Source organism: Hathewaya limosa (genome assembly GCF_030815255.1).
GTDB lineage: Bacteria > Bacillota > Clostridia > Clostridiales > Clostridiaceae > Hathewaya > Hathewaya limosa.
On the sequence record NZ_JAUSWN010000010.1, the window covers coordinates 57672 to 109619 of the forward strand.

50 protein-coding genes (1 of these 50 cut by a window edge) are annotated in these 51948 nt (G+C 27.9%); 43 read left to right on the top strand and 7 right to left on the bottom strand.

Translation table 11 applies throughout. The features are described from left to right. The 10 genes from QOZ93_RS06915 to spoVAE all read left to right on the top strand — a co-directional run. Positions 1–31 carry the final stretch of a glycosyltransferase gene (locus QOZ93_RS06915; RefSeq protein WP_307355648.1) on the top strand. It extends 1109 nt beyond the left edge of the window, so the window shows 31 of its 1140 coding nt (coding positions 1110–1140); its start codon lies off the left edge, out of view; the stop codon is at positions 29–31. Between the two features lie 102 nt (positions 32–133). Continuing rightward, positions 134–775 carry a cyclodeaminase/cyclohydrolase family protein gene (locus QOZ93_RS06920; protein WP_307355649.1) on the top strand — a complete coding sequence of 214 codons (642 nt, stop codon included), beginning with the start codon at positions 134–136 and terminating at the stop codon, positions 773–775. Positions 776–807: 32 nt separating this feature from the next. Beyond that, entirely contained in the window at positions 808–1971 is a 1164-nt protein-coding gene (locus tag QOZ93_RS06925) for a CD0519/CD1768 family membrane protein (RefSeq protein WP_307355650.1), read from the top strand. A 92-nt stretch (positions 1972–2063) separates the two neighbouring features. After that, positions 2064–3833, top strand: coding sequence for an Eco57I restriction-modification methylase domain-containing protein (locus QOZ93_RS06930; protein WP_307355651.1), 1770 nt, complete (start codon positions 2064–2066; stop codon positions 3831–3833). Between the two features lie 103 nt (positions 3834–3936). Next, positions 3937–4272 (top strand): anti-sigma F factor antagonist, encoded by a 336-nt coding sequence (gene spoIIAA, locus QOZ93_RS06935; protein WP_111943537.1) that lies wholly within the window; start codon positions 3937–3939, stop codon positions 4270–4272. A gap of 13 nt (positions 4273–4285) precedes the next feature. Beyond that, positions 4286–4714, top strand: a complete 429-nt coding sequence (gene spoIIAB / locus QOZ93_RS06940; RefSeq protein WP_111943535.1) for an anti-sigma F factor — start codon at positions 4286–4288, stop codon at positions 4712–4714. 10 nt (positions 4715–4724) lie between these two features. Further along, positions 4725–5480 (top strand): RNA polymerase sporulation sigma factor SigF, encoded by a 756-nt coding sequence (gene sigF / locus QOZ93_RS06945; protein WP_307355652.1) that lies wholly within the window; start codon positions 4725–4727, stop codon positions 5478–5480. A 189-nt stretch (positions 5481–5669) separates the two neighbouring features. After that, the gene (gene spoVAC / locus QOZ93_RS06950) at positions 5670–6161 is read left to right on the top strand and encodes a stage V sporulation protein AC (RefSeq protein WP_422723876.1); all 492 of its coding nucleotides are present in this window, start codon (positions 5670–5672) and stop codon (positions 6159–6161) included. A gap of 38 nt (positions 6162–6199) precedes the next feature. Next, positions 6200–7216, top strand: a complete 1017-nt coding sequence (gene spoVAD / locus QOZ93_RS06955) for a stage V sporulation protein AD (RefSeq protein ID WP_111943531.1) — start codon at positions 6200–6202, stop codon at positions 7214–7216. Positions 7217–7221: 5 nt separating this feature from the next. Beyond that, complete coding sequence (spoVAE, locus tag QOZ93_RS06960; RefSeq protein ID WP_307355653.1) at positions 7222–7578, top strand: stage V sporulation protein AE; 357 nt, start codon at positions 7222–7224, stop codon at positions 7576–7578. A 36-nt stretch (positions 7579–7614) separates the two neighbouring features. Here spoVAE and QOZ93_RS06965 read toward each other — a convergent pair whose 3' ends face one another. Next, positions 7615–10137 (bottom strand): transglycosylase domain-containing protein, encoded by a 2523-nt coding sequence (locus QOZ93_RS06965; RefSeq protein ID WP_307355654.1) that lies wholly within the window; start codon positions 10135–10137, stop codon positions 7615–7617. Positions 10138–10372: 235 nt separating this feature from the next. On the opposite strand from QOZ93_RS06965, the gene yunB reads away from it, so the two are divergent. Next, complete coding sequence (yunB, locus tag QOZ93_RS06970; protein WP_307355655.1) at positions 10373–11020, top strand: sporulation protein YunB; 648 nt, start codon at positions 10373–10375, stop codon at positions 11018–11020. 58 nt (positions 11021–11078) lie between these two features. On the opposite strand, the gene hpt is transcribed toward yunB, so the two are convergent. Further along, positions 11079–11603 (bottom strand): hypoxanthine phosphoribosyltransferase, encoded by a 525-nt coding sequence (gene hpt, locus QOZ93_RS06975; protein ID WP_111943521.1) that lies wholly within the window; start codon positions 11601–11603, stop codon positions 11079–11081. Between the two features lie 144 nt (positions 11604–11747). Between hpt and hflX the strand changes: the two genes are divergently transcribed. The 28 genes from hflX (at position 11748) to aspS (ending at position 43115) form a co-directional block, all read left to right on the top strand. Then, complete coding sequence (hflX, locus tag QOZ93_RS06980) at positions 11748–13538, top strand: GTPase HflX (RefSeq protein WP_307355656.1); 1791 nt, start codon at positions 11748–11750, stop codon at positions 13536–13538. Between the two features lie 18 nt (positions 13539–13556). Further along, on the top strand, positions 13557–14453 hold the full coding sequence (locus tag QOZ93_RS06985) for a nucleotidyltransferase domain-containing protein (RefSeq protein ID WP_307355657.1): 897 nt from the start codon (positions 13557–13559) through the stop codon (positions 14451–14453). An 8-nt stretch (positions 14454–14461) separates the two neighbouring features. Further along, on the top strand, positions 14462–15868 hold the full coding sequence (locus QOZ93_RS06990) for an aminotransferase-like domain-containing protein (protein ID WP_307355658.1): 1407 nt from the start codon (positions 14462–14464) through the stop codon (positions 15866–15868). A gap of 6 nt (positions 15869–15874) precedes the next feature. Next, on the top strand, positions 15875–16543 hold the full coding sequence (locus tag QOZ93_RS06995; protein ID WP_307355659.1) for a HEAT repeat domain-containing protein: 669 nt from the start codon (positions 15875–15877) through the stop codon (positions 16541–16543). 23 nt (positions 16544–16566) lie between these two features. Beyond that, positions 16567–17220, top strand: a complete 654-nt coding sequence (locus QOZ93_RS07000) for a YigZ family protein (protein WP_307355660.1) — start codon at positions 16567–16569, stop codon at positions 17218–17220. A 154-nt stretch (positions 17221–17374) separates the two neighbouring features. Further along, complete coding sequence (locus QOZ93_RS07005) at positions 17375–18112, top strand: YebC/PmpR family DNA-binding transcriptional regulator (RefSeq protein ID WP_307355661.1); 738 nt, start codon at positions 17375–17377, stop codon at positions 18110–18112. 324 nt (positions 18113–18436) lie between these two features. Then, positions 18437–21559: a collagenase gene (locus tag QOZ93_RS07010; protein WP_307355662.1), complete on the top strand. Its 3123-nt coding sequence runs from the start codon at positions 18437–18439 to the stop codon at positions 21557–21559. 149 nt (positions 21560–21708) lie between these two features. Beyond that, entirely contained in the window at positions 21709–23181 is a 1473-nt protein-coding gene (locus QOZ93_RS07015; RefSeq protein ID WP_307355663.1) for a methyl-accepting chemotaxis protein, read from the top strand. A gap of 59 nt (positions 23182–23240) precedes the next feature. After that, complete coding sequence (gene dcd / locus QOZ93_RS07020) at positions 23241–23768, top strand: dCTP deaminase (RefSeq protein ID WP_307355664.1); 528 nt, start codon at positions 23241–23243, stop codon at positions 23766–23768. Positions 23769–23825: 57 nt separating this feature from the next. After that, positions 23826–24440 (top strand): hypothetical protein, encoded by a 615-nt coding sequence (locus QOZ93_RS07025; protein WP_307355665.1) that lies wholly within the window; start codon positions 23826–23828, stop codon positions 24438–24440. 252 nt (positions 24441–24692) lie between these two features. After that, positions 24693–25289, top strand: coding sequence for a Holliday junction branch migration protein RuvA (gene ruvA, locus QOZ93_RS07030; protein ID WP_307355666.1), 597 nt, complete (start codon positions 24693–24695; stop codon positions 25287–25289). A 10-nt stretch (positions 25290–25299) separates the two neighbouring features. Beyond that, positions 25300–26325: a Holliday junction branch migration DNA helicase RuvB gene (ruvB, locus tag QOZ93_RS07035; protein ID WP_307355667.1), complete on the top strand. Its 1026-nt coding sequence runs from the start codon at positions 25300–25302 to the stop codon at positions 26323–26325. Between the two features lie 131 nt (positions 26326–26456). Further along, positions 26457–27482, top strand: a complete 1026-nt coding sequence (gene queA, locus QOZ93_RS07040) for a tRNA preQ1(34) S-adenosylmethionine ribosyltransferase-isomerase QueA (protein WP_307355668.1) — start codon at positions 26457–26459, stop codon at positions 27480–27482. Between the two features lie 27 nt (positions 27483–27509). Further along, complete coding sequence (gene tgt, locus QOZ93_RS07045; RefSeq protein ID WP_111943495.1) at positions 27510–28649, top strand: tRNA guanosine(34) transglycosylase Tgt; 1140 nt, start codon at positions 27510–27512, stop codon at positions 28647–28649. A 54-nt stretch (positions 28650–28703) separates the two neighbouring features. Further along, positions 28704–29051: a preprotein translocase subunit YajC gene (yajC, locus tag QOZ93_RS07050; RefSeq protein WP_111943493.1), complete on the top strand. Its 348-nt coding sequence runs from the start codon at positions 28704–28706 to the stop codon at positions 29049–29051. Between the two features lie 75 nt (positions 29052–29126). Next, a complete protein-coding gene (locus QOZ93_RS07055) occupies positions 29127–29501 on the top strand; it encodes a TIGR04086 family membrane protein (RefSeq protein WP_307355669.1) in 375 nt (124 codons plus the stop codon). 65 nt (positions 29502–29566) lie between these two features. Beyond that, positions 29567–29704 (top strand): six-cysteine ranthipeptide SCIFF, encoded by a 138-nt coding sequence (gene scfA / locus QOZ93_RS07060; protein ID WP_111943489.1) that lies wholly within the window; start codon positions 29567–29569, stop codon positions 29702–29704. A 70-nt stretch (positions 29705–29774) separates the two neighbouring features. Beyond that, positions 29775–31145, top strand: a complete 1371-nt coding sequence (gene scfB / locus QOZ93_RS07065) for a thioether cross-link-forming SCIFF peptide maturase (RefSeq protein WP_307355670.1) — start codon at positions 29775–29777, stop codon at positions 31143–31145. Positions 31146–31246: 101 nt separating this feature from the next. After that, a complete protein-coding gene (gene secD / locus QOZ93_RS07070; RefSeq protein WP_111943485.1) occupies positions 31247–32491 on the top strand; it encodes a protein translocase subunit SecD in 1245 nt (414 codons plus the stop codon). 1 nt (position 32492) lies between these two features. Beyond that, positions 32493–33374, top strand: a complete 882-nt coding sequence (gene secF, locus QOZ93_RS07075; protein ID WP_307355671.1) for a protein translocase subunit SecF — start codon at positions 32493–32495, stop codon at positions 33372–33374. 151 nt (positions 33375–33525) lie between these two features. Beyond that, positions 33526–34410, top strand: a complete 885-nt coding sequence (locus QOZ93_RS07080) for a DHH family phosphoesterase (RefSeq protein WP_111943481.1) — start codon at positions 33526–33528, stop codon at positions 34408–34410. A gap of 137 nt (positions 34411–34547) precedes the next feature. After that, a complete protein-coding gene (locus QOZ93_RS07085) occupies positions 34548–35066 on the top strand; it encodes an adenine phosphoribosyltransferase (RefSeq protein WP_111943479.1) in 519 nt (172 codons plus the stop codon). A gap of 106 nt (positions 35067–35172) precedes the next feature. Then, complete coding sequence (locus QOZ93_RS07090) at positions 35173–37347, top strand: RelA/SpoT family protein (protein WP_307355672.1); 2175 nt, start codon at positions 35173–35175, stop codon at positions 37345–37347. Positions 37348–37361: 14 nt separating this feature from the next. Beyond that, positions 37362–37811 (top strand): D-aminoacyl-tRNA deacylase, encoded by a 450-nt coding sequence (dtd, locus tag QOZ93_RS07095; RefSeq protein WP_111943473.1) that lies wholly within the window; start codon positions 37362–37364, stop codon positions 37809–37811. A 19-nt stretch (positions 37812–37830) separates the two neighbouring features. Beyond that, on the top strand, positions 37831–38442 hold the full coding sequence (locus QOZ93_RS07100) for an MBL fold metallo-hydrolase (RefSeq protein WP_111943470.1): 612 nt from the start codon (positions 37831–37833) through the stop codon (positions 38440–38442). A gap of 27 nt (positions 38443–38469) precedes the next feature. Then, a complete protein-coding gene (locus tag QOZ93_RS07105; protein WP_307355673.1) occupies positions 38470–39930 on the top strand; it encodes a coproporphyrinogen III oxidase in 1461 nt (486 codons plus the stop codon). 15 nt (positions 39931–39945) lie between these two features. Then, positions 39946–41199, top strand: coding sequence for a histidine--tRNA ligase (gene hisS, locus QOZ93_RS07110; protein WP_307355674.1), 1254 nt, complete (start codon positions 39946–39948; stop codon positions 41197–41199). Between the two features lie 131 nt (positions 41200–41330). After that, a complete protein-coding gene (gene aspS / locus QOZ93_RS07115; protein WP_111943463.1) occupies positions 41331–43115 on the top strand; it encodes an aspartate--tRNA ligase in 1785 nt (594 codons plus the stop codon). A 44-nt stretch (positions 43116–43159) separates the two neighbouring features. Here the strand turns inward: aspS and QOZ93_RS07120 are convergent, their stop codons facing one another. Next, positions 43160–43402 (bottom strand): AbrB/MazE/SpoVT family DNA-binding domain-containing protein, encoded by a 243-nt coding sequence (locus tag QOZ93_RS07120; protein WP_111943461.1) that lies wholly within the window; start codon positions 43400–43402, stop codon positions 43160–43162. A gap of 295 nt (positions 43403–43697) precedes the next feature. Here QOZ93_RS07120 and pssA point away from each other — a divergent pair, with 295 nt between their 5' ends. Further along, the gene (gene pssA, locus QOZ93_RS07125) at positions 43698–44216 is read left to right on the top strand and encodes a CDP-diacylglycerol--serine O-phosphatidyltransferase (protein WP_307355675.1); all 519 of its coding nucleotides are present in this window, start codon (positions 43698–43700) and stop codon (positions 44214–44216) included. Between the two features lie 87 nt (positions 44217–44303). Here pssA and QOZ93_RS07130 read toward each other — a convergent pair whose 3' ends face one another. The 4 genes from QOZ93_RS07130 to QOZ93_RS07145 form a co-directional block, all read right to left on the bottom strand. Beyond that, positions 44304–44792 (bottom strand): threonine/serine exporter family protein, encoded by a 489-nt coding sequence (locus tag QOZ93_RS07130; protein WP_111943457.1) that lies wholly within the window; start codon positions 44790–44792, stop codon positions 44304–44306. A gap of 2 nt (positions 44793–44794) precedes the next feature. Further along, the gene (locus QOZ93_RS07135; protein ID WP_162630405.1) at positions 44795–45577 is read right to left on the bottom strand and encodes a threonine/serine exporter family protein; all 783 of its coding nucleotides are present in this window, start codon (positions 45575–45577) and stop codon (positions 44795–44797) included. Positions 45578–45748: 171 nt separating this feature from the next. Further along, entirely contained in the window at positions 45749–46708 is a 960-nt protein-coding gene (locus QOZ93_RS07140; RefSeq protein ID WP_307355676.1) for an ABC transporter substrate-binding protein, read from the bottom strand. Positions 46709–46788: 80 nt separating this feature from the next. After that, a complete protein-coding gene (locus QOZ93_RS07145; protein ID WP_307355677.1) occupies positions 46789–48687 on the bottom strand; it encodes a type I glutamate--ammonia ligase in 1899 nt (632 codons plus the stop codon). 283 nt (positions 48688–48970) lie between these two features. Between QOZ93_RS07145 and QOZ93_RS07150 the strand changes: the two genes are divergently transcribed. The 3 genes from QOZ93_RS07150 (at position 48971) to QOZ93_RS07160 (ending at position 51819) form a co-directional block, all read left to right on the top strand. Beyond that, complete coding sequence (locus QOZ93_RS07150; RefSeq protein WP_307355678.1) at positions 48971–49681, top strand: DUF5714 domain-containing protein; 711 nt, start codon at positions 48971–48973, stop codon at positions 49679–49681. Between the two features lie 205 nt (positions 49682–49886). Beyond that, positions 49887–50819: a ribokinase gene (rbsK, locus tag QOZ93_RS07155; protein ID WP_307355679.1), complete on the top strand. Its 933-nt coding sequence runs from the start codon at positions 49887–49889 to the stop codon at positions 50817–50819. After that, entirely contained in the window at positions 50806–51819 is a 1014-nt protein-coding gene (locus tag QOZ93_RS07160) for a LacI family DNA-binding transcriptional regulator (protein WP_307355680.1), read from the top strand. Before rbsK ends, QOZ93_RS07160 begins: the two co-directional genes overlap by 14 nt. Positions 51820–51948 lie beyond the last annotated feature (129 nt).

A 51948-nucleotide genomic window follows, 5' to 3' on the forward strand; every position in this document is an offset into this window, starting at 1 on the left:
GATATTAAAGATTTATAATACAACAATTTAAAAATTAATGATGTTTAGAGAAAAGGGAGGTTTTAATTCCTTAGTAAGTAATATGATTATCATTTAAAATAAATTATTTATTAACTTAAGGAATAGAGAAATAATGCTTATAAATTTAACCGTAGATGAATATTTAAAAAAACTTGCTTCTAGTGAACCAATACCAGGAGGAGGAAGTGTAGCTGCATTAAGTGCAGCATTAGGAAGTGCTTTAAATTGCATGGTATTCAGTTTAACTTTTGGTAAAAAAATTTACAAAGAATTGGATGAAGAACAAAAAAGAATTTTTCATAATCATTATGAACAAAGTAAGATTTTAGTTGATGAATTTGCAAGTTTAGTACATAGGGACTCAGAAATTTTTAATGACTTTATTAAGGTATTTAAACTACCTAAGGACACAGAACAAGAAAAAAAGTATAGAAGTGAAGAAATTAAAAAGGGTTATAAAAATGCATTAAAAGTCCCAGTAGAGATTCTTGAAAAGAGTGAAAAATTATATGATTTTATATTAACAGCAGTAAAATATGGCAATAAGGGCATAATACCTGATGCAGGGGTAGCAGTAATAATGTTACATGCTGGTGTTGAAAGTTGCCTAATAAATGTTAAAATAAATTTAAATGGCTTACAAGATGAAGAATTAAAGAAAAATATATTAAATAAGTGTAATAATATTTTAGATGTAGGGGAAATAAAGAAAAAGCAAATATTAGAAATTTTAGAACATAGGATAAATAAGTAGTTTTAACTTCTTAAAGTATACGGAGGAGTAATATGGAAAACAAAAGATATAAAAAGGCGGTAAGCTTGGAAGGTTTTTTATGTATAATATTGTTTTTTGGATTTTTTACCATTTTAGGCAGTAAGATGGGCGTTTCAAATATGTTTAATACTCTAATGCAAACAGGACATGATTTGTTGTTAAACACAGTATTTAAGATTATGGCTATAGCTGTAATTGCGGGAGCTGTAGCATCTGTTTTTTCAGAGTTTGGAGTAATAGCTATTATAAATAAAATTTTATCACCTTTGATGAAGCCATTATACGATTTACCAGGGGTTGCTTCATTAGGTATTCTTACTACATATTTATCAGATAATCCAGCAATTATAACATTAGCAGATAACAAAGATTTTTTAAGGTATTTTAAAAAGTATCAAGTACCTGCCTTAACTAATTTAGGAACTAGCTTTGGAATGGGATTAATTTTAACTACATTTATGATTGCACAAAAGGGACCTAATGGAGAAAAGTTTATTATGGCTGCTTTTATAGGGAATATAGGAGCTATAATTGGTAGTATTATAAGTGTTAGAATGATGATCAGATATGCTAAAAAGGAATTTGGAGAACAAGCCCCTTCGTTTGAAGAAGTAGATACTTCAATAGATACAATTAACTATAGAAAAATAAGAGAAGGCTCGGTAGGTGGTAGATTGTTAGAGTCTGTACTTGAAGGTGGAAAAAGTGGAGTTGATCTTGGACTTGCCGTAATTCCAGGGGTAGTAATAATATGTACATTAGTTTTAATACTAACTAATGGGCCATCACCAGCAGGAGAATATACCGGAGCAGCTTATGAAGGTATAAGATTTTTCCCTTGGCTAGGGGATAAAATCAGTTTTATTATAAAACCATTACTAGGCTTTCAAAGTTCAGAGGCCATAGCATTTCCAATTACATCTCTAGGTGCTGTAGGAGCAGCAATGAGTCTAGTTCCTAAGTTCCTAGAAAATAGATTAATAGGGGCAAATGAAATAGCTGTATTTACAGCTATGGGTATGTGCTGGAGTGGATATTTGAGTACACATGTAGCAATGATGGATAGTTTACAATATAGAAATTTAACAGGTAAGGCTATAATAAGTCATACTATTGGTGGATTATTAGCAGGAGTTTCTGCACATTTAATTTTCTTGCTTACAACTTTATTTTAAAATTTGTAGATACACCTTGTATAATAATGCAAGGTGTTTTATATCTGTTAAAATTTATATAAAACATTATAAAACTAAGGAGAAACAAAATTATGGGGAAAAGTTTTGTTAAAGATATAGAGGGGTTATTTAAAATTATAAAAAATAATGAAATAAATTCAGAAGAAAAAATTAAAAAAATAAGTATTATAAGGGAGAATTTAAAATTAGAGCAACTTAAAACTTTAGGGCAATACTATGAAGAAAATATTTTAAATACCAATAATACTGAAAAAAGTAATGGAATTGTATATACACCTAAAGAAATAGCGGAGTATATTGTTACAAATACTATAGAGAGTGATAGATTAATTCAAAATCCTTATTTAAAGTTTTGTGATCCATCTTGTGGTGTTGGAAATATTATAATACCTTTGTATAAAAAATTAAAAAACTTCTATAACAAAAATTTAAATGAGATAAATAGAATTAATAATTTACAATTAACTAAGGAATCTATAGGTTTTCATATCATTAAATATAATATATATGGATATGATCTAGATAGTTTTGCATTAAAGATACTAAAAATAGATTTGTTTTATTTAAGTAAAGAAGTAAGTTTGAATATTAAATGCAAAGATTTTTTAAAATTAAAAACTATTTCTATGGATTATTTTTTGGGAAATCCGCCATATGTTGGACATAAGGCAATAGATAAGGATTATACAAAATACTTAAAAGAAAATTTTAAAGAGGTATATAAGGACAAGGGAGACATATATTATTGTTTCTTTTTAAAGGCCATACAATGTGTTAAAAAATATGGAGATATAAATTTTATTACATCAAGATATTTTTTAGAATCATTAAGTGCTAAAAATCTTAGAGAATATATTAAAAAAAATACTCAAATAAAAGCTATAATAGATTTTTATGGGGTAAGACCGTTTAAAAATATTGGCGTGGATCCTGTGATTTTATTTTTAAAGAAAAGTTCAAAAGTTAAGAGTGAAACTAAAATAGTAAGACCTATTTTAAATAAAGAAAAAATATTTTTTAAGTTTTTTCAGAAAGAAAAAATTAATGAAGAAGAAATAGCTAAAATATTTTATTTAGATCTAAAAAATATAGAAGGAATTAATTGGTCATTCATTAGTAATAAAGAGAAAAAAATAATAGAAAAAATTAAAAATAAGAGTAAAGTACAACTTAAGGATATATGTGAATCTCATCAAGGAATTATTACAGGGTGTGATAAAGCATTCGTTGTAACGAAAAAACAATATGAAAAACATTTTATAGAAAAGGTTTTACTAAGGCCTTGGATAAAGAACAAAGATATAGATAAGTTTGATGTAAAACATGAAGATAAATATATTATATATACAAATTTTATTGGGGAAGAAGAACACTATAAAAACACAATGAGCTACATAAGTCCCTATAAAAGTAAATTAGAAAATCGAAGAGAAGTTAAAAAGGGATACAGAAAATGGTATAATTTACAATGGGGAAGAGACTATAAAATATTTGAAGGTAAAAAAATAATATTTCCTTACAAAGCACAGAAAAATAGATTTGCACTAGATAAGGGTGGATATTTTTCAGCAGATATATATGCTCTTACTATAAAAGATGAAAATATATATTCTTATGAATTTTTGTTACAATTGTTAAATAGTCCTATATATGAATTTTATTTTAAGACTTTTGCTAAAAAATTAGGGGGAGATTTATATGAATATTATCCTAATACTTTAATGGAATTATTTATTCCAGACATGTGGAAAGAAAAAATAGATTATGAAGATATTAAAAGTTATTTTAATATTGTCTATGAGGATGAAAGAGTAATAAATTCATGGATAAAAGAAAAATAATGTATAAAAAATACAATAAAGGTTAAAATTATAAATAAAACACTAGATATTGATGGAAATATATGGTATAATTTTGTAAAATATAAATATGAGGGGGATGAATATGATTTTAGAATTTGAAAATTTTAATAACATTCTTGTTGTACATATGAATGGAGAATTAGATCATCATAGTGCAGAAGAAGTTAGAAATAAAATAGATGATAGATTAGATAGAGAAGATATAAAGAAACTAATTATGGATTTTAATGGAGTAACTTTTATGGATAGCTCAGGTATAGGTGTAGTAATAGGGAGATATAAAAAATTAAATGCAAAAAATGGTAGTGTAGTAGTGGCTAAAGTTAAAAATCCTGTTAATAAAGTGTTTGAATTATCAGGTATGTATAAAATAATAAAAGGATATGAAACTCTAGAGGATGCTTTAGAAAATATTTAATGGGGGGATAAGCATGTATAAAAACGTGATGAAGTTAGAGTTTTTAAGTAAATCACAAAATGAAAGTTTTGCTAGAGTTACTGTAGCAGCCTTTGTTTCTCAATTAGATCCTACCATTGAAGAACTTTCAGATGTAAAAACAGCAGTATCAGAAGCTGTAACTAATGCTATAATTCATGGATATGGAGAAAAAGAAGGTATGGTTACCATAGAAGCACAAATAGATGGTAACGAAGTTACAATAATTATACGTGATAAAGGAAAAGGAATAGAAGATATTGATTTAGCAGTACAACCTTTATATACTTCTAGACCAGATCTTGAGAGATCAGGAATGGGATTTACTGTTATGGAAACTTTTATGGATAATATGAAAGTTACTTCTAAAAAAGGTGAAGGAACAATTGTAACCTTAAAGAAAATATTTAAATCAGTGAGCTAGGTGGGATGTAATGGGAAATATTAAAAATCTAAATACGGATATTAACTATGATGACAATATAGAGTTAATCCAAAAGGCAAAAAGTGGAGACAGAGATGCTTTAAATCAGATTACAGAATTAAATTTTCCATTAGTAGCTTCCATATGCAAAAAATTTTTAAATAGAGGATATGAATATGAAGATTTATTTCAAATAGGTTGTATAGGACTTGTAAAAGCAGTAAATAATTTCGATAATAAATTTAATGTTAAATTTTCTACATATGCAGTTCCGATGATTATGGGAGAAATCAAAAGATTTCTTAGAGATGATGGAATTATTAAAGTAAGTAGAAGCGTAAAAAATACAGCCAAACAATTACATTATGATAGAGAAAAATTAACTAATGATTTAGGAAGGGAACCTACTATTCAAGAGTTATCAGAATATAGTAAAATGGAGAAAGAAGAAGTTATATATGCATTAGAAGCGATTTCAGGACCACAATATTTATACGATACAATACACCAAGATGATGGAGCACCAGTACTTTTAATTGATAAAATCGGAAATAATTCTGATGATGATGATAAATTAGTAGATCGAATAGCTTTAAAAGAATTACTGAGAACTTTGGATGTAAAATCTAGACAAGTAATTGTACTAAGATATTTTAAAGACAAAACTCAGGTTCAAGTGGCAAAAGTATTAGGAATAAGTCAAGTTCAGGTATCTAGAATTGAAAAAAAAGTTTTAAAACAAATGAGAGAAAAGTTAAGTGGATAAAAAAATATATGTATAATAGCTAATTTTACTGAAAGGTTTAATTAGCTATTTTTATTTTTTGATAAATTAAATGTAAGTACTTTAAGAGAATATAGTTTAAAAAAAATTTTTTTGCAAAAACTATAATTATAAATTAACTAAGTGGAAAGGTAGGTGAAAATCCTGATATGTATTTATCAGGTGTGCATTGTGACAAATAGAAAAAAAGATGCTATTAAAAAGAAAGAAGAACAAAAAGATAAAGAGTTAAGAATAAAATTTCAAAAGATTAACAATGAAGATAAACCTAAACCACCTATATTGATACATTGTTTCAGGGCATTTTGGGTTGGTGGTGTAATTTGTACCATTGGGGAAGGATTCAGTCAATTCTATCAAAAGTTTTTTGGACTACCTAAAGATGATGCAGCAGCATTTGTAGCTATAACAATGGTATTTTTAGGGGCGTTTTTAACTGGAATAGGGTTTTATGATAAGTTAGCAGAATATGCCGGAGGAGGTACTTTAGTTCCTATAACAGGATTTTCTAATGCTGTTGTATCTCCAGCCATGGAATTTAAAAAAGAAGGTTTTATATTTGGAGTAGCAGCTAAAATGTTTACTATTGCAGGTCCCGTTCTGGTTTATGGTATAGGATCATCTGTAATAGTAGGATTAATTTATTATTTATTTAAAATATAGAAAAATTTTTTAATAAAAGTTTATATTGAGGTGATAAAATGGCTAAAAGAATTGGTAAACAAACTGTTGTCTTGGATAATAAGCCTAGAATTATAGCTACATATAATGTGGTTGGACCTAAAGAGGGAGAAGGTCCTTTAAAAGATTATTTTGACAAAATAATTGAGGACGATTTAAATGGTCAAGAAACTTATGAAAAGGCAGAAAGTAGTTTAACATATATAGCTATAGAAGAATGTATAAAAAGAGCTAATTTAACAGATAAAAATATAGATTATTTATTGGCTGGTGATTTATTGAATCAATTAACAGCATCTAATTTTGCTGTTAGAAATATAGATATACCCTTTATAGGACTTTATGGTGCATGTTCTACAATGGCATTATCTCTTAGTATGGCAGCTATGATGATAGATGGAGGATTTGCCGATCATACAATAGCGGCTACTTCTTCACACTTTTCTTCCGCAGAAAGACAGTTTAGAACCCCACTGGAATATGGTTCTCAAAAATCACCAACATCTCAAAGAACGGTTACAGGTGCAGGAGCAATGCTTTTAGGAAAAACAGGTGATTATCCTTATGTAACTCATGTAACTACTGGTAAGGTTAAAGACTATGGAGAAACGGATCCTAATAGCATGGGATCTGCCATGGCACCAGCAGCTGTGGATACTATAAAACAACATTTGTATGATACAAATAGAAAACCTTCCGATTATGATTTAATCATAACAGGTGACTTAGGAATGTTCGGCAAGAAAATGACGGAAGAACTGTTACTAGAATACGGATATGATATTAGAAAGGTCTATAAGGATTGTGGTGTTGAGATATTTAACATAGATGAACAAAATGTTATGTGTGGTGCCAGTGGATGTGGCTGTTCTGCTGTAGTTATGACAGGATATGTTTATAAAAATTTACTTATGAGAAAGATGAAAAGAGTATTATTAGTTTCTACAGGTGCTTTAATGAGTCCAACATCGTCATTACAAGGTGAAAGTATACCAGGTATAGCCCATGCAGTAGCTGTAGAAATTGGGGAGGAATAAAAATAATGAATTATGTAATGAGCTTTATTATAGGTGGAATAATTTGTGTTATAGCACAGATATTAATGGATACTACAAAGCTTACACCAGCCAGGATTTTAGTTAGTTTTGTAACGGTAGGTGTTATATTAGGAGCTTTCGGATTATATGATAAATTAATAGCTATAGGAGGAGCAGGAGCAACAGTTCCGCTACCTGGATTTGGAAATTCTTTAGCTAAGGGAGCAATTAAAGAAGTGCATGAAAAAGGATTATTAGGGATATTTACAGGTGGTATTAAAGGAACAGCTGGAGGAATAGCATCGGCTATTGTTTTTGGATATTTAATGGCAATAATTTTTAATCCTAAAACTAAAGAATAAAAAAATATCCTAGAAAGTTTTCTAGGATATTTTTATTTATATATTATTATTTATATTAGCATCTGGATTACTAGGTTTAGGCTCAATTCCGTTATTAGGTTTTTCAGGTTTATTATTGTTAGGATTATTATTTATATTATTTTTATTATTATCATCTTTTATAGAAGGATTATTCTCATTGTTTTTATTTTGTTCCTTATTATTATCATTAGGTTTGTCTTGTTCTTTTTTTTCTGGAATTTGATTAGATTTAGCATCATCATATTCTGTAGGTAGAAGAATATGTTTTTGAGAATCATCAATACGGGAAGCATACTCTCTTTTTATAAATACCTTTTCTTCTACTAACTTAGGATCACTATATTCTGTAGCAAGTACATATCTACCATCAGATTTTCTTACCACTCTTGCGGTAGTATATATATTTTCTTCTATAGTTGTAGGTTCAGTACCATCTATAAAATACTCTTTATAAGTTAAAGAACCTTTTAACATACTAGAAAAATCATTTACCAAGTTTCCTGTAAGTGAGGAAACGGGTTTTTCGACTATACCCTCAGGTTTTTCAATAGTCTTATCAGGTAAATTTATATGGGCCTCTTTCATTATATTTCCCCATAATTTAGCTACAGTTGAACTACCTAATCCATGTATAGACGTATTATCATCATTACCAACCCAAATAGCAGCAGAATAATAAGGAGTTAAACCTGAAAACCATAAGTTTTTATTACTAGAAGTAGTACCAGTTTTACCTCTTACACTCATGTTACCAAATTGTGCTGATGGCCCTGTTCCACCTGCAGATACTGGACCTTTTAATAAATCATACATAATATACGCAGCTTGTGGAGAAATAACTTGTCTTGATTGAGCTTTAGTTTCTAAAAGAAGTTTATCATCTCTATCAACTACTTTTGTATAAAGTCTAGGTGCTGTTAATTTACCGTTATTTCCAAAAGTACCATAAGCAGCAGATAATGTAAGAGGATTTGTTCCATTAGATTCACCTGCATCAAGCTGACCTAAGGCAAGTGCTGGCATATTGTGATCTGTATTATCTAATTGTAATCCAAATTTTTTACCATATTCCATAGATATATCAAGACCTCTTTTATCTTCTCCTAATGCATCTATAGTTTTTACAGCAACTACGTTTAAAGAATGTTTTAGACCATATCTTAATGTTACGTTACCATAATGATTTCTATCGGCATTCTGAGGATTATAAAGTCTTCCATTATCCGAATACTTAACTTGCATGTCATGTGGTAAATTAGAATCTTGAATTATAGATGCTGCAGTAAGAACTTTAGTATCTATAGCAGGACTATAAACAGTTAATGGTTTAATAGCAGAACCAGGTGGTCTTAAAAATCTATTAGATGCTGCTCTATTATAAGAAAGAGCTTCCTGTTCTCCTCTACCTCCAACTATAACTTTTACCTCACCAGTATGATAATTCATAATTGTAGTTCCAGCTTGAAGGTTTTTTTGGCTTGAATAGATATTATTATTTAAAACATCTTGAGTTTTATTTTGTAATTTAGTATCCATAGTAGTATAAATTTTTAATCCACCATTAGCTAAAAGTGCATTTACTTCATTATCACTATAATTATACTTTTCTTTTAAGTCATTCATTACAACTTCAATAACAGGTCTTGAAAACCATTCATAACTCATTTTATTTCTAGTATTATGATTAAAGCTATATTTTAATTGAGGGGAAATAGCTTTATCATACTCCTCTTGAGTTAAATATTTATTTTCAAACATTTTAGTTAAAATAGCTTGAGTTCTTGGTGATTCATGAATTTGTTTTTTATCATATGCATATTTAGCAGCACCATATGAAACAGAGGGACTTTGAGCACAACTAGCAATAAATGCACATTCTGTTAAGGTTAGATCTTTTAAGTCCTTATTAAAATATTGTTTAGCTGCAGATTTTACACCGTAAGCTGTACCACCTAAAGGAATGGTATTCATATATGTCTCAAGAATCTTTTCTTTTGACAATATTTTTTCAAGTTCTAATGACATATACATTTCTTGAATTTTTCTTTCAATATTAAGTCTATTGGTTAAAGAATCCGTAAGAAAATAACGTTGTTTTATTAATTGTTGAGTTATTGTAGAACCGCCTTGGAAACCTTTCTTACCAGTTAAAAGTTTTTTAACATTGCCAAGTGTTGCTCCAGCAAGTCTTTTAAAATCAATTCCTTTATGTTTCCAAAATCTCTCATCTTCTATAGATACAAAAGCATCTATTAAGTTTTGAGGGATATCCTTGTATTCAACAGGGTCACGTCGCTCAACAGTTAAGTATTCATCTATTAAATTTCCCTTATCATCATAAAACTTTGTAGGTTCACTTAATGAGGTTACAGTTTTTACATCTACAGAAGGAGCGGTTTTAGCCATTCCAAGAATTACTGCACCTAAGATAACCATGCAAGTTAGTATTATAAATAATATTGAAAGCAATACAATTTTCAATGTTTTTTTCTTAGATTTTTTTTTGCTTTTTTTCTTCTTTTTTTTGTTTTCACTCATTTACTGTCCTCCTTATGGTAGGGTAAAAATTATAAAGTCATTATATCACAAATAATTAATATATTAAAAGAAATAAAGTTTTTAATTTATTATAACATAAGGTATGTTTTTTTATAATAAACTATAATAAAAATTGAAAAAATTACTAGATATGAAATATTATTAAAGGTAATTTAAATTATCCGTATACTATATTTTTTATAAGTATTTGGAGATAAGGAAAGGGTAGGATAAAGTGATTATTAAGAAAAAAACAAAAGTAACTTTTATAGTGGTTCTTATCTTTATAATTTTTATTATTTTAGTATATACATTAGATAAGGTATTTTTACCTACTGCACTTGCAGTTTCCGAAGCCGAAATGAGAGCAAAGGCTATTCAAACAGTAGATAAGTGTATATTAGATGAATTAAATGAAAAATTTAGATATAATGATATAGTAAGAATAGATAAAGATTCTGATGGGAATATAGTTATGCTTAGAGCAGATACAGTAAAATTAAACCTCCTAGCAAACAATGTGTCATTAAAGAGTCAAGAAGCGTTAAATAGATTAGGGAGTGTTGGGATAGAGCTAACATTAGGATACATAACTAAAAATAATTTATTATCTTATTTAGGACCAAAAATAAAAGTAAAAATGGAACCATTAAGTAATGTAGAAACTAATTATTCTTCCGTATTTGAAAGTGCAGGAATAAATCAAACTATGCATAAAATCTTTATAAAGTTTAAAACTAAGGTTAGGATTATATTTCCTATGAAAAGTTTTGATGTAGATTTAGTTAGTGAATTACCTATTTCTGAAACAGTTATAGTAGGAAAAATTCCAGATACGGCATTACAATTAGATTTAGATGGAATAGGATATAAAAGTAAATAAAAAAACATGACCATTAAATAAGGTCATGTTTTTTTATTTATAAGTATTTCTATAAAAATTATTCTTCCCAGTTAAATACATAAGGAATATTTCTATAAAAATCACCATAGTTTAATCCATATCCTGCAACGAAGACATCTGGGATTTCAAAACAACAGTAATCAGGTTTTATATCCACTTTTCTTCTATCAGGTTTATCTAAAAGTACACAACATTTAACAGAGTTAGCACCTAATTCTTTTACATGATTCATAACAAAGTCCATAGTTGTACCACTATCTACTATGTCGTCTACTACTAATACATCTAAACCCTTAATATCATCTGGAATATCATGTACAACCTGAACTGTGCCTGATGAAGTTTCGTTATGTCCATAGCTTGAAGTAGTCATGAAACCAATTTGAGTTGGAACTTCTAATTCTCTTACTAAATCAGCAGTATATATAAAACTACCTCTTAAAAGTGAAAGTACATAAACACTTTTACCTTCATAATCCTTTGAAATTTGTCTACCTAGTTCTTTTATTCTATTAGAAATTTCTTCTGAACTAATTAGTATATTTATTTTTTTCTTTTCCAAGCTAATCCCACCTTGCATTAATATTTACAACTTTCTTTTTATAGTATAGAATTAAATAATAGTTGTCAAGAATAGTTGGACATATAGTTAATAATGTATGAAAATTTTTAATAAGAGAATCCTTTAGGATAAGGAGATGATTTAATGATATATGGAAATATAGATGGAGTAAGAGATAGTATTTTAAATGTCTTAGAAGATATATATGAAATTAGACAGTGGAAAGATAGTATTTTTACAGAAGAATTAGTTGAGGTATTAAGGAATATAACTCTAAAATTACAAAGAGAAGTAAGTGTAGCCATAAATAGAAAAGGAAAGGTAGTAAGTGTTGGTATTGGAGATAGTTCTACTGTAGAATTACCTCTTATTGATATTAAGGAAAATAGATTGTCAGGAGTTAGGGTTATACATACTCATCCAAATGGTAATCCCAAACTTTCAGCCTTAGACTTATCTGCACTTATAAAATTAAAATTAGATTGTATTGTAGCTATAGGGGTAAAAGAAGATGTACCTTGCAAAGTAAATGTTGGATATTGTGCTATAGAAAATAACATTTTGATTCATGAAGAAGTATATAATTTATCTGTAGAACAGGCAAAAAATTTAGACTTCTTAGATAAAATTGCTCATATCGAGGAATTGATTAAGCATAATGAAATCGAAGAAGAACAAGGCGAAAGAGCTATTCTTGTTGGAATAGAAAGTGAAGATAGTTTAGATGAATTAGAAGAACTTGCATATGCATGTAATGTTGAAACTATAGAAAAAGTATTTCAAAAGAAAAATAAAGAGGATAAAGCTTTTTGTGTAGGTAGTGGCAAAGTAGATGAAATAGGTATGTTACTTCAAGCATTGAAAGCTAATGTCGTTATTTTTGATGAAGAATTATCAGGAGCACAGGTTAGAAATTTAGAAGATAGTTTAGGTGTAAAAGTCATAGATAGAACAACTTTAATTCTTGAGATATTTGCAAGAAGGGCAAAAAGTAGAGAGGCTAAACTTCAAGTAGAACTTGCACAACTTAAATATAGAAGTGCAAGATTAATAGGATTAGGTACAATATTATCCAGAACGGGTGGAGGAATAGGTACTAGAGGACCAGGTGAAAAAAAATTAGAAATAGATAAAAGAAGAATTAGAGAAAGGGTAACTGAACTTTCTAGAGAATTACAAAAAATAAAAAGTATAAGAATCGTTCAAAGAGAAAAGAGGGTTAAGGGAAATATACCTAAACTTTCTTTAGTAGGATATACTAATACAGGAAAATCTACATTAAGAAATAGATTGTGCAAGATAGTTCCAAGCAAAAATAATAATACAAATAAAGAAAATGTATTTGAAGCAGATATGTTATTTGCAACATTAGATACAACTACAAGAGCCATCTCACTTCCAGATGGAAGAGTAGCTACTTTAGCAGATACAGTAGGTTTTATAAGAAAATTACCACATGATTTGGTAGAGTCTTTTAAATCTACTTTAGAAGAGGTTGTAAATTCAGATCTACTTCTACATGTAGTAGATTCTTCTTCTGAAAAATTATATGAACAAGTAGAGGCTGTAGAAGCTGTTTTAACAGAATTAGGGGTAAATCCACTAGACTGCATTTTAGTTCTAAATAAAATAGACAAAGTCTCAGAGGAGCAATTAAAAGATATAGAACAGAATTTAAGTAGATATAAGTTAATTAGCATATCCGCAAGAGAAGAAAAAAATATAGATGAATTATTAGAATTGATTTGTGACAATTTGCCACAAACTATATTTGAAAAAGAATTTTTAATACCATACACTGAACAAAAACTTGTATCTTATATTCATAGAAATGGCAAAGTTTTAGAGGAAAGTTATGAAGAAGAAGGAACTAAAATTAAGGCTTTAATAGATGATGAGATTTATAATAAATGTATTTCTTTTGAACTTAAATAGAATGGGGGATATCACAGTATGGCAAAAACAATTTTAGATTATCAAATTGCCTTTAATAAAACTGTAGAAAGTTTAAAAGTAAAAAAGGAAGTATTAGCTTTATTTGTTTTTGGATCAATTATGAATGGTGACTTATGGGAACAATCTGATATAGATCTTATTGTGGTTTATAATGAGCCACTGGATAATATAAACAATATATATACAGAGCATAATGATATTCCCATTCATATTAAGTTAATAGATAAGAAAAAGTTTATTTCACTATGTATAGGTGCTAATAAAGGGGGATATATTCATAGATTATTTTCTTCATCTAAACTTGTGTTTTCAAATGATAAAGATATTGATGAATTATATGATAAAGAACGGTTTTTTAATGATTTTTGTGGTGAAAGATGGAACATGGTTTTTTTAAGTGATTTATTGAAAAGTACTTCTGAATGTAAAAAATACTTGTATAAGGAATCTATTTATAATGCATACACATTGGCTAGTATAAGTATTAGGGAATATGCTAAGTTAATAGTTAATTTTTCAGGATACATGATAAATAGAGATGTGGTAAATATGGCCATGAATTTAGATAGTAAACTTTCAACTATTGCAGAAGAATTTTTTATGAGAAAAAATGACATAAAAAAAGACATAGAAATATTAATAGAGTATATAGATGATAATATAAATAGAAACATGAAAGTATATACTTCTTTATTATTAAATTATATGAAAGAAATAAATACACCTTTAAGTTCTAGAGAAATAGCATTTTCTAAATTATTCAGAGAATATAAAATTAATATGGAAGAAATTTTAAATAAGTTATATGAGCTTGAAATAGTAAATAAAATGAAAAGACCATATAAGAGTTCTTTAGGTAATATATTGATAGAAGAGAATGTTTATTATATTTAGGGGGAAATATGGAAAAGTTTAGAGTTGATTTTAATAAGGAAGTTCCTAAGTATATTAAGATAGAAAAACATTTAAAGGAATTAGTTGAAAAAGAAAAAATTATGGATGGAGAAAAATTACCCTCTATAAGGACTTTAAGTAGTTTTTTGAAAGTAAATAAAGACACTATAATTAATGCATATAACAAGTTAGAAGAAGATGGCTATGCTGTTCAAAAAATGGGTAGTGGTACTTATGTAAAAAAAAATCAATCAACTTTAATAAGATTTAAGAAAGAATATTCTAATACAATAAAGAAGTTAAATTATAACTCCAATAAACAATATATAGATTTTGTAGGAGAATCAACATTAAGTAATAATTTTCCTATCAATAATTTTAAGAAAGTATTAAATGAGGTGCTAGATAGAGATGGTGCCTCTGCTTTTATATACAAAGAAGTTTTAGGATACGATGGTTTAAGAGAAAGTATAAGTAAGTTTTTTTGGAATGGTAGATATGGTTTAGATGATATCTTAATAGTATCAGGGGCTCAACAGGGAATAGATGTTATTTCAAAGGCAATAATTAATAATAGAGATAATGTAATAGTAGAAAAACCTACATACAATGGTGCCTTATCTGTATTTAATTGGAGAAGGGCTAATATTTTAGAAGTTCCTTTAGAAAGTGATGGAATAGATTTAAATAAATTTGAAAAAACTTTGCAAAAAAATAAAATTAAATGTTTTTACACTATGAGTTATTTTCAAAATCCATCAGGAATTACTTATAGTCTAGAAAAAAAGAAAAGAATATTACAACTTGCTGATATGTATGATTTTTATATAATAGAAGATGATTATTTATCAGAGCTTATATATACAGATGAAATACAGTATAAAAGTTTTAAAAGTTTAGATAAAAATGAAAGAGTTATTTATATAAAAAGTTTTTCAAAAATATTTTTACCAGGTATTAGACTTGGATATCTTATTCCACCAAAAAGATTAAAGGAAAGTATAATTAATTTTAAGATAAATACTGATATAGCTACATCGAGTTTAATGCAAAGAGCGTTAGAGTTGTATGTAACTAAGGGATATTGGAAAAATCATATTGAGAATTTTAGAGAAAGTTATAAAATAACCTATGATTTCTTAACAAATATCTTAAAAAATGATTTTAAAGAGGAACTAACATTTATACCATCAGGTGGGGGACTTAGTTTATATGTAAAGTTAAATAATAAAATGGATTCTTTAGAATTGTTTTATAAGTGCAGAGAGAGAAATGTTATAATAACTCCAGGTGTATTTTTTTATAAAGATTTTAAAGAAGGATTATCCTATTTTAAGCTAGGGTTTTCAAATTTAAAACAGGATGGAATGATAAAAGGAACTCAAGTTTTAAAAGATATTTTAAAAAGAGGGTAGTGCAAGTTGAGAACAGGTTTAGTTAATATAAATTGGAATAAGATTAAAGAATTTTGTGATGAGGACATATCATATTATTTATTTCTCGAAGATAAGTCTATAGATGCTATAGCGGCTATTAGAAATTTAAATAGAGAAACGGTGCAACAACATATAATTAGAGGTAAAATTAAATTTGGAGTACTTTCTAAATGCAAAGATGAAAAAGAACTTTTTTTATATCTTGTAAAAGTATCTAAACAAGAACGTCTCAGAATAATAGAAACTTTACAATATAATTTAAAGAAAAAATTAGTAGATTATATAGTGGAAAATTACTCAGAGATGAATTGGAAAGATAAAGAGAGTGCGATTTGGCTTTTGGGAGAATTACGATTACAAGAAGGAATGAAAATCTTAATAAAATCTTCTGTACATAATAATGTTAATATAAGAAGGTTATCTGTATCCGCTCTTGGTAAAATGGCAGATAAAAAAGGTGAAATGGCACTTATAAGAGCTTTAGAAGATGAAAATTGTCAAGTTGTTTCATATGCATTAAAATCATTAAAAAAAGTAAAATCTAAGAAGTGTAAAGAAAAAGTTGAAAAGCTTTTAGAAGAGACAAATAAGGAATATGTAAAAAAAATTTGTGTTGAACTTTTAGAAAGTATTAATGAAAAAAATAAATTGTAGATTAAGATAAGGGGGGAAAGTACTTGAGTTATTTTACTATTAAAAATAGAGCTACGGCGGAATTTGAAGAGAAAAAATCAACTTTTATTGGACATGTAAGGCGAGTTAACAATGAAGATGAAGCAAAAGCTTTTATAGATGAAATAAGAAATAAATACAAGGATGCCAGACATAATGTATATGCATATGTGGTAGGTGAAAATATGGGTATACAAAGATATAGTGATGATGGAGAGCCCAAAGGAACAGGGGGAATGCCTGTACTTGAGGTAATAAAGAAAAATAATATTACGGATACAGTGATAGTGGTAACTCGATATTTTGGAGGAATTTTATTAGGCGCTTCAGGTCTTACGAGAGCCTATTCTAAGGGTGCCTCTATGGCAGTTAAAGAAGGACAAATAGTAGAAAAGGTTAAGGGTTGTAAAGTAAATGTAGAATTTGAATATGATCTTTTGGGAAAAATACAGTATAATTTTGCACAAAATGACATACACATAGAAGATACTCAGTATTCAGATAAAGTAGTTTTAACATTATTTTTAGAATCAGATAAAATCAATGATATAGAAAAAGAAATTATGAATATAACATCAGGTAATGGAATATTACTTAGGGATGATGAAAAGTACTTTTTTAAATTGGATAATCGTTTATTTGAAGATGATAAAAAATAAGGATAAATATATATAGCAATATTATTATACTACCGCTAGGTATTTATATTATAAGTGTTCAAATTTACACACTCTTGTAAATTTTATGGTTAACATGGTATAATAATTAAAGATTATAATAAAGAAAGTTTTATTTTTGGAAGGAGAATTTAATATGTCAGGACATTCAAAGTGGCATAATATACAAGCTAAAAAAGGTAAAGTAGATGCTAAAAGAGGAAAAATATTCACAAAAATAGGTAAAGAAATTGCTATTGCTGCTAAAACAGGTGGAGCAAATCCAGAGGCTAATCCAAAATTAAGAGATGTAATAGCAAAAGCAAAAGCTAATAATATGCCAAAGGATTCAATAGATAGAGCTATTAAAAAAGCCAGCGGAGAACTTGCAGGTGTTAATTATGAACAAATAATATATGAAGGTTATGGACCAAGTGGCGTGGCTGTTATAGTTGATGTATTAACAGATAATAAAAATAGATCAGCAGGAAATGTAAGAAGTGCTTTCACTAAAGGTGGAGGAAATATGGGAACTTCAGGTTGTGTAGGTTTCATGTTCCAACAAAAGGGTGAAATTGTAATAGAAAAAGCAGATTTAGATGAAGATGAAGTTATGATGATGGCATTAGATGCTGGAGCAGAAGATTTTGCTTCAGAAGAGGAAGTATTTGTAGTAACTACTACACCAGAAGATTTTGGAACAGTAAGAGAAGCTTTAGAAGCTCAAGGAATGGAATTCTTAGGTGCGGAAGTTAAAATGATACCAGATACATATACTGAGATCAATGAAGATGATGCTAAGAAATTCCAAAAGATGTTAGATTTACTTGAAGATGATGATGATGTTCAAGAAGTTTACCACAATGCTGAATTCCCAGAAGGATGGGAAGAATAATCTTAATAATGCATTAAATCACTTTTGATATGGTTATTGCCATATCAAAAGTGATTTTTTTATTTCAAATAAAGTTTAAAAATGAAATTTAAAATTTATTTGAAATGAATTAAATAAAAAAACAAAAAATAAAAAAGAATATTCAGAAAATATTGACTTATTCCGGAAAAAGTATAAAATATATATAAAGTGTTATTCATATTAAAATTCATATTAAAGTTAAGTTTTAGGGCCAAAAATAAAATTAAGAAGATAAGGGGGGATTAGTTAATAAAATAAAGAGTGTCTAAGTTAAATAATATAATATTTATTTGGGGGAATATTATGAAGTATGGAAAAAAAATCAAAAATAAATCTTTAAAAAAGCAAACAGCTATAAGTATAGGCTTATCATCAATTTTTTTGTTTAATAGTATATTACCTGTTTATGCTATTAATAACAGTTCAGTTAGATCAAATATCTACAGTAAATCATCTCAGGTAAAAGTTTCAGAAAGTAAAAAAAGTAATAAAAGTAATAAAAGATATACTTTAAGAGAACTAAATCAAATGAATTCTTATGATTTAATAGATGTCTTAGTAAAAACAGATCATAGAGATATAACAGACTTATTTAATTATAGTCATGATGCATATGAGTTTTTTAGAAATAAAAATCGTACTCAAATGTTATTGAAAGAAATAGAGAAAAGAGGTAGAGAATATACTGAAAATGATGCAAAGGGAATAACGACATTAATAGAGGTTGTAAGAGCGGGATATTATTTAGCGTTTTATAATAAAGATCTAAAAAAAGAAATATATGATAGAAATAATAGACTTAATGTAATACCAGCAATACTATCTATAGAAAATAATAAAAATTTTAAACTAGGTACGGAGATTCAAGATGATATAGTTGCTGGAGTGGGAAATTTTCTTTGGAATACTGCAAGTAATTCAGAAGTAATAAATAAGTTAACTCCTATAGTAAAAGATTTTTATCAAAATAGAGATAGATATTGTGGGAAATATACTAAAGATAATGCCATTCACGCTATTTTAGGTGGTTCTTGTTATGATATTGAAATGTATTTGAGGGATACTAAGAAAAAACCAGAGGAAACAGAATGGTATGGACGTATTAATCCATTTATAGAAGAGGTACAAAAGTTAGCTTTAATGGGTAATTTAAATGATAAGAATTCATTAGCTATAGAAAATGCTATTTATGGTATTTCTTTATTAGGAAAATTGCATAATAATTCTAAGTTAGGAATTGAGACTTTGACTAAGAGCATGAATATATATTCTTATTTAGGAATACCATATTTGCAAGCAGTAGATAAGATTAAACGTGATTATAATGGAATTAATTCAGAAGGTAAAAAGATAGATCTTGAAAAAATAAAGCATGAAGGAAGAAAAAAATATTGTCCTAAAACGTATACTTTTGATAATGGTAAAATGATTATAAAAGCTGGAGATAAAGTAGAAGAGGATAAGATAAAAAGACTTTATTGGGCATCTAAAGAAGTAAATGCTCAATTCTTTAGAGCTATGGGCATAGATAAACCATTGGAAAAGGAAAATCCAGATGAGGTTTTAACTATGGTTATATATAATAGCCCTAAAGAATACTCTGCGAATAATGTTTTATATGGTTATGCAACCGATAATGGTGGTATGTATATTGAACAAACAGGAACTTTCTTTACCTTTGAAAGAAAAACTTATGAGAGTATATATACATTAGAAGAATTATTTAGACATGAGTATACTCATTATTTACAAGGAAGATATGCAATTCCCGGTATGTGGGGTGCAACAGAATTATATAAAAATAGTAGATTAACTTGGTATGAAGAGGGAGGAGCAGAATTATTTGCAGGTTCTACAAGAACAGATGGGATTCTTCCAAGACAAACCATAATAAAAAATATTCATAATACAGATAAAGGTGGAAGATATACCGTCAATGATGTATTAAATTCAGCATATGGAAATTTTGAATTTTATAATTATGCATGTGTGTTTATAGATCTTTTACATCGCAAACAAACAGATAGTTTTTATAAATTAAATGAATATATTAAGAATAATGATGTAAGAGGGTATGACAATTTTATTAATAATTTAAAATCAGATTCTAATTTGAATCGTTGTTATCAAGAATATATGCAAGAATTAATAGACAAGTATGATACTTTAACTGTTCCTTTAGTATCGGATGATTATTTGATTAGACATGCTTATAAGAACCCAAAAGAAATTTATTCTGAAATATCTTCATTGGCAGGTTTAAAAGATATAAAAACAGAAATTGATAAATCTGAATATTTTGATACATTTACTTTAAGAGGTAAATTTGAAGGAAAGAATTCAAAAGGAAAAGCACAAGATTTTAAAGATATGAATGAAATAGCTAATGGATTTTTAAAAGAATTAGATAAAAAAACATGGACAGGCTACAAAACAGTAACATGTTATTTTACAAATTATAAGGTAGATTCAAATAATAGAGTTACTTATGATTTAGTATTTCATGGATACCTTCCTAGAGAGGGAGATTCTCAAAATGCTTTACCATATGCAAAAGTTAATGGACCTTATATAGGTATACAAACAGATAATATAAAATTTTCTAGTGAAGGTTCACGTGATGTTGATGGAAAAATAGTTAAATATGAATGGGATTTTGGAGATGGAAGTAAGAGTAGTGAGGCAAATCCACGACATATTTATAAAGAAGTTGGAGAATATACAATTAAACTAAAAGTAACAGACAATAAAGGAGAAAGTTCTACTGCTGTTAGTACAGTAAATATTAAAGATATATCTGAAAATAACTTGCCTATAGTAAAAATTGGAGGACCTTATCAAGGGTTTAATAATCAAAAGATAGGTTTTTATAGTAATGGAACTAGAGACGAAGATGGAGAAATAAAATCATATGAATGGGACTTTGGAGATGGAAGTAAGAGTGATGAGGCAAATCCGATTCATGTTTATAAAGAACCAGGTAATTATACGGTTACACTAAAGGTAACAGACAACCTAGGAGGCCAAAGTGTTGCAACTACCAAAGCAAAAATATTAAAAATGGTATACCCTATAAATAAAGAAAAGGAACCTAATAATTCTATAGAACTTGCTAATGGTCCTATTTTACCAGGAGTAGCAGTTCAAGCTAATTTAGATGCTGAAGATCCACAAGATTATTTTTATTTTGATGTATTTACACCAGGAGAAGTTAACATAAAATTAACTAGAGGGTCAGGAGCAGGAGCAACATGGGTAGTTTTTGATGAAAATAGAAATGAAGTGGCGTATGGCTCCGATGATGGAAGAGAAATTAAAGGAACTTTTAATGCTAATAAGGAAGGAAGATATTATATATCTGTTTATACCTTTGATGGTAACAAATTACCTTATAAGTTAGAAGTTGAAGGATCAGTAGGACGATAAAAAGGAAAATAATAAAAATATTAAGAACAACTTGTAAAATTATATTTTTACAAGTTGTTTTTTAATTAAAAATGTTGTAAATATTAAATAGTTTATTTCGATAATAAAGTATTAATGTGTAATGTAATGAACTGTTAGGGGGAAATATAGTGAAAGATACAAAGAATATTAATAAGGTAAATGTGAAAATTTTTATAGTATATACTATATGTCAGTTACTATATGACATAATATATTTTTCGGCATCTAATTCTAAGATTAGAATTTTTTTAAGTTTAATAAGTATAGGAATTTGTGGTTTGCCCCTATGGATAAAAACTTTAGAAAAATATAGTCAATATGTAATTTCTATAGGAATTTTATTTTTTATATTTGTATTTACTTATATAGATGGATTTAGTAATTTAACTTTACTAAGTTTTCCTATAGTTATTAATGTATGTAATCTATATAATGATGAAAGAGCGTCATTAGTAGTAGGAAGTTTAAGTAGTATATATCTATTTGTATCTTATGTATTTTTAAAGGATAAACTATATTCCCAATCATATAAGTTTATTAATTTAAAGCATATAGTTACATATTCTATATTAATTTTTATAGCAGGTTTTATATCCTATCTTCAATGTAAGAAAAATAATAATATATTAAAACTTGCTACTGATAAAACTAAGCTAGCCCAAAATGAAAGTGAAAAAAACTTGGGTGTGTTGAATAATATTCAAAATGCATCAGAGGAAGTTGAGGTTTTTGTAGCGGATTTAGAGGATGAATGTAATGAAACTATATCAATTGGAGAAGAAATTTCTAGACATACTAAGAAAATATGTGAAAATTTAGCATCACAAAGTGAGTCTATGAATAAAACCTTAGAGTTTTTTACGGAATTAGTAGATACATTTGAACAATCTTCTGGTAATTTTAAAAATATAGAGGAAAATATTATTAAAACTAAAAAAGTTTGTGGAGATAATGAACTTTATGTAGATGGATTAACTAATAAAATACAGAATATAAATATTGCTGTAAAAGAAGTTATGGAGTTAATTAACAATATAAATAAACATAATGAAGGTATAGAAGAAATATTGAAAGTTTTACGAGGAATTTCTAAGCAAACTAACATATTAAGTTTAAATGCATCTATTGAGGCAGAGAGAGCTGGTGAATTTGGAAAAGGATTTTCAGTAGTAGCAGCTCAAGTTAAAAAGTTATCTAATGATTCTACTAAACATGCTGATGAAATAGAAGATTATTTAAAGTCAATTAAGTTAAATGCCAATAAAGCTAAGATAGCTTCCGAAAAATGTTCTATGGAGGTTACAGATGGAATAGATGATGTTGAAAATGTTATAAAATCCTTCGATTCAATATATAATTCAGTAGGTTTAATAGATGATTCTTCAAAAGGATTATCACAAAAAATTGATAATCTTTCAGTAAAAATTAATTATTTAGATGATGAATTAAAAGAAATAGCTTCTCATGTTGAGGAATCTAATAGTTTTATAGATAATGTTGTAAGTCTTATTCAAAGTCAGTTCAAAAAGATAAATATGTTTAAGAATAATCTTCAGGATATATTAAAGAAGTTTAAACATTTAAAAAACCTTTATAAATAATAGATGCTTTGTTATAATAATTAATTATCAATATTAAAGCATAGAAGGTGAAAAAAAGTATGATACTTTCAGGAAAAGAAATAAAAAATAGATTAGGTAAAGATATAATTATAGAGCCTTATAATGAAAGTCAACTAAATCCTAATAGCTATAATTTAAAATTACATAATGAACTTTTAGTTTATGAAGATGACATATTAGATATGAAAAAAGAGAATAAGGCTAAGAAAATTGTAATTCCAGAAGAAGGATTATTATTAAAACCCGGGAAACTTTATCTAGGTAGAACTGTTGAATATACTAAAACAGATAAATTAGTACCAATGTTAGAGGGAAGATCTTCTATTGGAAGGCTTGGATTATTTATTCATATAACAGCAGGATTTGGGGATGTTGGATTTTCAGGATATTGGACTTTGGAGATTTTTTGCGTACAGCCAATAAGAATTTATCCTAATGTTGAGATTTGTCAAATATATTATCATGATATACATGGTGAGTATGATAAATATTCTAGTGGAAAATATCAAAACAATTTAGGGGTTCAACCTAGTTTATTATTTAAAGATTTTCAAGGAAATAAATAATGAAATTGAATATAATTACCAATATAGGGCATAATACACAGTAAAAGGAGTGATATTATGTCTAATAAAAAGAAGTTTTTAATTTTTACACCTATTTTTTTAGTTATTATATTTAGTATTTCATATTTAATAACCGCTAATAAGCTAAATAATAGAAGTGTAAGTTCAAATAAAATTAATAGTGTAGAAAAAGATGAAAGGGTAGATTTAGATCAAAAGGCTAAAAGTATAAAAATAATCTATGAAAGTTTATATCTAAAACCACATGAAAATTCTAATAAGGCTATAGTAGACGAATATGTTGAAAAATTTGATAAGGAAAAAGATATTATTTCAAATATGAGTAAAGATCAAATTTTAGCAGCATTCAAAAAAGGAGACTATAGATTAAAAGATATAGAAAGAAATAAAATTGTTTTTTCAAGAAAGGTAAATAAATATAAATATAGTCCTAATAAATATGTAATAGGAATTAATTCAGGTTATTTAGCCATTTTTAAAAGTAATAGTAATGGAAAATTAATATTAGAATCTACTAAAGATATAACAAATATAAAAATAGATACTCTTACCGAAGGGGATATAGAACTTTTGGAAATGGGAGATAAAATTTATGAATTTAACTCTAAGGAAGATGCACTAGAAGGTTTGCATGGTATGTTTACAACATAAGGTACCCAATGCTTTAGGGTATCTTTTTTTATAATGTATTAAATGGTATATTTATAAAGAATTTATAGTATTTTTAAAGTCTTTTACAGCTAAGGTTTAAATAAAAAAGCATATAAAAAATATGCTTAAATTTAAAAATAATATATTTTAAATTTAAGAATTGTTTACCTAAATTAATTAATAATAGATATTGAATTAAAAAGCTATAGATGATAAAGTATAATATAGTTCTTTTATTTTAGAGGTGATTAAATGTACGAATATATAAGGGGTCAGTATCAAGGAATAAATAAAGATTATATAGTTATCGAAAATAATGGCATAGGATATAAAATTTATTCTTCTGGAAGTACTATGGCTAGTATGCCTCAAATAGGGGAAAATATCATACTTTATATAATACAAATAGTAAGACAAGATTTTATAGGTTTATATGGCTTTTCTTCAAAAGATGAATTAGAGCTTTTTAATAAGTTATTAACCGTAAATGGAGTAGGTGCAAAAGCAGCATTATCTCTATTGTCTATAAGTAATGTAGATACTTTGAAAAAAACTATAGTTTTAGGTGAAGATAAAATGATAACTAAAGCCCCTGGAATAGGTAAAAAGATAGCTCAAAGAATAATCTTAGAACTTAAAGATAAAATCGAATTGCCACAAGGTGCTGAAGAAAATATGTTAGAAGAAGTTACTAATAAAGAAGATATTAAAATTATAAGAGAAGCTAAAGAAGCATTAGTTTCTTTAGGATATTCTGAAAAAGAATCAGAAAAAGCACTGAAAAATATTGAAAATAAGAATAATATAGAAGATATTATAAAAGATTGCTTAAAATTTTTAATGAATTGAGGTGTATAGTATGGGAGATAGACTTATTTCATCTTCTTTTATGGAAGAGGACTCAAATAATGAACTTTCTTTAAGACCTCAGAGATTAAGCGAGTATATAGGGCAAAAAAAGGTTAAAAACAATTTACATATCTTTATAGAAGCAGCTAAAAAAAGGGAAGAAGCTTTAGACCATACATTACTATATGGTCCACCAGGTCTTGGTAAAACAACATTAGCTAATATAATTGCCAAGGAAATGGGTGGAGATTTAAAGATAACTTCAGGACCAGCTATCGAAAGAGCAGGAGATTTAGCAGCAATTCTTACAAGTTTAAAATCTAGAGATGTATTATTTATTGATGAAATACATAGGCTTTCCCGATCTGTAGAAGAAATACTGTATCCTGCTATGGAAGATTATGCGTTAGATATAGTTATAGGAAAAGGGGCACAAGCAAAATCTATAAGAATAGACCTACCACAATTTACTTTAATAGGAGCTACAACGAGACTTGGACTGTTAACTTCACCTCTTAGAGATAGATTTGGAGTTCTATGTCCTATGGAATTTTATGAAGAAGAAGAGCTAACAGAAATAATAGTAAGATCGGCTTATATTTTGAATGTAAATATTAGTAGAGAAGCAGCATATTTACTTGCAAAAAGATCCAGAGGTACACCTAGAATTGCCAATAGATTATTAAAAAGAGTTAGAGATTATGGAGAAGTTTTAAATTCAAGTATTATAAATCAAGAAGTTGTTATTAAGGCTACAGAATTATTAGGTGTAGATAAAGAAGGATTCGATTCCGTTGATAATAAAATTTTACAGGCAATAATTAAAAATTTTAAGGGTGGACCTGTTGGGGTAGAGACTCTAGCTTATTTTATAGGTGAGGAAACATCTACTTTAGAAGATGTTTATGAACCATATCTGTTACAAAAAGGATTTTTAATACGAACACCAAGAGGAAGAATGGCGGGAGAAGCGGCATATACACATTTAGGAATTTCAAGAGAAGATAATAAACAACAATATAGTTTTATTAAATAAAGTACAAATTATATAAATTATTGAGTTATATTTAAAATTTGATGAGTATATCCAAAATCATAACTATAAGTCATATACTTATAAGTAATGTATTTAGACATGGGTTAAAATAAACGAAGAGGGTGTAAATTTTGAAAGTTAAAGATTTTTATTTTGATTTACCAGAAGAACTTATTGCACAACATCCTGCAGAAAAGAGAGATCATTCGAGACTTTTAGTGTTGGATAGGAAAACGGGTAGTATAGAGCATAAAATTTTTAGGGATATATTAGATTATTTAAATCCTGGAGATTGTTTAGTTTTAAATAATACTAGAGTACTTCCAGCACGATTAATAGGTCACAAAGAAGATACTATGGGTAAAATGGAATTTTTACTTTTAAAAAGAATCGATAAAAATAAATGGGAAACTCTTGTTAAACCAGGTAAAAGAGCCAAAATAGGTTCTAAGTTTGTGTTTGGTAATGGAGAACTTAGAGCTGAAGTTAAAGATATAGGTGAAGATGGTAGTAGAATAGTTGAATTTCAATATGAGGGAATTTTTGAAGAGGTACTAGATAAATTAGGCGAAATGCCATTACCACCATATATTACTGAAAAATTAGAAGAAAAAGAAAGATATCAAACAGTTTATTCTAAGGAACCAGGTTCTGCGGCAGCACCTACAGCTGGATTGCATTTTACGGAAGAATTATTAAGTGAAATAAAAGCAAAGGGCATTAATGTAGCATTTGTTACATTACATGTAGGTCTTGGTACATTTAGACCTGTTAAAGCAGAAACTATTGAAGAACATCATATGCACTCAGAATATTATACAATGAGTAAAGAAACAGCAGAGATTATTAATAAAACAAAAGAAAATGGAAATAGAGTTATAGGAGTAGGTACAACGTCCTGTAGAACTATAGAAAGTATAGCAGATGAAAATGGTAAAGTGAGAGAATGTTCAGGATGGACAGAAATTTTTATATTCCCAGGATATAAATTTAAAGTTTTAGATGCGTTAATTACTAATTTCCATCTTCCAGAATCTACACTTATAATGTTGGTTAGTGCACTTGCAGGACAAGAAAATATAATGAATGCATACAAAACAGCTGTAGAAGATAAATATAGATTCTTTAGCTTTGGAGATGCAATGTTTATTAAATAGGGATACATTAGATAAGGATGTGATTAAATGGGAGAATATACATTATTAAAGAAAACTGGAAAAGTTAGAAGAGGTCAATTTAAAACAGTACATGGTACAATTCAAACACCTGTATTTATGAATGTAGGCACATTAGCTGCAATAAAAGGTGCGGTTTCATCAATGGATTTAAAAGAGATAGGATGTCAAGTTGAACTTTCAAATACATATCATTTACATTTAAGACCAAGTGATAGAGTAGTTAGAGAATTAGGTGGATTACATAAATTTATGAATTGGGATAGGCCAATCTTAACAGATTCAGGTGGATTTCAAGTATTTTCATTATCCTCTATAAGAAAAATAAAAGAAGAGGGAGTATACTTTAATTCGCACATAGATGGTAAAAGAATATTTATGGGTCCGGAAGAAAGTATGCAGATACAAAGCAACTTAGGATCTACCATAGCTATGGCTTTTGATGAGTGTATACCAAATCCTTCCACAAGGGAATATGTTATTAATTCTGTGGCTCGAACTACAAGATGGCTTGAAAGATGTAAAAAAGAAATGGATAGATTAAATTCATTAGAAGGTACAGTAAATAAACACCAGATGCTATTTGGTATTAACCAAGGTGGAACGTATGATGATATAAGAATAGAACATGCTAAAACTATTTCTAAGATGGATCTAGATGGGTATGCAATTGGTGGTTTAGCTGTTGGTGAAAGTCATGAAGAAATGTATAGAGTAATTGATGCTGTAGTTCCACATCTTCCACAAGATAAGCCTATATATTTAATGGGGGTAGGTACTCCAGAAAATATATTGGAAGCTGTTGATAGAGGAGTAGATTTCTTTGATTGTGTACTTCCGGCTAGAAATGGAAGACATGGACATGTGTTTACTAAAAATGGTAAGATAAATATAATGAATGCAAGATTTGAATTAGATGCAAGACCTATAGATGAGGGATGTCAATGTCCAACTTGTAAACACTATACAAGAGCATATATCAGACATTTATTTAAGGCAAAAGAAATGTTAGCCATGAGATTATGTGTTTTACATAATTTGTATTTCTATAATAAGCTTATGGAAGATATAAGAGCTGCTATTGATGGTGATTATTTTAAAGAGTTTAAAGAAGAAAAATTAGCAGCATGGAAAAAAGGCGACGTCTAAACAAATATATATAATATATTTTAAATATTTTAAATCTGAAAGGAGATATAAAAAATGAGTCAAACTTTAGTTGGTTTATTACCTTTGGTATTAATGATGGTTTTACTTTATGCTGTAATGATTATTCCTGAAAAAAAGAGAAGAAAAAAATATGAGGGAATGCTTAATGAATTAAAAGTTAATGATGAAATATTAACTAAAGGTGGAATAATGGGAAGAATAATTACTGTAGATAATGAATTTATAGTATTAGAATCAGGTCCAAGTAGAGCAAGAATTAAATTACATAAAAATGGTATAGCTTCAGTGTTAAACTCTAGAGATGAAGAAGTAAAAGAGGATAAAAATACTAAAGAAGTAAAAGAAACAGAAGAATTTAAAGAAGTAAAAGAAGATAAATAGATTTAAAATAAAGTAATAAAAACCTTTTTATTTGCATAATTAATATTAATAATTAGCGAATAGGAGGTTTTTTTTATGGAGTCTAAAATAAAATTTTCTTGTGTAGGTGAAGGGGTTTTGAGAGGTGTTATCCTTACTTTAATTTGTCTTTTGGTATACACATTAGCATGTACTTTTGGACAAGGAGTTATAAAAGAAGGGCATTTTAATATAATGTTTCTAATAATAACTTTAATTAGTGTGTTGTACGGGGCAGGGGTAGCAGCTAAAAAGGCGGGAGAAAATGGATGGATAATTGGTATGTGTGTAGGAATTTTCTACATACTAATTATTTATATAATTTCGTTATTAGCAGGTAGAACATTTGGTTTTGGATTAAAAGATATATCTAGAATTTTACTTTGCGTGTTTGCTGGTACTCTTTCAGGAATGTTGGGAATAAATTTATAAATACTTTATTTATTAAAGCTTTTATGTTATAATCAGTTAGAAAAAGTTTGAATGGAGGAGTATGCATGAAACATATAAAGGTTCTAAATAAATCAAACCTTAAAAATAGCGTAAAAAAACCAGGATGTAAAGAGTGTGCAAACTCATGCCAATCTGCATGTAAGACATCTTGTACAGTAGCAAATTTAGCTTGTGAAAACTAAAAAATTTTGCTAACCATTCATAGCAGTAACTAAAAGTTACTGCTTTAAATTTAGTTGGGAGGAAATTTAAATGGCATTAATACATAAATTTAATCAGGGCAATGACTATTTTGTAATAGATATAAATTCGGGATCATTACATCAAGTTGATGAATTAGTATATGATTTATTAGATGATGAAAAAATAAAGTCTAAAGATGAATTAATTAATGAATATAAGGAAAAATATTCAAAGGAAGAGATAGAAGAGGCATACGAAGAAATAGAAGAACTTATTAAAGAAGAATATCTTTATACAAAAGATTTATATGAGAATATAGCAATACAAACTCAAAAATCACCATCTTTTATTAAGGCATTATGCTTAAATATAATACATGATTGTAACTTAAGATGTAAATATTGTTTTGCTGATGAAGGTGAGTATCATGGCTGTAGACAAAGAATGTCAGCGGAAGTGGGTAAAAAAGCTATTGACTATGTTATAAAACATTCTGGACCAAGAAAAAATATAGAAGTAGACCTATTTGGTGGCGAGCCACTAATGGCTATGGATACAATTAAAGAAGTAGTGTCTTATGCTAGAAGTATAGAAAAAGAACATAATAAAAACATAAGATTTACTATGACAACAAATTGTACATTATTAAATGATGAAATAATGGAATATTTAAATGAAAACATGGTTAATATTGTATTAAGTTTAGATGGAAGAAAACAAGTTAATGATAAAGTAAGAGTTAGATGTGACGGTACAGGAAGTTATGAAGCCATAGTACCTAAAATTAATAAAATGATTGAAAAACGAGATAAAGATAAAACTCATTATGTAAGAGGAACATTTACAAGAGAAAACATTGATTTCTTCGAGGATATTAAACATTTAGCAGAACTTGGATACAAGGAGATTTCAGTTGAACCAGTTGTATTACCAGATGAACATGAGTTATCTTTAAGAGAAGAGGATCTACCAGTTATATTTGAACAATATGATAAATTATACGAGGAAATGTGCAAAAGATATGAAGAAGGTAATGAATTTAACTTTTATCATTTCAATGTAGATTTAAAAGGTGGTCCATGTGTTTATAAAAGAATTTCAGGATGTGGTGCAGGTCATGAATACATAGCTGTTACACCTGAAGGTGATGTATATCCATGTCATCAATTTGTTGGAAATGAAGAATTTAAATTAGGAACAATTTATGATGATGATTATAAATTTAATGAAGAATTAAGTGATGAATTTAAAGCTGCACATATATATAACAAACCTAAATGTAAGGAATGTTGGGCAAGATTCTACTGTAGTGGAGGATGTCAAGCAAACAATTATAACTTTAATGGAGATATTCATATACCATATGAAATTGGATGTGCAATGCAAAAGAAGAGAATAGAGTGTGCTATTGCGCTTAAAGCTAAGAAAATGGAAAAATAGATAGCTTAAGTCCTATTATTGACTATTGATTATAGTAGTAATATAATAAAATATGAAGAAAAATATGTAAATTACAAGGTAGTCAGCAGAGGAGGATAAAAATGAAAAAAGGTAAGAGTACGGCACTTTTTATCCTATGTATAGCCCTAATTGCATTATTTGGATACATAGGATATTTCGGAGTTGAAGTATTCGGTTACAAATTTTTACCTTTCACAAAGGTTATAAACAGAGGACTTGATCTTCAAGGTGGTATTTCTGTTGTAGAAGAAATTCAAGCAAAAAAAGTTACACCTGAAGATATGTCTAGAGAAATTGAGTTTATAAATATGAGGGTAAATAAATTAGGTGTAGCTGAAACTGAAATAAAACAAGAAGGCGAGAAGAGAATTAGAATTGAAGTTCCAGGTGTTTTTGATTCTAAGGAAGTTATGGATCTTATAGGTAAGACAGGTGAATTAAAGTTTACAGATCCAACAGGAAAAGTAATTTTAACAGGAAAAGATGTTAAAAATGCTATAGCTGAATATAACGATACAAATCAAGCTCAAATTAGATTAGAACTTACTCCACAAGGAACTAAAAAGTTTGCAGACGCAACAGAAAAGTTTATTGGTCAAAATATTGCTATTTCAATGGACAAAGAACAGCTTACTAATCCTAGAGTAGAAACAGTAATAACTAACGGAACAGCAGTTATTACTGGTAATAAGGATATAAAAGAAGCTAAAAAAATAGCTGATATTATAAAATCAGGTGCATTACCATTACCAACAAAACCCGTTTCCTTTAAGACTGTAGGAGCAACGTTAGGTTCTACAGTACTACCAAATACTAAATGGGCGGCTATTATAGGGGTATCATTAGTATTTATTTTCATGATAGCTTTATATAAAATACCAGGAATTTTAGCTGATATAGCTTTAACAGTATTTATACTTTTAGATTTATTGGCTTTTTCACTTACAGATGTAACCTTAACATTATCAGGTATTGCAGGATTCTTACTTACAGTAGGGATGGCCGTTGATGCTAATGTGCTTATATTTGAAAGAATAAAGGAAGAATTGAAGACTGGAAAATCTATAAAAAATTCAGTAGATTTAGGATTTAATAAAGCACTATCTTCTATATTAGATTCTAATATAACAACTATTATAGCAGGATTAATATTATACTTTGTAGGAACAGGTTCAGTTAAAGGTTTTGCTTTAACATTAATGATGGGAATAGTAATAAGTATATTTACAGCATTCTTTGTAACTAAATTTTTATTTAAGCTTGCATTAGGTATGGGTCTTGTTAGTAAGCCTTCTCATTTTGGTGTTAAAAAGGAGGTACAGTAAGATGATTAAAATAGTTGAAAGAACTAAAATATGGTTTACTCTTTCACTTACAGTAATAATTGCTGGAATTCTTTTTATAGCTATTAAAGGATTGAATTATGGTATCGATTTTAAAGGTGGTACTTTATTAAATATAGGTATGAATAAAGAGATAACAGTACACGACAAAAAAGATTTAAATGATATTCTAAAACAATATACTAAACAATATTCTATAAGAGATATAAATAATAAAAAAGAATTTGAAATAATCATTCAAAGTGGAGCTGTTAAAGATGAACAGATTTCAGAGATTAAAAATAAAGTTAAAGACAAATTTAAATTAGGAAATAAGTATTTAGTAAATGAAGAGAATATAGGTGGTTCTGTAGGAAAAGAACTTACTAAAAAAGCTTGGATGGCTATGGTATTAGCTGCTGGAGCAATGCTTATTTACATAACTATAAGATTTGAAGTTGATTTCGCTTTTGCGGCAATAATGGCACTTTTACACGATGTTCTAATAACTATAAGTGTATATGCTATATTAGGAATTAAAGTAAATTCACCATTTATAGCAGCTATACTAACAATATTGGGATATTCAATTAATGATACTATAGTTGTGTTCGACAGAATAAGAGAAAATAAAAAGAAATTAGGAAAAGTTTCCTTAGATGTATTAGTAGATACAAGTATAAATCAAACAATTAAAAGATCTATAAATACATCATTATCTACCTTGATTACTATAATTGCTTTATTGATTTTAGTACCATCTATAAGAGAATTTACATTACCACTTACTGTAGGTATAGCAGTTGGTACTTATTCATCAATATTTATTGCAAGTCCAATATGGGTATTATTTAAAAAGCATAAATTAAAAGCTTCAAAAGCATAAATTGTATTTTAATTAAACAAATTTGTAAAAAATAACCTCGAAAATAATATAAATTTTTCGAGGTTTATTTATTTTATGTAAAAATAATTGTAAAAACCCGAAATATAAATTATAATATATATGCTTTCTCTAAAAATTCGGGGGATTGATTATGAAAAAAGATCAGAAAAATTGTAAGAAAAACACTATGAATTATAGTAATTCTGAAAAACAATTAAATAATTACCATCCCTTTCTTATAGATAACATGAAAGATGTTATTTGTAGAATAGTGAAAGCTGTAAATAGTAGGGAAAAAATCGTGGTTTTTGGGTATTATGATGTAGACGGAATTACTAGTGTTTCAAGTTTATTATTAGTATTAAAATATTTAAATGCAGATGTGGAGTATTTTATACCAACAGAATTACACAGAGTAAGAAATTTAACGGAAGAAGATATAAAGCAACATATAGAATTTCTCGGTACTAAACTTATAATTTCTATAGGAGGGTACTTAAATTCCGAAAAAGAGGTAACTTTATGTAAAAACTTAAACATAGACATGATTACCTTATGCAATGAAAAGAACCAGAGTAATTCTTATGGATATATAATAAATCCTGCGCATAATGAATGTAAGTATCCTTTTGAAAATTTAAGTTGTTCTGGTGTTACTTATAAAGTTATACAAGCTTTATCAATTTATTATAAAACAACCATATTTAATAAATTTATTGATTTGGTGTGTTTAGGAACTTTATCTAGTGGAAAAAAACTAGAAGATGAAAATTTATACATAATAGAAAAAGGAATAAAACAAATAAAAAATACCAATAATTATGGAATAAAAGCGTTAATGAAAATGTATCATATAGGAGAATTGAATAAAGATATTTTGCTTTCTTTAGGCTCTATTATTATGCCAAAGATAAATCCGATTGGAAATATGGATGATGCAAAGATTATAGTTGAACTTTTTACTACTAGAAATATGTGTAAAGCAGAGCAAATAGCAAAATACATATATAGGGAAGAAAAATTTAGAGAACAGTGAAGTGTTAAATGTGTAAATTCTTCTATTGTACAACCTATTTACTTTATATATAATAGATTTATATTGTCTTAAAAGTAAGCAGGTTTAATTAAAACAAATGATAAAAAATAAAAGAAATTTTTTAAGGAGGCATAAAATTGTTAATAGAGGATAAAATAAGGGTAATAGAAAACTTTCCAAAAGAGGGGATAAGTTTTAAGGATATTACTCCTTTATTAAGCGATGGAAAAGTGTATAAAGAATGCATTAGACAAATATGTGAACAGTTGAAAGATAAAGATATTGATGTTATAGTTGGTCCTGAAGCAAGAGGATTTTTATTTGGAACAAGTGTTGCATATGAGTTGGGTGTTGGATTTGTTCCAGTTAGAAAACCAGGAAAACTTCCATATGAAACAGTTTCAGTAGAATATGCATTAGAGTATGGTACTGATAAAATTGAAATGCATAAGGATGCTATTAAAAAAGGACAAAAAGTAGTAGTAGTAGATGATTTATTGGCTACAGGTGGAACAGTAGGTGCAATAACAAAATTAGTAGAGGAAATGGGTGGAGAAATAGTTTCACTTAATTTTGTCGTTGAACTTACAGATTTAAATGGAAGAGCAAAGCTTGAAAAATATGATGTTCAATCTTTAGTTAAATATGATATATAGTTAAACTTTTCTCAAATGAAATTGCATATTAAGGCGCAATATTATATAATTAATGTAAAAACGGCTGGTTGATTAACCAGTCGTTTAATTTAGGAGAGTAACACAAATGATTGAGAAATTATTAAATAAAATAGATGATAATTGTCACAATGTAGATAAAGAGCAAATTGTAAGGGCTTATAATATTGCAAGAGAAGCACATCAAGAACAAAAAAGAATATCAGGAGAACCATATATAATACATCCTATAGAAGTAGCCTGTATTCTAGCAGAATTGGGTATGGATACTAAAACTATAATAGCTGGACTTCTACATGATATAGTAGAAGATACAGATTATACATATGAGGATGTAAAAGAGATTTTCGGAGTAGAAGTTGCAGATTTAGTGCAAGGCGTAACTAAGTTAGGAAAAATTAAATACAAATCTAAGGAAGAGCAGCAAGCTGATAATGTTAGAAAAATGCTTCTTGCTATGGCAAAAGATATTAGGGTTATTTTGATTAAACTTGCGGATAGACTTCATAATATGCGTACCTTGAAATATATGCCAGTGTTTAAGCAAAAAGAAAAGGCTAAGGAAACATTAGATATCTATGCTCCATTAGCACATAGATTAGGTATATCTAAAATTAAATGGGAACTTGAAGATTTGGCGCTTAGATATATGAATCCTAATTTATATTATTCCTTAGTAAAGGAAATCGCAGAAAAAAGGGCTGAAAGAGAAGAACAAATAGAAAAAATTTTACAAGAATTAAGAAATAAGCTTAAAAATTCAGGTATAGATGCTCAAATAGATGGAAGACCAAAACACTTTTATAGTATATACAATAAGATGAAGAATAAAAATAAAACTATGGATCAAATTTTTGATTTAACAGCAGTAAGAATCTTAGTAAATACTGTGGTAGATTGCTATTCTGCATTAGGAATAGTTCATACTATGTATAAGCCAATGCCAGGAAGATTCAAAGATTACATAGCTATGCCTAAACCTAATATGTATCAATCTTTACATTCTACAGTTATTGGTCCAAAAGGAAAACCCTTTGAGATACAAATAAGAACTTATGAAATGCATAAAACTGCTGAATATGGTATAGCAGCTCATTGGAAATATAAAGAAGGGACTAATGGTTCTGATAATGAATTAGAAGGTAAGTTAACTTGGCTTAGAGACATACTTGAATGGCAAGGGGAAACTTCTGATCCACAAGAGTTTATGGAAGCATTTAAGATTGATTTATTTTCAGATGAAGTTTTTGTTTTTACCCCAAAAGGAAAAGTTATTAGTTTACCTCAAAATTCAACACCTATAGATTTTGCATATCGCATTCATACCGATGTGGGTAATAAATGTGTAGGTGCTAAGGTTAATGGGAAAATGGTTCCACTAGATTATTCACTAAAAACGGGAGAAATTGTAGATGTAATAACATCTTCCGGTAGTAAGGGACCTAGTATAGATTGGCTATCTGTAGCTAATAGTAACCATGCTAAGAGTAAGATAAAATCTTATTTTAATAAAGTAAAAAGAGAAGAAAATATAGAACGAGGAAAAGAGTTACTAGAAAAAGAAGCTAAAAAACAGGGATGTACTTTTTCAGAAATTGCAGAAGGTGAGATTTTAGAAAAGATTTTTAAAAGATACAATTTAAGAACAATGGAGGATCTATATGCTGTAGTAGGTTCTGGTGGTGTTATTAGTTCTTCACTTGTGTTACGATTAAAAGAAGCACATGTTAAAAAAGAGAATATAGTTTCAGAAGAAATAGAAGAAAAGATAAAGGCTAAACAAGAATCTAATCATGAAGATAAAAAAGATGATCTTCCAGAATTGATTTTAAAAGAAAGTAATAATTTAATGGCTAGATTTGCCCAATGCTGTAATCCTGTCCCAGGAGATGAGATAATAGGATATGTTACAAGAGGAAGAGGAATTTCAGTTCATAGAAAAGATTGTAAGAATGTACAAAATCTTTTCAAATTTGAAAAAGAAAAGGTAATGGATATAACATGGGAAAATATTAGGGGAACTGATTTTACTTGTGAAATTAAAGTAACATGTGATGATAGAACGGGAGTTTTGGCAGAGATTGTGCAAGTGTTGACTCAGAATAAAATTCAGATGATATCTATTAGTGCGAATACTTATGAAAGTGGTTTAGCTAATATAAATATAAAAATAAGAATAAAATCCATAGAAGCATTAAGGGAATTAAAGAAAAAGATAAGAAAATTACAAGGTATAAAAGATGTAAGTAGGTTAAATGGTTAATCGGAGGAAGTTTTATGAGAGCTGTAATTCAGAGAGTTAATTCATCTAAGGTTGAAGTTGAAGGTAAGGTAGTGGGAGAAATAAATAAGGGGTTTAATATTTTATTAGGAATATCTAAAGAAGATACTGTTGAAGATGTTGTTTATCTTAGGGATAAAATTGTAAATTTACGTGTATTTGAAGATGAAAATGAAAAATTAAATAATTCTTTACTAGATGTAGAGGGAGAGCTTCTTATTATTTCTCAATTTACATTATACGGTGATTGTAGAAAAGGGAGAAGACCTAATTTTATGCAGGCATTAGGTGGTAATGAAGCAAAAATATTGTATAATAAATTTATTGAATTATGTAAGGAAAAAGTCAATAAAGTTGAAACAGGAATTTTTGGAGCTGATATGCAAGTTTATATAGAAAATTCAGGTCCTGTAACAATATTACTAGATAGTAAAAAGAATTTTTAATTATATGGGGGTATAAAAAATGCAAGTAAAAAGAGTAGTAGCAGGAATCTATGGAGCAAATTGTTATATTATTATGGATGAGGATACAAAAGAGGCACTAGTATTAGATCCAGGTGGCGACGTAGATGATATAATGAAAGGTATAGAAGAATTAGATGCAAAAATTAAATATATATTTTTAACTCATGGTCATGTAGATCATACTTCAGGAGTGGAATTATTAAAAAATTTAGTAGGCAATCCTAATGTAGGAATAAGCGAAAAAGATAGTATTTTAATAAATAAAGGAACTCACTTATATGGTCCTCTTTTAGAAGGAAAGGATCCCGAAATCTTCTTAAAAGAAGGGGATGAATATAAGGTTGGAAGTATGAAAATTAAGTGTGTTGAGACTCCAGGACATACCCCAGGAGGAATGAGCTTTATTATAGGAGATTCTGTATTTACAGGTGATACATTATTTTATGGCTCAATAGGTAGAACAGACTTAGAGGGTGGAAATCAAGAACAAATATTAAACAGTATAAGAGAAAAACTTTTAATATTGGATGATGAAACTATCGTTTATCCAGGTCATAGTCGTCAAAGTACAATTGGCAATGAAAAACAAATAAATCCTTTCATTAAATAAATTTATGAATTTAGGAGCAAAGAAATAATGGCTAAGGCGGAAGGAAAAAAACAAGAAATAATAGTAAGATTAAATGATTTAAATTATAGATATGATGTTTATCAAATGATAAACATATTTATACCTTTTAGGGATATAAAATTTAAAGAAGAAAATTATAATTATGATGTATTCATAGATAAGGACAAAGTAAGGATTAAATCTAATGAATTACAAAAAGAATTTATTATAGATAAAAGATTAAAAATTAAAGAATCCATTAAAATATCCTTATTTAAATATTTTGAAGAAATTACAGATAAATATATGCCTTGGGGTACATTAATAGGCATAAGACCTTCAAAAAGGGCTATGTTAATGTTACAGGAAGGTACAAGTGAAGAAGAAATAATAAATTATTTTAAAAAATCTTCTTTAACTTCAGAAGAAAAGGCAAAATTATGTATAGAAGTCGCTAAAAGAGAAATGCAATATATGAATCCTTGTAAAAATAAAGTAAGTATTTATATAGGTATGGCATTTTGTCCTACGAGATGTCTTTATTGTTCATTTGCTGCTAATCCTATAGGAAAGTTTAAAAATGAAGTAGTAGAAGAATATCTTGAAGCTTTAAAGAAGGAAATAAGTAGTGTATCAAGCTATATAAAAGAGCACAACTTATCAATTCATACAGTGTATTTTGGAGGGGGTACTCCTACAGCTATTAATGAGGAACAATTTGAAGGTGTCATGGAAAGGATATATAACTCTTTTATAAAAGAGTTTAATGTTGAGGAATTTACTGTTGAGTGTGGTAGACCAGATAGTATTACTGATGGAAAATTACTTTCTATGAAAAAATATATGGTTACTAGAATAAGTATAAATCCTCAAACAATGAATGATGAAACTTTAAAATTAATAGGAAGAAATCATTCTAGTGAAGATATAATTAGAGTTTTTAATAAAGCTAGAGAATTAAGATTTGAAGATATAAATATGGATATGATAGTAGGGCTTCCAGGTGAAAAACTAGAACATGTAAAGAAAACTTGTGCTTTTATTAAACAATTTAAACCTGACAGTTTTACAGTGCACGGGTTATCTGTAAAAAGAGCCTCAAGACTTTACGAGAATATACTTAATAATATAAAATATGAATTAGCAGATCAAAATGAATTAAATACAATGTTTAAGGAAACCTCCAAATTAGCTAATGAATTAGGAATGAGACCATATTATATGTATAGACAAAAAAATATGGTAGGAAACATGGAGAATATAGGTTATGCTAATGAAACGAAGGAATCAGTATACAATATAGAAATGATGGAAGATAAAGAAACTATCATAGCATTAGGTGCAGATGCCGTAACAAAGGTTGTGTACTTAGAAAATGATAAAATAGAGAGATTTGGAAATATAAAAGATGTAAGAGAGTATATCAGCAGAATAGATGAAATGATAGAGAAAAAAATAAAACTTTTAGATACTCTTTACGAAAAATAAATGGAGGTAAAATAAATGGCTATAAAAGCACCAAAGGGAACAAAAGATTTATTACCAGCAGATTCGTATAAATGGAATTACATAGAAGACAAACTAAGAAGCATTGCAGGAACTTATGGTATTAGGGAAATAAGAACACCTATGTTTGAATCAACAGAACTTTTTGAGAGAGGTGTTGGTGAAACTACGGATGTAGTACAAAAGGAAATGTATACTTTTGAAGACAAAGGTGGAAGAAGTATAACTTTAAAACCAGAAGGAACTTCTCCAGTAGTAAGAGCATTTATAGAAAATAGTATCTATGCTGATGCACAACCAACAAAAATGTATTATTTTGTTGATGCTTTTAGATATGAAAAAATGCAAAAAGGAAGACTTAGACAGTTCCATCAATTTGGAATAGAAGTTTTTGGATCTAAAGAAGCTTCTATTGATGCAGAAGGTATTTCACTTGCAATGCGAGCATTAAAAGAATTTGGACTTAATAATTTATCTTTAAATATAAACAGTTTAGGCTGTCCAGAATGTAGAAAAAAATTTAATGATGCACTTAAGGCATATTTAAAAGAAAATTATGAAGAACTATGTGAAACATGTAAAACAAGATTTGAAAAAAATCCTATGAGAATCTTAGATTGTAAAGATAAAAATTGTAAAGAAATAAGTAAAAATGCACCTACAATTTTAGATTATATATGTGATGATTGTAAAGAACACTTTGAACAACTAAAAAAATATTTAGAAGTTTTAAAGATTGAATATAAAGTAGATCCGTACATAGTTAGAGGATTAGATTATTATACAAAAACAGTATTTGAGATAATAAATACAAATAATGATTTAACTATTTGTGGTGGTGGTAGATATGATGGTCTTATAGAAGAAATTGGAGGACCAAGTACTCCAGCATTTGGATTTGGAATGGGAATGGAAAGACTTTTAATTACTTTAGAAGAAGAAGGCATAGAAATACCTAAACCGAATTATATGGATTTATACGTAGCTTCAATGGGTGAAGAAGCTAATCTATTTGTATTTGGTTTTGTTAATAAATTAAGAGAAATGGGTATCAAATGTGAATGTGATCATATGAAAAAGAGTGTAAAGGCTCAAATGAAATTTGCTAATAAGTTAGAAAGTAAATTTTCTATGGTAATTGGAGATTCAGAACTTGAAGAGAAAAAAGCTAAATTGAAAAGAATGAGTGATGGAGAACAATTCGACGTTTCATTAGATAATATAGAGGAAATTTATAACATCATAAAATAATATTCCATAATTTACAAAGTATTTTATACATATTTAGATAATATATAAATAATTATTATGAAATTATGGAAAAACACATAGAAAAAGTTGTATAATGTTTTATAGCTAATTATGAAAGGAAGGAATATGACATGGGAGAACAGCTTTTAGGTATAAAAAGAACCATGATGTGTGGTGAAGCTAGAGAAAATCATGTAGGTCAAAAAATGACTTTCATGGGATGGGTTCAAAGAAAAAGAAATTTAGGTTCTTTAGTTTTTGTAGACCTTAGAGATAGAACTGGTATTTTACAAGTTGTATTTGGAGAAGAAATAAGTAAAGAAGCTTTTGAAAAGGCAGATGGTGTTAAGCCAGAATACTGTATAGCAGTTACAGGAGAACTTGTTTTGAGACAATCTCCAAATGAAACTTTACCAACAGGTCTTGTGGAATTAAAAGGGGAGAGTATAAAAATTTTATCTGAATCAGAGACACCTCCGATTTACATAAAAGAAAATCTAGATGCAGCTGAAAATGTAAGATTAAAATATAGATATTTAGATCTTAGAAGACCGGATATGCAAAGAAATCTTATACTAAGACATAAAACTACTAAAATAGTTAGAGATTATTTAGATGACAATGGATTCCTAGAAATGGAGACTCCAATGCTTACAAAGAGTACTCCAGAAGGGGCTAGAGATTATTTAGTTCCAAGTAGAAATTTTAAAGGTAAGTTTTATGCATTACCTCAATCACCTCAAATATTTAAACAATTATTAATGGTATCTGGATATGATAGATATTTCCAAATTGTTAAATGTTTTAGAGATGAAGATTTAAGAGCAAATAGACAACCTGAATTTACTCAAATAGATTTAGAAATGTCTTTTGTTGAAGAAAATGATGTAATGAGTGTAAATGAAGGATTAATTAAGAGAGTATTTAAAGAAATTTTAAATCATGATGTTCAGTTACCAATTCCAAGAATGCCATATCAAGAAGCTATGGATAGATTTGGTTCAGATAAACCTGATTTAAGATTTGGAATAGAAATTAAAAACTTAACAGAAACAGTTGTTAATTCTGAATTTGCTGTATTTAAAAATGCCATTACAAGTGGCGGTTCAGTAAGATGTGTAGTGGCACCAGGTTGTGCAACTATGGGAAGAAAACAAATTGATAAGTTAGGTGAGTTTGTAAAAACTTATAAGGCAAAAGGTCTTGCATGGATAGCTATAAAAGAAGATGAAATTAAGTCACCAATAGCTAAATTCTTTAGTGAAGATGAATTAAATAAAATTATAGAAGCATCAGAAGCTAAAGTTGGAGATTTAATTTTAATTGTAGCTGATAAAGATGATGTTGTATTCCAATCATTAGGAGCTTTAAGATTAGAGTTAGCTAAACAATTGGAACTATTAAAAGATAATAAAGAATTTAAATTTGTATGGATTACAGATTTTCCACTACTTGAGTATGATGAAGAAGAAGATAGATATGTGGCTAAACATCATCCGTTTACAATGCCAAAAGATGAAGATCTACAATACCTAGAAAGTGATCCAGGTAAAGTAAGAGCTAAGGCTTATGACATAGTATTAAATGGAGAAGAAATAGGTGGAGGAAGTATAAGAATTCATGACACAAATATTCAAGAAAGAATGTTTAAAGCTCTTGGATTTACACAAGAAAGTGCATGGGAAAGATTTGGATTCTTATTAGAGGCATTCAAGTTTGGTCCACCACCACATGGCGGAATGGCATATGGATTAGATAGATTAATAATGTTCCTTGCAAATACAGATAATATTAAGGATGTTATAGCATTCCCTAAAAATCAAAATGCATATTGTCCAATGTCTGAAGCACCTAATGTTGTTGATGAAAAACAATTAAAAGAATTAGGAATTGCAGTAGATAAAGAAGAAAAATAAATTAATAAAAAAATGAGCTTATTTAATAAGCTCATTTTTTTATTTTAGTCATTCTTTAATTCAGATAGACAATTTTGGCAGATATTTTTACCTTTATAGTTTATAACGTCTCTAGCATTTCCGCAGAAAATACAAGATGGATTATATTTCTTTAATATGATATGTTCACCTTCAACAAAAATTTCTAATGAATCTTTAATTTCAATATCTAAAGTTCTTCTTAATTCAATCGGAATTACAATTCTTCCTAGTTCATCAATTTTTCTAACTATACCTGTTGATTTCATTTGCAAAACCTCCTACAAAGTTCGACTATTTGTGACTAAATCATAGCATTTATAACATTAAAAGTCAATATGTTTAAAATAAAAAACTATATTTTATGTTTGAAAATAGAAATTTTGGCAATTATAATTGAAAACAAAACATAAATTGTAAAAAGTTAAAAACAAAAATAAAATGAGATGAAAAATGAAAGTTAGTATAAAATTAAGATAAATTTAAGGTTTAAATAAACAATTTATAAAGAAAAAATGGTAATATAATAAATATGATATAATGGTTATGGAAAGGAGGAATGAAATGGAAAGAATTAAATCAACTATACCAAATATGTTTACCTTAGGAAATTTATCTTGTGGAATAATTTCTTTACTTATGACATGTGAAGGAAATTATAAGTTGGCATCATTATTTGTTATATTAGCAGCACTTTTAGACAGGTATGATGGTAGAGTTGCTAGAGCATTAAAAGTTTCAAGTGATATTGGAAAGGAATTAGATTCTCTTTCAGACTTAATTTCTTTTGGTGTTGCACCAGCTTTACTAGTGTTTATGATGAATAATATGTCAGATTTGAAGATACTAGGATATGCTACACTAATAATTTTTCCTGTTGCAGGGGCATATAGATTGGCAAGATATAATATTTCATCGTTTTCAGGTGTATTTTCTGGTATACCTATAACTTGTGCAGGAATATTATTATCAATTTATTGTTTATTAAATATGAATACAATTATAAGTGTAAAATTAACTATATTAATCGTATTTGGATTATCATATCTTATGGTTAGTAACATTCAATTTAAGAAAAGATAAGATTAAAGAAAATAAATAACTTATATTATAAAATATATAATTATAATTTTTAATTTAATAAGAGTTATAAAGAAAAACAGCCTTTATTTATTTGGCTGTTTTTTTAGTAGAATTAATTTTATTAGTTATGGCATAACGTAAAATTTTTTTCTGTTTTAATATTCTAGCTATAGTAGAAACTAAAATAATACCAATAGCAATAGAACCAGCATCATAAAGAGTTTTTAGTCCTAAATGTACTGCCTTAAATATATCTCCTTGAACTGTAGCAAAGGTAGTATAATACATTCCACTTCCAGGTACTAAAGGAATCATAGCAGCTATAACAAATACAGTTACAGGTTGTTTTAATACTCTAGCCATAATTTCTGAATAAATACTAATACCTAATGTGGCTAAAAAAATAGAAGTATTTGATGAAGTTAAATTATAAATTAAAAAGAATTTATAAATGAACCAGCCTAAAGCACCACCAATGGAAGAGGCTACTAAGTTTTTACCACGTATATTAAATAACACAGCAAAACCCAAGGAACCTAAAAATGAATAAAAAATTTCAAACAAAAGTTGTTTCATATCTAAATCCCTCCAAATAGTGTTAACCATATATTAAAGCTAAAGCCCGTACCAATTGCGATAGCAATAGCCGCCAAAAAAGCCTCTATAGTTCTAGAAATTCCCGATACTAAGTCTCCAGCAATTATATCTCTTATAGCATTGGTAATAGTAATACCAGGAAGTAGAAGCATTATAGAGCCTATAACAATGGCATCTTGATTAATTCCTAATCTTAACTTAATAGAGAGCAAGGCTAGTAAAGATGCTAAACAACCTGAAGATATATTTACAAAAAAACCGTTAACTTCAAGTTTGTTCAAATATATAGAAAAATAATTTAGAATAAACCCTATAACAAAGGTTACTAAAAAATCTCTTAGTCCACCTCCAAATAATGAACAGAAGGCACTAGATGCTAAAGCAGTAAAAAAAGATGTAGTTTTATTATCGTATTTAGGCGTACAATCAATTGAATCTAATAACTTATTTATTTTAGAAATAGGTGTTTTTTCACTAGCTATTTTTCGTGATAAATCATTAACTAAAGAAACCTTAGTTAGGTCTACAGTTCTAGAATGTATTCTCTTAACAAGAGAAATAGTTTCATTATTGTCATTTGTAATGGAAATCATTATACCGGTAGGTGTAACGAAACTTTCGGTTTTAGGGTAATTGTATGTAGTACACATTATACAGATCATTTGTTCTACCCTATAGGTTTCACCGCCATTTTCTAACATTAGTTGTCCCATTCTACAAGCTACCTTAATAAGTTCACTAATTTCTTTTTTATTTTTATCCATAAAGTAACCTCCTCTCCACATTATAAATATTATAATATATATTAACAAATAAGAAAGCATAAATCTATAATTATTTATTAATTATTATAAATTTACATATTACATTAAAACATAGGAGAGATATTAAAAATAGGAGATTTATTAAAAAAATCTCCTATTTTTAATAAATTATTATTTGAAAATTTCAGGATGAATTATTTTTGCAAGTTCCTCAATACCTTTACTTAATCTAGGTCCAGGTATTTCTAATAAATTATTATCTATTTCATAAATATTTCCATCTTTAACTGCTCTTAATGAACTATATCCAGATGTGTTTGTAAAACCTTTTTTCATTTCAGAATATCTAGGTAGAATAATTATATCAGGGTTAGATATTATAAGTCGTTCTTTAGTAAATTTCCAACCTTTTGCATCATTAGCTATGTTATCTCCACCTGCAAGTTGTAGTAATTCACCTAAAAATGTATCACCAGTACTTGTATAATCTCCACCTTGACCGTAAGAAATTACATAATATACTTTTGGTCTTTTGGGAGAAGTTACTTTAGATTTAACTTCTTCTACTTTATTTTTTATAGTATCATTTATTTTCTTTGCTTGATTTTGGGCATGTAAAATATCCCCTAAGGTTGTTATATTATCATATATTGCATTAAAACTTAAATTATTATTATCTAATACATAAAATACTTTGATTTTAGCAGCTTTAAGTTTTTTTATGATATCTGAATTAGTTAGAGATGTTACAAATACTATGTCAGGTTGAAGTGCTATAATTTTTTCAACACTGGGAATATCAATTTTACCTACGGAAGGGATATTTTTAGTTTGTTCTGGATAAGTACAATAATCTGTTCTACCAACAAGTAAATTTCCCTTACCTAATGCAAAAATCGTTTCAGTAGTACTTGGAACTAAAGAAACAATTTTTTTTGGTTCAGATTCTAAAATAACCTCATTTTTTATATTATCTATAATTTTTTTTGGATAATTTACAACGTTTTCTTTTAATTCATTACCATTGTTTTTTATCTCTTTATTATTGTGAGTATTATTACTACAGGAGCATAGTGTAAAAAATAATGTAAGGCAAAGAAAAATATACAAGTATTTAAAAGATCTTTTCATTAGTTTTCAAATCCCTTCTGTAATGTATTATAATAAATGGTATACAGATAATATTATTTATTATTTGTATACCATTTATACTAAAGGTCTATAAGATTTTTTAAATATGAATTATAAAGTGTACGAAGAGTATCCATTTTTTGTTCAACCTCTATTTGTAAAATAGAAACAGTTTCCAAATCTCGATTTTGTATTGCTTTAGTTATTCTAGTAAATAAACTTTCATTGGAATAAGAATCTTTTCTTAAATAATGTCTTAAATAATTAACCTTTTGGAAGTTTGCAACATCTAAATCTAAAGCTTTATCTAAAGAATGAACGCATTTGTAAGATCTAATTTCTTCAGAGTAATCATGTAAAATTCTTGCTTGGATTTCAGTTAACCATCTTTGTTCTGTACCTAATTTGAAACTATGAATTATTTTTTCATTAAACACATTACCCTGTTTTAAGAACTTAGTTTTTTCTTCATCATCTAAAGATTTAATGTTTTCATATACAGTTTTTGGTGCATGACCAAAATATGAATTTCTTTCTTCTTCAGAATAATCCTCAAACACATTTTTTTCGCTTCTATATGCCCTAGAATCTTCAAGATAGTTAGCATTTTCACCTGGGGACTTAGAAAGTTCTTTTAATAATTCATCCTCAGTTTTATTATTGTTTATGGCATATAGAATTCCTTCCATCATTGCCAAATAAACAGTAGATACAGTTAAGTATGTATTTGTATGAGGATTTGGAGAACGGAGTTCAAATCTTGTAGCGTATGGGTTTTTTAAATCTCTAATAAGAGCTATTAATATAGTTCTGTTTCTAGAAGGAGCCTCTACTGAATGTCCTAAGGATGTAACTATACAAACAGGGGCTTCAAATCCTGGTTTTAATCTTTTAAGAGAATCATTAGTAGAAGAAACAAAAGGATTTATTCCCTCATAATTTTTTAAAATACCCATTAGTCCAGAATAACCTAATCTACTTAAAAAATGTTCTTTTGTAGCAGTAAATAAGTTTATTTTTTTGCCGTTTTTAAGTTTCAAAGCAACACCAACATGAACATGTTTTCCGCTACCAGCTACGTCATTTACGGGTTTAGCAAGGAAGGTTACATCTAAGCCGTTTTGTCTAAATGTTTCTTTAACAAGATTTCTTATAAATATTTCATTGTCACAAGCTTGTATTGCATCAGAGTATTTCCAATCAATTTCTAATTGTTCCATTACATGAGTTAGAGTACCTGATTTTTCAAGAGTAGCTTTTACTCCACCAACTTCCTTATGCCCCATTTCAGGTTCAAAGCCATAATCCTCCATTTTGATAAGACATTGCTCAAGGGAAGTTCTAACAACTCCTTTAGTACGTTTCCAATATTGCTCTTTTAAAACTTGTGATGTAGTTAATTCTTCAATATGAGTTTTATCATTAGGTGTTTTAACCCAGAATTCAAGTTCTGTGGCTACAGTAAAGTTTACGTCTAATATATCATCAAAAGTTATATTATAATCTTTGCAAAGAGCTGAATGTTCTTTAAATAAACCTAGTAAAGTTTCTTTAAAATAGGTAATGGAATTTTTAAGTATGTACCTTGAATCAACAGGTTTATTATCATGGAATAAAAAACAAGGGATTTTTAAGGTACCTATTGGTAGATTAAGAAGCGGATCTATGTTTTCATAATTGTAGTCTATAAACCAATTACAATCTAAATCAGCGATCATATCTAATTTTGCATTATTTAAGGTAGCTATTCCAGGCAAAACAACAGAGGAACCGTCAGTTTGAACAGCATTTCCATATAAAAAAGTATCTATGTCTTCTAGAAACAATTTAACTGGAATTCTTTCGTCTGTATCGTTACCGGATAAATCTACTCCCATGAATGAAACGAATTTAATTTCTTTATGAGAGGATAAGATTTCTTGTAATTTTTCTGGTATATGATCTTCTTTAGATATAGTATAAATTAAATTTTTTAGCATGGTTAATCCTCCTTTTTTTATACAATAAGATATTATATTTATAATATTTTGTTAAATATATATTAGAATTAAGTATATACTTATAAAATAAATTAAAGTTTAGTATAGTTTGTTGAAAAAGTCAATAATTTAAAACACATAAATAAAAATTTTGCAGAAAAATGACAGATTAATAATATGTTTTTTTATTTTCAGTTTTTTATAAAATTTTAGTGTATTTTTACTAAAAAAATATTATTATAGAATAGGCGGGTAAATTTGATTAAAATTATGAGGTGATAATATGGAGAATAAATTTAACTGTTTGATATGTGGAGAAGAGATAGTATATACTCCGGAAACGTCTGAAGTTATGAAATGCTTTTATTGTGGCAAAGAATTTACAAGCAATGCTAAATGCAAAAATGGTCATTATGTTTGTGATAGTTGCCATTCTGGAAATGCATATGAAATAATAATGAACTATTGTATAGAAAGTATAGAAATAAATCCATTAAAAATGGCAAAGGTGTTGATGAAACATCCATCAGTTAAAATCCATGGCCCAGAGCATCATTTTTTAGTACCAGCAGTTTTAATAAGTTCTTATTATAATAAAAAGGGACTTTTTAATAAGAAAAAAGAAAAGTTACAAGAGGCAGCTAAAAGAGCTAAAAATGTTTTAGGTGGTTTTTGCGGATTATATGGTAGTTGTGGCGCTGGTGTTGGAACAGGAATTTTTATAAGTATAGTAACTGGATCAACCCCTTTATCAAAAGAAGAGTGGAAACTTAGTAATCTTATGACTGCTAAAAGTTTATATCATATAGCTGAAAATGGAGGACCAAGATGTTGTAAAAGAGATAGTTTTATAGCAATAAATGAAGCTATCGATTTTTGTAAGAAAAATTTAAATATAGAATTAGAAAAAGAAAAAGAAATTAAATGCGAATTTAATAAGTATAATTCACAATGTATCCAGAATTTATGTCCGTTTTTTAAAAATTATAAGTAAAGATATGACAATGTATTAATTTATCTAATAAGACATACTTAATGGTATAAATATGATAATATATACATATCAAGGGATTTAGTAACATAAAAAATACTTAATATATTAATAAACGGAATATTAATAGTTAATTGACTATGAAAATATTAGATGATAAAATCTATTTAACCGGTTAAATAGATTTTAAGTATTAGAGGTGAATATTATGGAAAAAGTATGTGTAATAGGTAGTATGAATATGGATTTAGTTATAAAGACTAAAAACCTACCAAAAAAAGGCGAAACAATTTTAGCGGAGGAATTAACTACAATTCCTGGAGGAAAAGGAGCTAATCAGGCTGTAGCAGCTTCAAGACTTGGATGTACAGTAAATATGATAGCATCTGTTGGAAATGATGGTTATGGACACATTTTAACTAATGCTTTAAAAAAAGATAAAGTAATAACTGAAAATATTTTAGTATGTAATGATAAACCAACAGGAACAGCTATAATAAATGTAGATAACAATGGTGATAATACTATTTGTGTTGTTGGTGGAGCTAATATGAGCATAAAGTGTGAAAGAATAGCAGAATTAAAAGAAATTATTCAAGAATCTGATGTTGTAATAACTCAATTTGAGACACCATTAGATAGTAGTATAGAAGGATTTAAATTTGCAAAGGAAAAAAACAAAATTACTATTTTAAATCCTGCTCCTGCTAGAGAAATTCCAAAAGAAATACTTAGATATACAGATATAATAGTTCCCAATGAAACAGAAGCTTTTGAATTAACAGGAATAGAGGTAAATGATTTACATAGTGCAGAAATAGCTGCAAAGGCTTTTTTAGAAAATGGAGTTAAATTTGTAGTAATAACATTAGGTAGTAAAGGAGCAGCTATTATATCTAAGGATAAGACCGAATTGATACCTGCCTATAAAGTACAAGCTATAGATAGTACTGCTGCAGGAGATTCTTTTATAGGGGCATTAGGAAAAAGTTTAAGTAATGCTTCAGACTTAAATTTTGATTGTTTAAAATCAGCTGTAAGCTTCGGTAATAAGGTATCATCTATTACGGTTACAAGAGAAGGCGCTCAAAGTTCTATCCCTACTTTAAAAGAAGTGAAAGAGAAGTATGGAGAAAAATAAAATAAATAAAAAAGTCACAATGAAAGAAATTGCCGAAATGTCCGGTGTATCTAAGGCAACTGTATCTATGGTATTGAATCATAAAGATAGAAACATCAGTAAAAAAACAAAAGAAAAAGTTTTGAAAATTTGCAAGGAGTTAAATTATGTTCCAAATTCTATTGCTAGAAGTTTAGCTACCAAAAGAACTAATACAATAGGTGTAATTATTCCTGATATAACTAATCCATTTTTTGCAGAAATGGGAAGGGCCATAGAGGATTTTGCTAAAATTAAAAATTATAATATTATATTATGTAATACAGATAATTTAAAAAGTAAAGAACAAGAATATGTAAGATTATTAGTTAATAGATTTATAGATGGTGTTATTTTAATATCAGGAGATCAAGATAAGGCATCAATAGAAGTTCTAGAAAATCATGGAGTTCCTTTTGTTCTTGTAGATAGATATATTGATGTATATGATGAATATTATAGAATTTATTGTGATAATGTAAAAGGTATTGAAATGGGGATAGATTATCTTTGTGGGGAAAGAAAACGCAAAAAAGTTGCTTTTGTAACAGGTAATAGAGAACTTGAAATTTCAAATATGAGATTAGATACATATAAAAGAAAATGTAGACAATATGGTATCTATGATGAGTCCTTAATATATGAAGGTGATTTTACGTTAGAAAAAGGTATGAGTATTACAGAAAAAATATTAAAGAATAAAGAGATAGATGGAATTTTTTATAGTAATGATTTAATGGCATTAGGAGGATTGAAAGTTTTAATAAAATCAGGAGTTAAAGTTCCACAAGAAATTAGTATTGTAGGATATGATGATATTAAGATGGCGTCTATTTTTGAGCCTGAACTTACAACAATTTCTCAACCAGTATATGAAATGGGTAAAAAGGCTTGTGGGGTAGTAATTGATTTAATTAATGGTAATGTACTAAAGGATAGAATAGTAACCCTGGAACCTAAGTTAATAAGAAGAAATACCTAAAAATAGAACTGTATCTTTAAAAGATACAGTTCTATTTTTTATGTGCGCCCAGCATGGGCGCAATCTATAGGGTGAAAGTCCCGAGCGCCGAAGGTGATATAGGCGTTAGCCAATGACAAGGGTGTCCAT

Excerpts from the sequence above, each read along its gene's own strand:
- QOZ93_RS06920 (WP_307355649.1), top strand. The coding sequence starts at position 134 with ATGCTTATAAATTTAACCGTAGATGAATATTTAAAAAAACTTGCTTCT.
- QOZ93_RS06925 (WP_307355650.1), top strand. The coding sequence starts at position 808 with ATGGAAAACAAAAGATATAAAAAGGCGGTAAGCTTGGAAGGTTTTTTA.
- QOZ93_RS06930 (WP_307355651.1), top strand. The coding sequence starts at position 2,064 with ATGGGGAAAAGTTTTGTTAAAGATATAGAGGGGTTATTTAAAATTATA.
- spoIIAA (WP_111943537.1), top strand. The coding sequence starts at position 3,937 with ATGATTTTAGAATTTGAAAATTTTAATAACATTCTTGTTGTACATATG.
- spoIIAB (WP_111943535.1), top strand. The coding sequence starts at position 4,286 with ATGTATAAAAACGTGATGAAGTTAGAGTTTTTAAGTAAATCACAAAAT.
- sigF (WP_307355652.1), top strand. The coding sequence starts at position 4,725 with ATGGGAAATATTAAAAATCTAAATACGGATATTAACTATGATGACAAT.
- spoVAD (WP_111943531.1), top strand. The coding sequence starts at position 6,200 with ATGGCTAAAAGAATTGGTAAACAAACTGTTGTCTTGGATAATAAGCCT.
- spoVAE (WP_307355653.1), top strand. The coding sequence starts at position 7,222 with ATGAATTATGTAATGAGCTTTATTATAGGTGGAATAATTTGTGTTATA.
- QOZ93_RS06965 (WP_307355654.1), bottom strand. The coding sequence starts at position 10,137 with ATGAGTGAAAACAAAAAAAAGAAGAAAAAAAGCAAAAAAAAATCTAAG.
- hflX (WP_307355656.1), top strand. The coding sequence starts at position 11,748 with ATGATATATGGAAATATAGATGGAGTAAGAGATAGTATTTTAAATGTC.
- QOZ93_RS06985 (WP_307355657.1), top strand. The coding sequence starts at position 13,557 with ATGGCAAAAACAATTTTAGATTATCAAATTGCCTTTAATAAAACTGTA.
- QOZ93_RS06990 (WP_307355658.1), top strand. The coding sequence starts at position 14,462 with ATGGAAAAGTTTAGAGTTGATTTTAATAAGGAAGTTCCTAAGTATATT.
- QOZ93_RS07005 (WP_307355661.1), top strand. The coding sequence starts at position 17,375 with ATGTCAGGACATTCAAAGTGGCATAATATACAAGCTAAAAAAGGTAAA.
- QOZ93_RS07010 (WP_307355662.1), top strand. The coding sequence starts at position 18,437 with ATGAAGTATGGAAAAAAAATCAAAAATAAATCTTTAAAAAAGCAAACA.
- dcd (WP_307355664.1), top strand. The coding sequence starts at position 23,241 with ATGATACTTTCAGGAAAAGAAATAAAAAATAGATTAGGTAAAGATATA.
- QOZ93_RS07025 (WP_307355665.1), top strand. The coding sequence starts at position 23,826 with ATGTCTAATAAAAAGAAGTTTTTAATTTTTACACCTATTTTTTTAGTT.
- ruvA (WP_307355666.1), top strand. The coding sequence starts at position 24,693 with ATGTACGAATATATAAGGGGTCAGTATCAAGGAATAAATAAAGATTAT.
- ruvB (WP_307355667.1), top strand. The coding sequence starts at position 25,300 with ATGGGAGATAGACTTATTTCATCTTCTTTTATGGAAGAGGACTCAAAT.
- tgt (WP_111943495.1), top strand. The coding sequence starts at position 27,510 with ATGGGAGAATATACATTATTAAAGAAAACTGGAAAAGTTAGAAGAGGT.
- yajC (WP_111943493.1), top strand. The coding sequence starts at position 28,704 with ATGAGTCAAACTTTAGTTGGTTTATTACCTTTGGTATTAATGATGGTT.
- QOZ93_RS07055 (WP_307355669.1), top strand. The coding sequence starts at position 29,127 with ATGGAGTCTAAAATAAAATTTTCTTGTGTAGGTGAAGGGGTTTTGAGA.
- scfA (WP_111943489.1), top strand. The coding sequence starts at position 29,567 with ATGAAACATATAAAGGTTCTAAATAAATCAAACCTTAAAAATAGCGTA.
- scfB (WP_307355670.1), top strand. The coding sequence starts at position 29,775 with ATGGCATTAATACATAAATTTAATCAGGGCAATGACTATTTTGTAATA.
- secD (WP_111943485.1), top strand. The coding sequence starts at position 31,247 with ATGAAAAAAGGTAAGAGTACGGCACTTTTTATCCTATGTATAGCCCTA.
- secF (WP_307355671.1), top strand. The coding sequence starts at position 32,493 with ATGATTAAAATAGTTGAAAGAACTAAAATATGGTTTACTCTTTCACTT.
- QOZ93_RS07080 (WP_111943481.1), top strand. The coding sequence starts at position 33,526 with ATGAAAAAAGATCAGAAAAATTGTAAGAAAAACACTATGAATTATAGT.
- QOZ93_RS07090 (WP_307355672.1), top strand. The coding sequence starts at position 35,173 with ATGATTGAGAAATTATTAAATAAAATAGATGATAATTGTCACAATGTA.
- dtd (WP_111943473.1), top strand. The coding sequence starts at position 37,362 with ATGAGAGCTGTAATTCAGAGAGTTAATTCATCTAAGGTTGAAGTTGAA.
- QOZ93_RS07100 (WP_111943470.1), top strand. The coding sequence starts at position 37,831 with ATGCAAGTAAAAAGAGTAGTAGCAGGAATCTATGGAGCAAATTGTTAT.
- QOZ93_RS07105 (WP_307355673.1), top strand. The coding sequence starts at position 38,470 with ATGGCTAAGGCGGAAGGAAAAAAACAAGAAATAATAGTAAGATTAAAT.
- hisS (WP_307355674.1), top strand. The coding sequence starts at position 39,946 with ATGGCTATAAAAGCACCAAAGGGAACAAAAGATTTATTACCAGCAGAT.
- aspS (WP_111943463.1), top strand. The coding sequence starts at position 41,331 with ATGGGAGAACAGCTTTTAGGTATAAAAAGAACCATGATGTGTGGTGAA.
- QOZ93_RS07120 (WP_111943461.1), bottom strand. The coding sequence starts at position 43,402 with ATGAAATCAACAGGTATAGTTAGAAAAATTGATGAACTAGGAAGAATT.
- pssA (WP_307355675.1), top strand. The coding sequence starts at position 43,698 with ATGGAAAGAATTAAATCAACTATACCAAATATGTTTACCTTAGGAAAT.
- QOZ93_RS07130 (WP_111943457.1), bottom strand. The coding sequence starts at position 44,792 with ATGAAACAACTTTTGTTTGAAATTTTTTATTCATTTTTAGGTTCCTTG.
- QOZ93_RS07135 (WP_162630405.1), bottom strand. The coding sequence starts at position 45,577 with ATGGATAAAAATAAAAAAGAAATTAGTGAACTTATTAAGGTAGCTTGT.
- QOZ93_RS07140 (WP_307355676.1), bottom strand. The coding sequence starts at position 46,708 with ATGAAAAGATCTTTTAAATACTTGTATATTTTTCTTTGCCTTACATTA.
- QOZ93_RS07145 (WP_307355677.1), bottom strand. The coding sequence starts at position 48,687 with ATGCTAAAAAATTTAATTTATACTATATCTAAAGAAGATCATATACCA.
- QOZ93_RS07150 (WP_307355678.1), top strand. The coding sequence starts at position 48,971 with ATGGAGAATAAATTTAACTGTTTGATATGTGGAGAAGAGATAGTATAT.
- rbsK (WP_307355679.1), top strand. The coding sequence starts at position 49,887 with ATGGAAAAAGTATGTGTAATAGGTAGTATGAATATGGATTTAGTTATA.
- QOZ93_RS07160 (WP_307355680.1), top strand. The coding sequence starts at position 50,806 with ATGGAGAAAAATAAAATAAATAAAAAAGTCACAATGAAAGAAATTGCC.